Consider the following 49,481-nt stretch of genomic DNA (forward strand, 5'->3'; position numbering starts at 1 on the left):
CGGCGAGAACGTCACGGTGCCGACCTTCGCCAGGCCGCGGGCGTCGACGGTGACCAGGACGGTCGGCGTGCCGAGATCGTGGTCGGCGATCCAGTTCAGCTGCGGCTCAGCCGAGCCGCCGGGCGCGAGCGCCGCCGAGTCGGGTGGCGCCTGCAGGCTCACGACCGGCACCGAGGACGTGGCCGCCGCACCGGCCGGCGTGGACGCGAGGCCAAACCCCGCGACCAGCGTCACGGTGGCACCGGCCACGGCGACGGCCCGGCGCAGCCGTCGCCTCCCGGCCCCTGGGCGTTCCGTGGGTGGTTCCGCTCTTCGTAACATCGTTCCCCCTACTGCCGTCGCGCCCCGTCGTCGCGACCGGCCCGGGATCAGGGTGCCCGGTTTGCTCGTGTGGAGTCCTCTTTCCCGTACAACTCCGCACACCCCGCGCGCTTGCGACGCTATGACGGCGGGGTGCGGCGCGGAGCTGGCGTACGGCCGTGAGCGCCGGTCAGCTCTCGAGCTGCGACTCCAGCGGGCAGACCTCGAGTTCCTCGAAGTTCTGCGCGCTGACGCTGATCAGGTCGCCCTGCGGCGACAGGGTCCACTGGGTGCCATAGCCGTACCAGGACACCCAGTACCCGCGCGCCCAGTAGTTGTTCTCGCTGTCGACCGAACGGACGTTGTGGTACGCGGAGGTGTTGATCAACCACGCCGCGCCGCCCTCACCGTGGTTGTGGTCGGCCGGGCACCACTCGGAGCCGGTCTCCCAGACCATCCCGCCGAAGTCGGTGTCGGCGTAGAGGCACACATTGCCGGTGGTGCAGCCGTAGAACGCGGGCGACATCTTGTTGGTGCTCGCGGGCCGGGACAGGAACCTCATTCGAACGTCGTGCGGGTAGCTGATGGTGTTGCCGTGGACCACGCCGCCGGGCTGCAGGGCGAGCTGGTCCTTGATCGCCGCCGCGATGGCGGGCGTGACCACCTGGCCGGAGCCCGTGCCCGTCGCGGCCGAGGCGCCCGTCGCGGCCGTGGCGCAGGGCACGGCCAGCGCCGAGAAGGCCAGGCAGGCGAAAGCGGCGGTCAGGCCGCGCAGACGGTTGAGTGCCATGGATGTTCCCCCGTGGTGACGATGAGCGGTTGATGGCTGGAACCCTGTGCCACCAGACGCCGTGTGCGGCTCAGCTGCGACGCTGAGCGCCCTGCCCGGTGGTCACGTTGATGTCAGACGCCTGGGTGCTGCTTGAGTCGGCCTTGCGCCGAGCGAGATAGGAGGTGGCCGGCGGTGCCGGCCGCAACCGAAGACGTGGTCAACGATCGACCGTTGGTACCCCAACGGCTAGGCTTTTGCGCGAGGATGCAAAAGGTCTGGGGCCCGCTCGCCGGCACACGGGGGATGCCAGGTTGATACGGATTGGTCTGTCGACGGTTGATGTGGAGCGGTTGCGGGTAGCTGACGCGCCTGACTTCGGGTACGAGCTCGCGCTGGGCGGGGCTCAACTGACCGACCGGGCCTCCAGCCGCAGGCTGGCGACGTGGCGGCTGGAGGTCGCCCGCGGCTGGAACCCCAGCCACAGCAGGCTGTTCGATCTGTACACGAGCCTGTACATGCCGGCGTTCTTCGATCAGGTCGCCCACGCAGCACCGTCCCGGCTCGACCTTGAGTCCCCACCGGCTACCGCTCATCTGCGGGACCTGGCCCGATCCGGCGCCCTGACCCCGTTCACCCGCGCGCTCGCCGACGGTCACCCGGGTGCGGTGAGCACGCTGAACCGCATCCTCACCAGCTTCCGCACCACGGGCCTGGACCCCTACCGCCGAAGGATCACCTCTGCCATCGCCACCGCATCAGCCACGGCAGGAGTCCGGGCCGTGATCGGCGGCACCGACGACATGCTGAACTCCCTTCATCCGTCAATCCGCTGGGACGGCCGGAGACTGCTCCTGAACACCCGCGTCGACGCCGAGGAGTCCCTCGAAGGGCGTCCCTTGATCTTCCAGCCCACAGCGCTAGCCACCCAAATCATGTTCGACCCGCTGGCCGACTCGGTGACAGTCACCTACCCCGCTACCGCCGACGCCATCACCCGCGACCCCGAGCTCCACGCCCCGGCCCAGGCCCTGGTATCACTCCTGGGAGCAACAAGGGCAGCAGCACTGGTCGCCGTCGTCAGCACACCGACCCTGACCACCGGACAGCTCGCGGCGACCCTCGGAGTATCCGCCGCAGCCGCCTCGCGACACGCCTCCGTCCTACGCGAGTCCGGCCTCATCACCACCGTCCGCAACGGCCAAACGGTCCACCACGCCCCGACCCGACTCGGCACAGACCTGGCGCACGGATCAACCATCGGCACCAAACCTGATGGGCTGTCAGCTCCCAAGTCAGCGCCCGCCCTGCGGTGACTGCCGCTCAGCACCCCCGGCCCCCGGACCCAGAGAAGCTGGATGCCCGGCCAGCGGCGGGGGTGCCTCGTATGTCTGAGCTTAAGCTCAGGCAGCCGGGGTCCGAACGTCCGCCGCAAGGAGGGACCGGTTCTCCCCCGCACGCGAGAGCCAGTGCAGTTCCCGCGCGAGGGAGAACCGGGCCAGGCAGGGCCGGTGCCGGGTTGATCACTCCCGGCCGGGCTGCCATGCTTCCCGGGACCCGGACCGCCTCGCAGCCGCAGGGCGCACCGGCGTTCTCGGGGGAGGAACGCGGATGGCGGACGCCGACATCGACAGGGACTGCGCACCGCGGGACACGGTGCCACAGGACGCGGTGCCGCAGGACGTAGTGCCGGGGAAGGCCGTCTCGCGTCGTCTCGACGGGCTACGGGACTGGTGGGAGTTCGGGAGCACGGAGTGCTCCACGCCGAGATCCGTGGTCACCGGCGCGATTATCGGCTTCTGCCTCGCACTGACGATTTGCGCCCACTACACCGGCCACAGTCGCACCGTCGCACTGATGCTCGCTTGGAGCATGCTCCTCAGCATCCCCCTGCTGGCCTGTCTGTGGTGGACCCTGGAACAGCCGAAGGCCGGCCTGTCGGCGATGCTCGCCGGCGCGCTGCTGGCCGCGGGGACCGTCCTGGTCTGGGGCGAGGTCCCACCGGGCCAGCGCGACCTCGCGCCCGCCTGGTCGGCGGCCACCGAACAGCCGCTCGGCACCCAGGCGGTGGGCAGCTGGGCCACCGGGGACCTTGTGGTCCGGGTACGGCCGGACCGTGTCGTCGCCTACCGCGCCGCAACCGGTACTGTCGCCTGGACCTGGACCCCGCCGGGCCAGGACGTGGTCTGCGCCATGAGCCGCGCCACCGGCCAGAACACCGGCCTGCTCGGCCACGCCGCCCACGACAGGCCATGCGGCACCGCCGTGGCACTCAACCTCGCGACGGGCGCCCCCCGCTGGGACCGCGACCGTCGCCGCGCCGCCCCGCTCCGGCGACCCGACCGCCCCTGACCTGCTCGCCGTCGCCGGCAGCACGGCCGCGCTCCACGCCGCCGACGGCTGGCATGCCGTCAGCCTCGCCGACGGCCACGACCTGTGGCACAGCGCCACAGGCCAGGGCTGCACCCCGCTGACCGTCACAGGCGACCCCGACTCCGTGGTCACCGTCTCCCGCTGCGGCACCACCGCACCCGTGCTACGCACACTCTCAGCCCTCGACGGCCACCAGCGGCTGCGCACCACGCTGCCCGTCAGCAGCGACCTGACCCACCTCGCAGTCCTCTCCACCGCGCCCCTGACGGCGTGGGTCGACGAAGCCGCCGCACGCGGCACCCACGCCGTGATCAGCTTCGACACCACCGGACACACCCGCGCCACGATCCCGACCGTCGACCAGTACACCCTGGACATCACCCTCGGCTGAAACGGCCATCCCAGCTTCGCCGCCCGTCCCGCATACGGCACCGTCGTGGCCGACGGACTGCTATTGGTGCCTGCGGAGAAGCCGGGCGACGTCCAGGTCACCGCCAAGACCCGCTCCACCACCGGGCGCATCGTCGCCTACTCACTGACCGACGGCCGCACGCAGTGGACCGCCGACCTCAACGACCAGGTACGCGGCATATGTCGCGGTTCAGCGCTGCCATCGTCCGGCGCCGTACGGCATGGTCGCGCCCGGTGCTCCGGCCAGGGCAGGAACACCGGGCCGAGGGAACGGTCGAGAACCTGCGGGCCTCGGAGTCCGGCGGGACGGGCGGGTCCTCAGCGGGCCATGCTCACGATGCCCGCGTTCCAGGTCAAGTCCTCCGTGTCGCGCGTCAGCGTGATGCGCGCCGTGGTCCCGGTCCGCGGATCGGCGCTTGAATTGTTGGCGTGGGTCGATCCGGGGGCGTACTCGGTGGTGAACGTGGTCCCGCTCGGCAGCGATGAGGGATCGAAGGTCACGTAGTAGGACGTCGGGTCGCTGGTCGGGTCCAGGTGCGTGAACAGGTACTTGCCGTCAGCACCGGTCCTCGTGGTGGATACGACGTTACCGGACGTGTCCTTCAGGGTGATCTTCACGCCCGGGACATGTGGCGAGTTGGGCGCGAGGATCCCGTCATGGGGCACGTCGTACCAGACCGTCCCTCCGAGCTCGGTATCGGTTCCTGGAACGGGGCCGACCGCCATCGCTGCGGTGGCAGAGGAAAGGCCGAGCGCCGCCACGGTAGCGCAGGCGGTCAGGAGGAGGCGGGAACGCACTGTGGGCTCCAAACGATCGGTGCTGAACGCCATCAGGATTGCCGCGCTGGGACGGGCCCCCTGGCATTGCCGCCCCCCGGTGGGCGAGTCGCTGCGCCATACGGGTGAACCCTGTCCGCCGCCGGCTCACACCTGCCGCGCCAGACTCCAACGCCCCCGACAAAGCCAGCCGACCTGACCTGCGACATCCCAAGTTCGCTGTCACGAAATGACGTTGTCCCAACTGCGATGGCAAACGTCCCGGCTCCGCTGTCACGGGTCAGCAGGCGCTGCTGCTGCTTCACCGTGCCGCGTCTTCCAGCAGGCGGTGGAGCGGCGCACGGCCTGGTACACGCACCGAGCCGAGCTGCGCACCGACGGGCAGCTGCTGGACAGCTTGGACGCGGTGGTGATGCTCTAGGTGCGGGCCGAGCTGCGGGCGCGGGACTGGGACCACGACTGGCCGCCGCTGCTGGCGGAGGCGTTGATCCCGGGGCGGTGGCCCGGGTCGCGGGACGGCGGCTACCCGGAGAAGGTCCCGGTGCGGCTGCCCGCCGGGCTGGTGACGCGGGTGCGCTCGGCGTGCTGGTTCACCTCGGCCGAGGCGGTCGGCCAGCTGCGGGACTGGCGCGACCAGTGGCCGGACGCGCTGCCTACCAGGGCGTTCCGCTACGAGCACGAGGACGAAGCGCTGGCCGCGTACGAGAATCTCGCCGCGAAGGTGACCACCACCGGTGAGGTGTGGCGCTCCGCGATCGGCCGCCTGGTCGAGGCCGTCCCGGCGCTGCTGCAGCGGACTGCCGTCGGCGTGTAGCGGGTTCACCTGTCCCAGTGTTCGCCGCGCAGCAGGCGGCGGTACCCGCCCGGCCGGGATGGCGGGTGCGGGTTCGTCGTCGGGGTGGTACTCGAAGACGTGGCCGGCCGGGCGCGGCTGATCGCCCGCAGCCTCGGCTTCGAGGCCGAAGGCCTCGTCCTGGGACGCGGGGTGCGTCCCGCAGGTGGGACACGGAGCGGCGGCTGCTGCCTGGAACCAGGCCTCGTGCTGGCGGCGTTCGGCGCGCTGGTTCTCGCGTTCCTCGGCCTGGAGGCGTTCGTCGCGGCGGCGGTGGTCGTCGGGGTTGTCCAGGGCCTGGTCGAGGGTTTCCCAGTGCTGGTGGCCGTAGCGCCACCACACCGCGCCGGTGGGGCCGTGATGCTGGAGCCGGTCCAGGGTGGTGGCCAGCACGGGGACGGCGTCGCGGTAGTCGGTCCAGTCGTCCTCACCCGTGCACCAGGATCGAAGGCCGCTCCAGGTCGGTCGGCTGAGCTCGCGGACCCGGGTGATGCGGTTGAGCATGCTCAGCTCGCCCGCGCCGGTGAAGACCAGGGCCACCGGCGGATGGCCCTCGCAGCCCGTCGGCTGGTACAGCGTGCGCCAGTACGGGAGTTGCCGGCCGTCGGTGTCCTTGGTGGTGCGGCGGAAGAACCGCTGGTAGCGCTCCGGCTTGGCGGCGATCGTCTCCGGGGTCTCGGTACGCCGGTCGACCTCCACCAGCAGCACCGGCAAACCCGCCTCGGGAGCCTGCAGCACGCCGTCGGCGCGTACCGTGTTCCTCTCCCCCGCCGCGATCGGGTGGCCGACCTCGGTGGCCCACGACCACACCTCCCCGACCCCGGCACTGCCGTCGGTGCCGCCGGTGCCGCCGGTGCCGCCGGTGGTGAACGCGACGACCGTCTCGTTCACCACCATCGCGTGCTTGGCCCCGGCGCGCCCCGCACCCCGGGCAGTGCCGCCCAGCGGTGTGCCGGTCGACAGCTCGGTGCCCGCCGCCTCCAGGCCCGGCCCGGTCAGCGCCCACAGCCTCTGCGCCTTCGCTTGGCTGCTCGCCTGCGGCTGGGCGCCGATCCGGCCCTGGGGCCCGGCGGTGTTGCCGACCGCGAGCACCAGACCGTGATGGGCCAGGTCCCCCAGCGCGTTGCGGACCGTCTTGTTGTCTGTCAGGTGAGGCCGCGTCAGCCGCATGATCTGCTCCGCGGTCGCCACCTTCAGCACCGCCAGTACCGCGAGCGCGTCCGCGCGCATCCGCGACGTCGACCCGGCCGGATACAACCCCGTCGCCTTCACCACCGGCCCGCCCCGTTCTCTGATCCGGCGTCACCGCGCTTGCGCACCTGATCCTGCCGGGTACCGCTGACACCCAGGGCGCAGCGCGCCGCCCGCCCCGAAGCCTCTCCCTCCACACCGACACACAGGGAGAGAGGGTCGTCGTAGTTGTGGGGGCGGCCGGCCAAGGGGGGTGGCCTGGACAGATCCAGGCCTGTGTGTGGGAAGTGCCGGTAGTGGTCGCGGCCGTGGCGCCGGCAGGAGATGCGGCGTCATCCACGGCAGCCAGGTGCGGTGAGCCATCGGCTGACCGCGCGGCTCCCTGCCACGTCCCCACGCTGGCAGGACCTTCGCGTGTGCTGCGTGCTGCGTGCTGCCGGCCGGGGTCAGCGCTGCGGGATCGGTTCCGGAGACCAGTCGAAGCGGGCCGTCCCCTCCAGCCAGTGGCCCGGGTGCAGCTCCGCCGCCTTGAGGACAGGTTCGACATCGGCGGCGCGCTGGCGGGCCTTGTGGAACCGGATGGTCACCATACGGTCGCCGTACTTGTTGCGGCAGTGCTGCCAGGGCTCGACACCGCACGCGGGACAGGCCTGCTCCGCTGTCATCCGCCACGCCCGGGCCAGAGCCGACGCGCGATCCGCGTCACTGACCGTACTCTGCCGCACATCCAGCCCGGCGCACAGCCGCGCCACGTCGTCCACCACCACGACGTCCGGCGTTCCGTCGGCCCCGTTGCGCAACGCCAGCACCACATCGCCCGGCCCCAGGCGCGTCAGCGGTATCCGCTTGTGCGCGATGTCCCCACTGCCCCTGCTGATGAACCCGTTCTCCGACAAGACCAGCAGTGTCACGCTCTCATCGGCCAGCGCGGGCCAGTCCCGGCACCGACTCAACCGCGGCAACGGCCTCGTGTAGAACTCCATCAACCCACCCTGACAGCACAAGCAACCGGCCGTCAGGCACTCCTCACCACCCGGCACACCGACATGCCGGCGGCCGACGACTGGTGACTGGTGACTGGTGACTGAACCGGCTCACCGGCGCGGTCACCAGTCCCGCCCCTAAGCAGGTGTCAACAAAATCGATCTTTTTGTGTCAACTGGCGAGAAAAAGTCGACCGAGTGGACCAGGTCAGCCCGCTGAACTGGTGTCATTATCTCGAAAAGTCGCAACGGCTCGTGCCTATCGGCCAAGGCGATTACTGATGACCCATTCGTCGGGACCAATAGTCAAGGTTGCCGCGTGCGGCCAGGGTCTCGGGGTGCTCTCGGCCAGACACCCGCTCCCGAATAGGCACCAGCTCCCGGAAGAGATCACGTGCCTTCGCCGCATCCCCTGCCTCCCCAGTCCAGATTCCCAGGTCGGCGCGTGAGGCCAGAGTCTCGGGGTGCTCTGGGCCGAAGACCCGTGCACGAATTGGCAACAGCTCTAGGAAAAGATCGCGTGCCTTCGCCGCATCCCCTGCCTCTCCGGTCCACCGGGCAACGTTGGCGACTATGACCAGGGTGTCGGGGTGCTCTGTACCGGAGACCCGCTCGCGAGTGGGCAACTGCTCCCGGAAGAGATCACGTGCCTCCGCCGCATCCCCTGCCCTCCCGATCCAAAAAGCGAGGTTGGCACTTACAGTCAAGGTTTCGGGGTGCTCCGCGCCGGAAACCCTCTCGCAGATCGGCAGCAGCTCCAGGAAAAGATCACGGCTCTTTTCCGCATCTCCCGCCTGCCCAGTCCATCGGGCGAGGTTGAAGCGTACGGCTAGAGTTTCGGGGTGATCAGAGCCGGAGACACGCTCGCGAATTGGCAGCAGCTCCAGGAAAAGATCGCGTGCCTTCGCCGGATCGCCGGCCTCCCCAGTCCAATAGCCAAGGTTGGAGCGCGCGGTCAGAGTGTCGGGGTGCTCAGGGCCGGAAACTCGCTCGCGAATAGACAACAGCTCCCGGAAAAGATCACGGCTCTTCGCCACGTCCCCTGCCTCCCCGGTCCATCGGGCAAGGTTGGCGCGTACGGCAAGGGTGTCGGGGTGCTCAGGGCCGATGGATACCTCGTGGGCTTGCGCGAGCGTTTGCCACCATGTGCGGGCGGTGGCATAGTCTCCGCTCACCCCCAGAGACTCGACCAAGCGCGACATCGGCGACCCGAGGAGGTCGGCAACCAGCGCGGCATGGGGCAGCAGGAGTCGGCAAGCCGGCCATGCCGCACGCGCCGTCGGGTCGGACGGAACCGCGGCCTCTACCAGTGCCCGGACCACGGCAAGCCACGCAGCACTCTCAGGCGACCCAATCTGTTCACGGGTTACGTCCTGCACGAGACGGTGCATGCTGAAGACCTCGCCGGGAGGTCCGATCAGACTATGGCGACGCAGCCCGGCCACCGCGTCATCGAGCGCTAGAGGCTCGGCACACAGCGTACGCACCTGCACGAGCACCTCGGCATCCAGGCTCGCCTCATCAACCGTGAGATTTTCCGGGAGCAGCAGGCGGAACGGGATGTCCTCTGGAGCGAGGAACGCTGCGATGCGCAGCAGTATCAGCGATCCTCGGCTCGATGCCTCCAACTCAGCAAGAGCCAACGACCAGGTCGTAACCACCGGAGTCGCGTGCGCCGTCGGAGCCCCGCGGGCAAGAAGCGCGCTGCGGCTGGTGCGCAACAAACCCAGGTACTGCTCCAGGCTGCGCCCGGTAGTCTCGACGAACGCAGCCGCCTGCGCCATCGCCAATGGCAGCAACCCCAACTCGCGCGCTATCGCCTCCGCTGACGCCACATCCCTGGACATGGTCCGATCCAGTAGAAACCCCACCGCCGCCCGCACGTCGAGGGTGGGCACCTCGAGCGCCTGCTCGCGCGGCCAGTGCCCATCCTGCGTAGTCACCAGCACATGCCCAAAGCCCTTCGCCGGCAGCCAACCGCGAGCCGCGCTATGGTCCTTGACATTGTCGAACACCAGCAGCCACCTACCTGGGTGCACGGCAAGCGCTGCATGCACGGCAGCCACCGGGTTCCCACCCCCTGCGGCATCGAGCAGCTCCGCCAGTTCGTGGAACTGCGCGAGCAGGTCGGTGGCCTGCTCCGCGTGGAAGATCCACACGATCTGGAAGTCGAACAGATGCCTGTATGCGTATTCCAGGGCCGTCGTGGTCTTGCCCACCCCACCAAGCCCGCTCAACGCCACCACGCCAACTCCCTGACCGATCGACAGACGCGTGTGCAGATCCTCGAGCAGCCGCTCGCGTCCTGCCACCAGGCCCGGGCGCGGGTCGAGCCGTACCGGCTGCCCCCAGGCGACCCGCTGCTGGTACGTCACCTGCACCGGCCCCGCCGAGCCGATCGAGATCCCACCCCGATCCGCCGACACCCCCGCCACCCAGCCAGCCCCGCCGACCGTCGGTCCCTGTGTGCCGGGTGCGGTCATGCCTGGCCCGCGCCTGGCACCTGAAGGGTTTCCGAAGCTCACATCCCCCTGCACAAACCCAGCGGCAAACGATCCGCCACCGGCCTGCACCCGCACGTTCCCTCCGACCGACACACCGCCGTCCCCGCTGCGGACCGACTGCAACCGGCGCGCCAAATCCTCAAGCGCCGCCGCGAACTCGGGATCTCGCTCCACAGCGTCCTCGAGCGCGAGCACTACCCGTGTTCGCGTGCGCGCCGAAGGCTCTGCCGCTCCCTGATCGGCCTCCTGCGTCAGTCTCTCCAGCGACGCATCCCCGGACAGCTTGCCCGCCACCAGCGCGTGCAACCTCTCACTAGCCAGATCGACTGTCGCATCGACCGCCTGGTCCACCTGCTGGTCTGCCCGCAGTGCTGCCCGCTTGCCCTTTCCCACGAGCCACGCGAACACGTACCCGACCAACAGTTCCGCACCCACCATGACGCACTCCCACCAGAGTGAACCGGGATCACAATTCTGTGATGCTAACCCCTATGTTGGCCAGGGCTCGTGCAAGTTCCGTGGTTGCGCTGATGGTTGGGTAGCAGCCGGTTGGGGTGCATAGGCGAGGGCCGAAGTCCGTGAGCGGGTATGGAAGTTGGCCGCAGCCGACGCCCCGGATGCGGGTGGCCAGGTCATCGTGGACATCGATGGCGTGCTGGTGCTCGCGCACTCCGAGAAGCAGGACGCCGCAGCGACGTGGAAGCGGACCTTCGGGCACCACCCGCTGGTCGCGTTCGTCGACCACGGCCGGGGCGGCTCCGGGGAGCCGGTGGCCGCACTGCTACGGCCCGGCAACGCGGGCAGCAACACCGCCGCCGACCACATCACCACGACCCCTACGGCCCTGGCCCAGCTGCCGAAGCAGTACCGGCGCGGCCGCTCCGCGCGGCGGCCGGGCTGGTGATGTCAGGCCATCAGGCGGCGTTGCCAGCCTCGCGTGCGGCGTGCAGCTGAGCCAGGGCCTCCTCGCGGATCTCGGTCCAGGGACGGCACGCCTCCACCGGCGGCAAACCGTGCTCGGCAATGTCCTCCAGCGCGGCGGCGAACTGGTCGGACCGGACCCGTTCGGCGGCGGCCCGGGCGCGCAGCACGCCAGCGGCGCCGGGCGCGAGTGGAGTGCGATCGGGCAGCAGGGCGTCGGACTGCTCGGACATGGGGCTCCAGTGTCGCGGTGGTGAATCCACGCTAGCGGGAGCAAGGGGGCTACCGGGAGGCGCTCGGGAGAATCCCGCCGAACCGTGGCCGTCATCCCTTCCATGCCGGACGGCCCCCCGGTGGCCTGAGGGCCGGCTTCGGCGAGCTCTGCCGGCCACTGCCGGCCTTTGCGGTCCGGTGCGTCGTACTGCTGACCTCGGCTACCGCCGGCGTGGAGCAAGCCGCCAAGGTCCGTCCTGGCCTTGGCAGTGGGCGAGGTGGCCTGAAGGTGGACCTGGCGCCGCGGAGCGCGGCAGGGCGGCGTGGATGCCGTCGGCGTAGAGCAGGCCGCCGAGGTCGGCGCGGGCCTTGGCGATGGGTGAGGTGCACTGGAAGGCGCCGGCGCCGACCAGGAGGGCGAGGTCGGCGACCGTGCGGTGGGCGGTGTCGACCGCGTGGGGCTTGGTGGTGAGTGCCCACAGGTCGGCCCCGGGGTGGTGCTGGTGGGTGAGTCGGGCTGCGGCCGGTGGAGACCTTGGCGCGCAGGGTGCGGGGGACGGTGCTGGACGCCGGCGGCGGTGCCGAGCGCGGTCGCCGCGCCCAGGGGCCGGAAAGACGCGAAGTGCCAGCGGAAGACCTCCAGGCCGCCCCCGGCCTCGCCGAGGAGGTCGCCCTGGTCGACGCGGACGCCGTTCAGGGACAGGCTGCCCCAGGTCCAGGCGCCCAGCCCGGACGGGTCTGCGAGGGTGCGTTCCAAACCCGGGGCGTCGGCATCGACCACGGCCGCGGCGATCCGGCGGCCGGTGTCCTTGAAGAACACCACGAACGCGGACGCCTCCTGGAGACGGGTCCTGACCGCGTAGCAGCACCCGCGCCAGCCGGACGCCGGTCAGCTCGGGTCTGCGCCGGTGTCGCCGAGCTACCCCCGCGGGCGAAGTCACTCTTCGAAGATCGGGAACATTTCGGCATAGGGATCCGGCTCCCCGGTCAACGGGTCGAGTCCGGCGACGAGTCGGCGGCGCTGCTCGCGCCTGCTGACGAACGCTCCAGGACGTCCCCAAAGTGACGTGTCGCCGAGCGGGCATTCATCGAACTCCGCGAGCATCATGCGCGTGAGGAGCTTGACCATGCCGCAGTCGAAGATCGCCCACCGAGACTCTCCATAGGAGACCTGGCGACGCCATGCCACGACGGGCCATTTGTCCGGGTCTGCGTCAGTCATCAGCCAAGCCATCTCGTTGGCATTGCAGCCGGTCCCCCACAGCAGGACGGCCTCCGGGCCAGCCGATACGCCCGGCACGCCGCCCTCCTTCTCCCACACCCAGCGAAGCCCCTCGCTCATGCTTCCGATGTGGCAGTCGCTCAGGCTGGGGACATCGACGGGCAAGGGCGGGAGGATGACCAACTCATCGATGTCACCCACACCATACGTGTCCATGAACGACATGTAGTCGCTCGGCAACCTCGTGCCCAATGCAGCTTCCGCTGCCGCCCAGTCGATACGCTCCTCGCCCCGGTGCTCTGCGGGAACAATCCGCAGCAAAGCCTCTATATCGGGATGAGCAGCCATGATTCAGACTCCTTGAGTACGTCGGCCGCTCACCTTAACCCGAGGCTCCGACAGCATTGCCTTGCCGCCGACCAGAGCGCCCGAGACGACGACGATGGCGTCCCAGCCTCTTCTCGGCGCCGGGAGGCCCTCGCGTGCCCTGGTCTCGATCGTGCTTGGTGGTGTGTGCCTGGCGCGGTGCGGACGTGCTGCTGCGTGGCGGGCCCGTCGATCAGGGATGGTGACCACACGTGGTCGAACACCTGCCCGGCCCCGCCTGGTCACTCGGCTGGGGAATCGTAGCGGCGCCCCGTGCCGTAGGGCGCGCGGCAGTGTTGACGTCGTGTCCGCTCCGTCACCCATGTCCCTTCCGGAGAGCGCATGTCCCAGCGCACCATTCCTTCCTCTGACGTTCCGGCAGAAAGCGGCGCCGGTGTCGGCCGTCGCGCCTTCCTCGGCTCGGCCGCCGCCCTGGCCGCCCTCAGCAGTGGCACGGCCTTCACCACTGCCCCGCACGTCCAGCCGGGCACTAAACCCGTGCCGGCGCCAGCCGCCTCACCCGAGACCTTCCCCAGCGGCGCGAGCCCCGCCGCCAGCCGGGACCTGGCCCGCGAACTGCTCCTGGTCGGCGAGGACGGCAGCGACCTGAACCTGGAGTACCTGAACGTACTGATCGACGGCAAGCTCCCCGCCCGCCCGCACCGCAGAGCACGGCCAAGAAGGTCCTGGTCATCGGCGCCGGAGTAGCCGGGCTGACCGCCGCCACCTTGCTGAAAGCGGCCGGGCACCAGGTCGTGGTCATCGAGGCCAATGGCAACCGGGTCGGCGGCCGCATCAAGACCTTCCGCGGGATCTTCGCCGACAAGGCCCTGCACGCCGAGGCCGGCGCGATGCGGCTGCCCGACTTCCACCCAGCCCACGGGCAGCACTCCCCCGGTCACCTACCGGGCGTTCACCGGCCAGACCTGGACCAACGGCAAAGACGGCGGCACCTTCAAAGCCCCACCCGCCGGCAACCGCACCCAGATCCAGGTCAACGGCTCGGCGCGGGAGGAGGTGATGATCCGGACCTCGCCGTCGGTGCGGGCCTGGAGCACTGCGCGGATCCGTTCGGCCCGCAGCGGCCCCATGTACTGCAGCAGGTCCTCGGGTGCGACCCAGGCGGCTTCGGCGACCTCATCGCTCTGCAGAACCAGCGGGGTGCCGGCGGGCACGGTGCCCATGTCGAAGACGAACTGCACCCCGGGCATATCGCTGACGCTGGTGCCGCCGGCGGTGATCCAGGAGACCGCGAGCAGCCGGCCGGGCGGCAGCTGCAGGCCGGTCTCCTCCGCCAGCTCCCGACACACCGCAAGCTCGGGGCTCTCCCCGGCCTCCACCACCCCGCCGGGCGGACCGAAGGGGGCACGATTGTGGCACTTGACCAGCAGCACCCGGTCCTGCGGGTCGGTGACCACCGCGCAGGCAGCCGAGAAGGCCCGCGGCAGCTGCGCCAGGAAGTGGGCTCGCTGGGCTGGCATCTGCACCCGGGTCAGGGCCTGGCGCACGCCCTCGCGCAGCCGCACGTCCACCAGCGTTTCCAGGGAGCGCCAGTCGGTGCCGTGGACTTCGTCGGCCTGCAGGCGGAAGTCGGTGCGCTCGGTGGTCAGCAGGAAGCAGAAGTCCAGGTGCAGGTGGTCCGATTCGCCCCGGGTCTCCCGGCCGGGGATCGGGAATACGTCGATGTGCACGGGGTCGTCCAGCAACCACACCAGGTCCTCGGGGGCCAGGCCCAGCTCCTCGCTCAGCTCGCGCAGGACCGCCCCGGTGAGTGAGTCGTCCTGCGGCTCCAGGTGGCCGCCGACCGCGGGCAGCCACTTCCCGCTGGCGGCGTGCGCGATCTGCAGGACCTGGCCGTCCGGGTTCAGCACCACGGCGCTGGCCGTCACGTGGCCGCGCCACTCGCGGCGGTCGGTCAGGTCCACGCCCTGGTCCAGCAGCTCCAGCAGCGGCCCCACGAACTCGCGCTGCTCGGGGCGCGCGGCCAGGTAGCGGGACGCCGTACGGCGCAGGTGATCGGCAGTAATGGTCACGGGCGAACACTCCTTGCTCTCTGTGGTCAGCAGAGACTTGCAGCCACCTCTGACATGGCGTCACCCGTCCGTGGCACCGCCCAGTCCCTGACGGACCGACAGGGCTCAGGCTGTCTGTCCGGGCGCGGAGCGGCACGCGGAGTCGGCGGGAACGATGTGGGCGGATTCCTGCTCGCCGGGAGCCTGGCGGGTGCATGCTGGCGCTCATGACCGAAGCGCCCCGACCACGGCAGCGCCGCGTGGTGAAGGAGACTGCGCTGGACCTGGTTGTGCCGTTGCTGAAGGCCTCGCTGGAGCCGGCCTCCCGGGAGGCGCAGCGGCCGATCGATTCCCCGGCCGGGCAGATCATCTCCCGGGTTGTGCGCCGCGACCTGGAGGTCGGCGGCAGGCAGGGCACGATCAATTTGGCCACCAGCCTGGTGTTCACTCTGTCTTACCTGCTCCCGGTCCTGGCGGAGGTTCGTGGCCGCGATCCGGAGGAGATCGCGGCGGCCTTGGCCGCGGCGGTCCAGCGGGAAGGGAACAGCGATCTGGCGCGGGTGCTGGCGAAGGTCCTGACTCCGGCGTCGGCCGAGGTGATGGCCAGGGACGAGGCCGACTTCTACAACCTGCTGCTGTGCCTGGCCGACTTCAAGGCCACCCACGCCCAGGCCGTCGCTCACGCCCTGGGCGATCCGATCGACGAGGTCTGGCAGGAGATCGACGCAGGCCTGCGCGCAGCCGGGGAGGGCGAAAGCATTCCCGGTGGCGCGGCGGTAGTCGTAGTCTGACCCGTGGGTCCTGCCACATCCCCCCGATGGCAGGGCCCACCAGCGTGTGGGCGGCGTGCGGCAGGGCAGACTGCCGGTGGCCGTCCCCGGCGCACAACCCCAGGTCGAGGCCGGGGACGGCCACGCCGCTTCACCCCCAGTCGCCTGGTCCGCCGGCGCGCAAGGTCACGGGGGTGTCCTCGGGCAGTGCGGCCCAGTCGATCATCCAGGCCACGTCGTCCGGGCCCTGGGCGATGCCGACGTCCTCGCCGAAGATCCGCACCGGCCGTCCCGGACCGGGACGGGATTCCATCCGCACACGTCACCGTGCCGTCCCTACAATCCGCGCTGCGACCGACGCCCGCGGTCACACAGGCCGGGACTACGGCACGGAGCGCCTTCCACGCGGCACCGAGGCCGTCGCCGCCCATGTGCTGCACGTGGGCCAGGACGGCATCCGGCTGCTGAAGGCGCTCTACGACCCGCGGGCCCCGATCGGCTTGCGGGACCTGCCCGCGGTCCAGGTGCTGCGGCAGGTGTGGATCCAGCAGTACTGGTACGACGAAGACGGCCAACTGGGCTGGCGCGGGCCGAAGTCCACGCGTGACCGGGCCAGCAGACGCGGAGCAAGGCGACGCGACACCGGCAACCCCGAAGCCCGAATGCCATCGCCAGCACCACGCGGGCGACGGCAAAGGGGCCACAACGCCCTGCTGACCTGCGAAGCTCTCGTGGCTTGCTTGACCCGGATGCCGGGATGCCTGGCACGTCCGGTTCTGAGGGGGCCGGGTCACGGCAACGTGATCCGGCTACCCGACTTAGGGATCGCCCGGGGCGTATCGGCTCCGGTTCCCGCCGACATGGGTGGCGGTGAGGATGCCTGGAGTGGCGGGTTACTGTGGCAGCGGAACTCCTCTGACGGTGATCGAGCCGTTCAGTGGGGGACCTTGGGAGAAGATGGTGGTCCATCCGACGTTCAGGCGCCGAGCGGATGCCGGGACGGTCTGCTCCAGCGTGAGCGTGTCGGAGACGGTGCCGCCTGCCGGGACGGTGATCGGCGCGAGCGGTTGTGCCGTGTAGGAGTTGCCCTGGTCGTCGGTCGCGGTGAAGTAGCTGAAGACCGGCAGGGTCACCGATTCGTGGGCGCTGTCGTGCGCCCTGACCGTCAAACTGACCTTCCCGCCGGTGTTGACGACCTGGACGACGGTCACGGTCAGGGGGCCGTTCTCGGCGGACCACGCGCCGGTCGTCGTCGCGCCGACGGGAGCTGCCGGGGTCATGGTGTGGCTTCCGGACGCGGTCGGCTGCCAGCTGGCGGGCGGGGCCGTCGGGAGCCCGGTGGGCCAGCCGGCGGGCGGCGCGGGGACCGGATGGGTCGCGCCTTGGCTTCCGCTTCCTGCCTGGTCTGGCCCGTCGTTCATTTGGAACCCCATGAATACGCTGAACGCGACGAACAGGGTGAGGAACGCAAGCGCGACCGCCGTCAGGAGCAGTTGCTTGGGCTGCTCGCTGGGTGGAATGCCAGTGGCCCGGTCGGGGCGTCCAGCGGGGTATCGAATCACGACTCTGTCACCGCGCACCACGGTGTTCGGTCCGCCCGCCTCCTTGAACCGCCGCACCTGCCCGTCGGAGGCGGTGAACTCGTAAACGTGATGCCAGGCGCTGCTGCTGTTGCTGCTGACACCGTGCTGCCCGCGGGTGGTTGTGATCGTCGTCACCACATAGGCGGCGACACACGACCCCTCGGCCGTGATCCCGCTGTTCCAGGCGGCCCGCAGCCGCCGCATCCTCAGGACGACCGCCACCATCATGGCGATGCCGAAGGCACCCAGCAGCCCGGGTACCACGACAAGGAGCATGTCTGTCATGACTCTTTCCAATGCATCTTGTTGAGCAGCCGTCATCCTCTGCGGAGACACCGCTGGCAAGCTACCGGCTGGTAGGCCATCGGCCCACCCCCACAAGACGGCCTCCCAAGCCCCCATCTGGGGGCCCGAATGTATACGGCAGGCAATATCCAGTGCCTGCCGGGACGCCGCCAAGGCGGGCGCTCCTTCAGTTCAGCGGCGGTACGTTCGCCAAGCGCGCCGGCATGTCTGATCACGGCGTTTCGCATGCTGTGACGTGTGTTGATCCGTGACGTCAGCCTTGTGCGTCGGGTGACGCTGAGGGTGCCGTAGGCTCAGCCTGGGAGCCAGATCATGGCGGGCACAGCCCCACGGTCGGTGTCCTGGGCTCCAGGTCACCGGACCGTGGGGCTGTGCTCTTCGTCCAGTGGTGGGCCTTGCCAGGCGCGGCGCTAGTCAGCGACGCAGGGCCAAGGACGACGGTGCGGCGGCATGTGGAGGATCAGCCAGCGATCTGGGCGTACTGCCAGTTGGTGGAGCTGCCCGTGTTGGTGGCGTCGCCCGCGTAGCTCACGTATTCGCGGAAGGTGAGGCCCGGCCAGAGCTTGTCGTAGGTCAACTGGACGTGGCTGCCGTTCAGCAGCGTGGCGTCCGGGTCGGACAGCGTCACGTTGATCCAGGAGCCGTTGACCAGCTGCTGGATGTGCGTGGTGACGGGCTCGCCGGACTTGTCGGGCGCGACCTCGATTTGCAGCTCCGGCCAGTTGCCGACGCCGGCCAGGTAGACGGTGTAGCCGTCGGCGCCGGCCGAGCCGTTGATGAAGCGGGCCGTGATCTGCGCGGCGGTGTTGATACGCACGTGGGCTGTGGCGGCCTTGTCGCGCGAGTCCCCCGTGAACTTGGCGACGAAGGTGGCGTTGTGGGCCGCCTTGACCCAGGCGGTCAGGTTGCCGTGGGCGTCGACGCGGCCCTTCTTGACGATCGAGCGGTCGTTGTCGATCTCGACGGTTCGGTTGCTCGCGGTCGGGCCCAGGTGGGCGGACAGCGCGACCCACTGGCCGTACTCGGCATGGGTGGTGCTGGCCTTGAGGGTCAGCGAGGTCGGGCTCGCGGCGGTGGCCGCGATGGCCGGCGTGGCGGCGGCGACGGCCAGGACAGCGGCGGTGGCGGCCACAGCGGTGGCTGCAGTGGTGGCCGCAGTGGTGCGGAGCTTCACAGAAGTATTACCCCCAGAGAAAGCACGCGCGATCCGTGCGTGCCCAAGGAACCTGCGATCAAGGGCAGAAGGCTGAAGCCGGCCCGGCATAGGGCCGACTATGACCCACTGGGTGCCAGCGGGCGGTTACATCAGGCAAAGGAGATCATCCGACTTGCTCGGGGACCAGGAAGAACCACCGGACGAACTACGGGACGAAACCCGCCACTGGTGCGCCTGAGGACATGTGCTCTGCTCGCCGATGCTGGCTTCGTGGCGCACTCGGGCCTGCGACATCGGCTCGGCTCTGGCGCCAGCCCCGCGCGATTCCGCTCGATCAGCGTGGTTACCTGGTGCTCGGTCAGGAGTCGGGCCTGGTCCGGGGGCCGCTGCGGCCGGTGCCGGCCAGCTGGAGCAGCCAGAGCGTCTTGTGGCGGAGTGTCCCGGGCGGGACGTATACGGGGCTGGCTGTCGTCCGAGATGACCGGTCGAGCACAATGATCACGACGGTCGGGGGCCGTCTGTGGACGGGGAGGGGACCACCGTGACCACTGTGGCGGCCGACGAGCAGCGGACACCGCTCATCAACGACGCCGCGTTCAAAGCCGAGGCGCATGCCCGCTACGCCGGCCTGCGCGGGCGCGGCAGGGTCCAACGGGTGCGGCAGCCCCGCGGGCTCGACCTCTACTTGGTCCTGGACTACGAGCTTGCCCGCGTCGCCCTCACCCACCCTGACCTGCTCAAGGACCCGGGCACCGGTCGCGAGGCCCTCGACGCCGCAGGCGTCCTTGCCTATCAGGGGCGCGGCCAGGGATTCGGCTCCCACATGCTGATGTCCGACCCGCCCGACCACGCCCGCCTGCGCGGACCCGTCGCCCGGTCCTTCACTCCGCGACGTGTCGGCGCCCCGCTGGCCCGCCTCGAAGGCACGGTCGCTCTGCACACACTGCTCCACCGGCTCCCGGGCCTGCGCCTGGCCGGAACCGGCAAAGACCTGACCTGGACCCAAGGCGGCATCATGCACGGCCCACTGGCCCTACCGGTCCGCATCTGACGACACGCCCGGCGTCGGCCCCTCCGCTGGGATCGGGAGCGGGTGTTTCTCCGGCGAGATCGGGAGCCACGGTGCGGAGGGGGCTCCCCCTTCACCCCCGTAGAAATCAAGGCACCTTATCCGTCCCCAGACCGGAGGATCGCATTCTTGTCGGGGGCATGTCGCGGAACGGTAACAGGGGCAACCGGGCCTGTGTGGGGGACGTGTGGAGGCTTACCGGACATCTGGTGCCCGCCCGGGGCACGCCCGGTCACCTGAGGGGGTCTTTGCCATGACCGCACGTCGATCGCTCGCCGCCGCTACCGTGGCCGCCACGGTTCTCGCTCTCGCGGCCTGCGGTGGCCACACCGGCACCACCGGGGCGGCCCCGCCGTCACCGAGCACCCCCTTGGCCACGACCACCACGCTCGCCGCCACCACGCCTGACGCCGCGCCGACCTGGTCAACGCCCACGGCCACGGCCTCCCCCTCACACGCGCCGCGGCGGCCCACCGCGACCCCGTCGGCCGACAATTGCACGGCCGCCGCGCGGCAGCCCGGGCACATCGTGGTCCACGCGCGTTCCGCGACCGGGACCGGGCTGACCGCGACCGCGACCCGGCTGCAGTGCGGGGCGGACGTCATGAACGACATCGAATACGACCCGGTCGGCCCCGCACGAGACTGGGCGTTCGCGCCCGGCGGGGTCACGGCCGAGCTGATGAACGACCAGCCGGCCGCCTTCCAGGTCGACCTCGCGACGCTGGTGCGGACGGTGAACGCCTGCGCCACGATCCCCCACCAGAAGCCGCCGTTCGAGTGCTTCGGGGGTAACGACTACGACATCGCCCTGGACGCCCAGGGACGCGTCAGGACCATCCTGCAGCTCTTCCACCCCTGAACCCACGCCGGCAGCACGGCGTGCGACGACGTGACCGCTCCGGATCCCGCCGGTAGGGTCTGGTCGATTACCGGTGAGTAGCATCCCATGGGCGGGACGTGCCGGACCCTTCACCAGGGTGCTTCGGGCGGGCCCCTCTCACAATGACGGAGGCGGTACGGGAGTGGATGGGTTGACACCGTTCGGTGTCATGCTGCTGGAGTTGCGCAGGGCAGCTGGGCTGACGCAGGAGGAGCTCGCGGAGGCTGCTGGGGTGGCGGCCCGGTCGATCCGTGAACTTGAGCGGGGCAGGCGGGAGCGCCCGCACAAGCGCACGGTGCAGATGCTGGCGTCGGCACTCGGGCTGACCGAAGTTCAGGCGGCCGCGCTGCTCGCGGCCGCCCGTTCAGGTCGGTCGGCGGAGTCTGGTGCCGACGACAGTGTGAGGGGATCGGCCCTGCTTGAGCGCAGCAGCCAGCTGGGGGCGCTGGAGGGTGCGGCGCGGGAGGCCCGTGCCGGCCGGGGCCAGGTGGTGCTGGTCCGGGCCGGCGCGGGGATGGGGAAGACAGCGCTGCTGGACGCCTGGGCTGCCGTCCAGCGTCCGCGGGAGATCCGGGTGGTGTCCGCGAGCGGGGCGGACCTGGAACGGGACTTCGCCTTCGCGGTGCTGCGGCAGCTGACCGAGCCCTTGCTGGCCCGGGCCGGTGAGGCGGGGCGGTCTCAGTTGTTGTCGGGTCCAGCGCAGTTGGCGACGCACGCTTTGCGGGTGGTGGGGACCGGTGAGCTGCCACCCGAGGCGTCGCTGGGCCTTCTGCACGCCCTGTACTGGCTGATGGTGCACGTCACCGATGACGGGCCGGTCGCCCTGGTGGTCGACGACGTGCACTGGGCGGACCTCCCATCGGTGCGGTGGCTGGAGTACCTGGCGCGGCGTCTGCGGGATCTGCCCCTGCTGATGGTGCTGGCGGGACGCCCGGACAGCTCTAGCCCGGTCGAGCCGCTGCTGGAGCGGATCGCCGAGCTGCCGTACTGCCGGCCGGTCGGCCTGCCCGGGCTTGAGGGCGACAGTGTGGCCCAGCTGGTGCGGGCAAGCCTGGGGCCCGCCGAACCACGGTTCGCCGCCGCTTGCGCCCAGGCCACCGAGGGCAGCCCGTTGCTGTTGCGCGAGCTGCTGCGGACCCTGGCCGACGACGAGGTCACACCGTCCGACGATCAGGCACCTGTGGTGCACGAGTTCCGGGACCGGATCCTGACGGCAACGGTGGTCAAGCAGCTGGCGGACGCGCCGGAGCCCGCCCTGCGTCTGGTGCGGGCCCTGGTGGTCCTGGGAGACGGGGCCGCCTGGCATCTGGCGGCCGAGCTGGCGGGGCTGGGCGAGGCCGAGGCTCGGGAGCATGGGCGCCGGTTGCGGCGGATCGGCGTCCTGGCGCCCGGTGAGCCGCCCAGGTTCGGTCATCACCTGGTGCGTTCCGCGATCGCTGAAGCCGTTGTGGGCCCAGTGGAGTTGGCCGCCGGCCACGCGAGAGCCGCCGAGCTGCTCAGGCGCGACGGCGCGGCCGACGGTCTATTGGCGGCGCACCTGCTGCTGACCGAACCTGGCGGTGAGGACTGGCGGGTGGACGCTCTGCGGCAGGCGGCACGGGCGACACGTGGCCGCGGAGCCCCGGAGGCCTCAGTGACCTATCTGCGCCGGGCCCTGCGCGAGCCGGTATCCGCCCAACAGCGCGGCGCGTTGTTGCTGGAACTGGGCAAGGACGAGCTGCAGGTCGATGTCCGTGCGGCCAGGCACCATCTGGCGCAGGCCGGGGCGGTGTTGACCGACCCGTATGCCCGGGCTGACGCGGCCTGCCTGCTCGCCAACGCGCTGTTTCTCGGACATCAGCAAGACAGCGCTCTCGATGTCCTTGGCCGCGCGGTGGAGGACCTACGGCATACCGGCGACGGTACTGGCCGTTCTCGTGAGGTGTCATGGTTTCTGCAGGCGCAGATGCTGTTGATCGGTTATTACCAGCTGTCCACCGTCCCCGCGGCCCGGCGGCACGCGCGGCGGCTGTGGGACTACAAGCTGGCCGGCGACACCCCTGGTGAGTGCGCGGTTCTGGCCGCTCTGTCCGCCTCGGCCATCACCGGGGATGCCAGCGCCCAGGCCAGCAACGACCTGCTCGACCGGGCCCTGCGAGGCGGGCTGGCCGCAATGGACACATCCCAGATGATTGTGAGTCTGGCAGGCGTGGCCTTCGTGGCCACCGACCGCCTCGACGACGCGGCAGCGCGATTCGACCAGATCGCCGAAATGGGCGGGCGATGGGGCTCGTTCCGGATGGTGGAGGCCGCCATGACCTGGGAGCTGCTCGTCCAGACCCGCCGTGGCCAGCAGCTTCCGCTCACTGCGGACTTCGGACACCCCGCTGCCGCAGCCGAGGAGGGTAGGGAGCATCGGGTAAGGCTGCTGCTGATGACCCAGATGGGCGAATCGCTGATCGAGCGATGCGACCTGGCCACAGCGACCGCAGTACTCGCGGCCGATGCCGACACCGACCGGGCGGGGTGGTCCTGGCAGGGCATGGCGCACCTCGCCCGCGCCCGCCTGCTCGTAGCCCGAGGCAATCCGGCCGCAGCCCTCGCGGTCCTGCACGACTACGGCGCGCAAGAAAGGCACGCCCAGGTCACGAACTTGACCATGGCCCCCTGGCGATCACGGGCGGCCTTGCTGCACCTGGCGCTCGGACAGCGGACCGACGCACTCCAGCTGGCCACCGAGGAGCTGGAACTTGCCCACCGGTGGGGAACCGAGCGAGCGATCGGCCTGGCATCGCGCTGTCTGGGCGTCATCAAAGGCGGGCGGGAAGGAGAGGCTCTGCTGTGTGAGGCCGTGGCCTTGCTGAAACGTTCCCCCGCTCGCCTGGAGCTGGCCCGGGCCCACTACGCGCTGGGGACCGCGCAGCTGCAGACCGGGGACGCCGATCAGGCCCGCCAGGCCATTACCCAGGCACTCGACCTCGCGGACAGCTGCGGCAGCATCCTGTTGGCCGGCCAGGTACGTACAGCACTTGCCAGGGCAGGAGTGCGCCCGAGGCCGGCACCACCCATGCCGCCGAGCCTCTCCCTGACCGAGCACAGACTGGTTCATCTGGTCGGCCTCGGCCACAGTGACCGCCAGATCGCCCAGGCCCTGCTCCTGACCGAGCACGATGTCTGCGAACTGATCGAGCAGACAGGCCGAAGGCTGGGCGCGGACGCCAGAGCCAAGCTGACGTCGCTCGCCCGAGCGCGCCACACATCCGCCACCGTCGAGACAGAACGAACATGCTCAGACGCACCAGCCCCGGGTTTCATCCGGTAATCCTTCCGGTAGTCCGTCCTGGCCCCCGAAACGGGCCAGATGATCTCCTTGACCCGACGCCGGAGGGCAACCGCCCACGGTCAAGAGCAGCGGGCGGCCCTCGCCGGCACCCAAGGGGACCGGCGGGCTGTGCGCGGGCGGCGTGCTTGCCGCCTGCCCGGCCGTCGCAGGGTCTGTTCAATTCTCAGGGCGCGGGCGGCCCGGCCGCCCGCTCGACTCGAAAGGGCCGCGTGTGAAAGACATGACCGCTCGTACCCCGCAGGAGATCTTCGCCAGCCACGGCAAGGCGCTGCTGGCAGAAGACGTGGACGCCATCGCGGCGAACTTCGCCGAGGACGCGGTACTGATCACCCCTGGCGGGGTCCGTCACGGCCGGGACGGGGTCCGGCAGGCCTTCGTCCAACTGTTCACCGACCTGCCCAAGGCGAAGTGGGATCTGAGGATCACCACGTTCGCCGGTGGGGTGCTGTTCCTGGAATGGGCGGCTGACTCCGGGAACGGGCGGGCCGAACACGGGGTGGACACCTTCGTCTTCCGTGACGGCCTCATCGCCGCCCAGACCGTTCGCTACACACTCGCGCCGAACTCCTGAGCCCTGGCACGCCCCGTCTGCCCTGCCCGGGAGCGAAGGCCAAGCCGACGGTTCCGTACCGGATCCCATGAGAGGGAAGGGGCAGCTCGTGCAGTCAGCGTCCGACCGGGGGCAGCCTGCGGCCCCATGGTGGCGTAGTTGGCGCACCGCGACGACATCGGCGCCTTATTCGTGGCGCAGCCCCGTCGGATGCGACACGTCACTTGGCATCGTGGGGGCCCGAGCCGACAGCCAAGTCGGGGCCCGCCTGGACAAGCTGGTACAGGCGGCAACCGTCCACGCCCACGGCGAGGACGAGGAAATTGCGGGCCTGTTCGCGAAGGTCCAAAAGCACCTGGGCATGCCGTTCGTCACCAAAGTCCCGGGGGAAGAGGTGAAGGTCATCGGCGTCGATCTCCTGGTGGGCGGGATCGTGGCGATCTGCGCCCGCGGCAGCCAGCGGCGGACCGTTGGCCTTCTCAATCTGCCCCTGCCGACTTCCGCCCCCGGGGGCGCGGAATGGATCCACGCCTACCGCCACTGGGCGGGACTGGCACCGCAATGACGCCACACAAGCGACTGCCAGGACTCACGCACTGAAGCAGGACGGGACGGGCCACTCCCGGAGCGCACTATGTCATGAGCCTGCCATTCAAGTGGCTTCGGCCCCCAATCCGAGGAGTCAAGGAGAGGAGTCAAGGAGTTGAAGCGGGCAGGCAATGCGTCGAACCGGAAAACGGACGTCCCGCACCGGATCACGGTGACCAACACCGGGCATACGCCGGTGCTCGGCGCCGTGGTGCGTGACACCGACAACGACGCCGAGTCGGGGGCGCGGGTACTCTTCGTCTGCCCGCCACCCGCCCCGCCTCAGTGTGAACCGCAAGTCCAGTGGCCCGTCGAGGACGACCGGGCCCCATCACGTCGCTCACTGATACCCGCAGATCTGCTCGGCTTCACTGCCGTCCGCTTCATGCCCTGCCTCCATGTCCGGGAAATGACCACCTGATGATCATGGCGGGTGGGCCGACGCAACTCCGGCCGACGGCGTACCAGGGGCGCGGTCGGCGCTTAGAATTCACCCGGATCGCCGAGCTAGACGAGGGTCACGTCTTCGAGCTGTCCGGGACCGTGCAGGATCACCTGGATCCCTGGCGGAAGGGATTTCCGGGCAGCGTCGGCGACGGCCTGCGCCTCCTGCGGCCAGACCTGCGGGTCGAAGCGGAGCTCCACACGGACGACAGGGCCCGCGGCCTCGTCGACGAGCTTGAAGCGGGGGCTTCCCGCCTCGTAGTGCCGCTGGTCGGCATCGGGGTACAGATGCCGGGGACTGACCGCGACCTGCGGCAGGTCGGCGAGGGCGGACACGCAGTCGGCGGGAGTGATGAACTCCCCTTGCTCGCCGGACGCCACGCAGTGCGCCTCCCGCCCCAACGGGAGGAACCCCGGTTCCCCCCACTTCGGGCAGGCCTGCGCGGCGAGTTGGACGAGGTCGCCGGGCCGGTAGCGGATCCGGGGCTCGAACTCGACGTAGGGGTGCAGCGCTGTCACCAGCAGGCTACCGCGCCCGCCGAGCGGAACATAGCGGTCGGGATCGGCCGGATCGACGACCTCCGCCACACATGACGGAGGAAAGTGATGGTGCGCGCAGACCCGGCACTTGACCGCGTTGCACATGCGCAGCTCGGAGAAGCCGTAGACCACGTCGATCTCCGCACCCCACCAGTCCCGCAGCCGGGACTCCCAGCCGCGGGACAGGAATTCACGCCCGACCTCCAGCGATTCGATGCCGAGTCCGGAGATGGCGCCGAAGCGTTGCTGCATATGCAGCGTCAGATCCTTGATCTGCCGCACCGTGCCCGCCAGGACGCGAATGCGGCTCCCGTCGGCGGAGCCGTTCGCGATGAGGTCGGCCGCCAGGTCGAAGTAGCGCATCGACAGCAGCGGGACGAAGTCCCCTTCCCCGGCAAGGTCCAGTCCCACCACGGCCCCGTGGTTGAAACCGACCAACTGCAGTCGCCGACGCCCGTCGCCGACTCGACTGGACCTCAGGGCCGCACGCTCCGCCTCGGTCGAGTAGAACGCCTTCGGGACACCGGAGGTGCCGTTCGTGAACCCGGTGGCGATCCCGTCGAACGTCGAGGTGCGAAGCTGCTCGCGGACCGAGGCCCAGCCGGCCGGGTCGAGCCAGGGCAGTTGTCGCAGCAGACCAGGGGCGTTGTCGGGCCCGATCTCCACGTCCGGGATCAGCTCACGGTAGAACGGGCTGTCCGCTCGTACCCGGGTCAGCGTCCGGGCCAGGCCGATCAGGCGCTGCTCGGTCAGGGTGGTCTGCACGGGTCGTCTCCTTGGGACTAGGTGGAACCGAAAGCGGGCCGTGCGACTCTCAGCGGTCGCACGACCCGCATCAGGTGTCCTTGTTCGTCACATCACCCCTTACCAGGGGGTCAGAAGCACCCGGCCGGCCGGAAGAGCTCCGCGGCGTGGGCGGGCTCAGCCGCCACCAGGGTGGAGATGTGGCAGCCTCGGGCTTCAGCCGTCGTCGGGGCGGCCGGAGCAACCGCCACAGCCGTGCCGACTATCAAACCTGCGCTGACCGCTGCCAGGGCGGCGATCCGTGTGACCGAGATTTCAGGAAGACCGTTGAGCATGTGTGCACTCCTTCTACTGGACGGTGATCTTGCGAGAACATAGCAGCCCGCAAGCAGGTGAAGTGCTCACCGGGGCCGGGATATCGACACCGCCCTGACGCGGTAGGGACTTTGGGGACCGACGCCGCAGGGCGAGTCCGAAGGAAGCGCGGCACAGGCACCGTCCGTCGTCCTGGAAGTTGCGGAAGACTCATCGGGAAGCCATCGTCACATTCGTTGTCGTACCCAGGCGTTCGATGCGGAACGCCGTGCCGGCCAGTTACAGCAGCGCGTACACGGTGCTGTAGTCGGCACATTGAGTCATCATCAGTTCACTGATACCTGGTCCCACGTCGTACCACGCCCGGTATGCCAGCGCGCGTCGACGTCGAAAGTCCGATTTGGTCGGCACAGACGCAGACGCAGATGATCTGCGGGACCCCGGGAGTGGACAGTCAGCCGCTCCGACCCCGCCCTGACCGTCACCACCGCCCGCCGCTGGACCGAGACCGCGACACCGGGCACGGCCGGCAAGGTCGCCGGTGTCGTGCGCCACGGGCTGCGCACCCTGATCAAGCAGGCGGATCCGGGTGCCCTCGCACTGCTGGGCTACGGCACGGCGGACGACCTGAGCGTGGACGGCCCCCACCTGCACAGCGACACGGTCACGGTCGGCGGGACACTGACCTTCGACATGACGATCACGAACACCGGGGCCGAGCCGGTCAAGACCGCCGTTGACTACGTGGTGCACTACCGCAAGGCCAACGGCGCGCTGGCACCCAGGGTGTACAAGCTCAGCACGCACATTCTCGCCCCCGGACAGAAGCTGGCTCTGACCCGCGGCCAGAAGTTCGTGGCACTGACCACACGCCGGTTCCATCCGGGCGGCCAGGCCTGGAGTTGCAGGTCAACGGCGCCCGCTACGGGTACGTCCCCTTCCTCCTGCGCGAGACACAACCGGTACCTGCGGAACGGGTTCCCAGTCAGCGCTCGACGAACTGCTCCACGGACACCCGCCAGCCGTCGGCCTCCATCAACACCCGGATCTGCTCCGCCATCTCCCCGGACGAGGCCCTGAGCTCGTAGTACGGCTGGTCATCGCGAACACCACGAAGGGTCACGTGGTCCCTCCAGCGCAGCGGCTCCGGTTCCTGGATCACGATCAACGCCGTCGGCCGTGTGGCCCCCCAACGCGTGTCAGCGGCGGCAGCCGGTTCCGGCTTCGACAAGGCTTCGGCACCGGGGCCGGGCGGCCCTGACTCTTCGGACGGGACTTGGCCGGCCTTCGTGGCCGTCGCCGTGTCTCCCGACGGTGCGTGGACCCGGGCCGCCCGGCGGGCGTCGCTTCCCCGCGCCGCGGCAACGCCGGTACACAGCAGGATCAGCAGGATCAGCTCCACGCAGCCGAGGAGCGGCACCGAGGGATACCACAACCCCACGTTCAGGACGATGAGGCCGACCATCGATGCGACGATCAGGAAAACAGCCCATCCGCTCTTCCGTCGTCGGCTTCGGTCAGTACCGGCGGGACTGGCGCTGACGCCGACCTGGCGTGCACGCACGTCGCAAACCATGGCGCGACTCCCTTCCGAGCTTCAAGCGCGGGGACATCCACCAGGCATACGCCGCGCGGCTGCGAGCGGTTCAGGGCCTGCTGGGGCGGGTTTCGGTCCGGTCGACCAGGAGGCGTCATTCGGCCCGGCCAAGTCGCTAGCCGTTCGCGCGGAAGATTGGCCAGCCGGCCTCGGTGACCCACTGGTCATCCTCGGCCACATCGAGGGGGCTGCGCAGGCAGAACTCGCGCAGCCGGCCGTCGACGCCGATCTCGTGCCGTGCGGCGTAGGTGCCACCGAACGCGTCCTGCCGCTGGGCGGCCTGCTGCAGCGCGCCGCACAGTGAACCGCGCGGTCAGCACCCCAGCCATACACGGCTGGGGCGCCGCCGGTCTTTCCGAGTGCGGTCGCCTGGAGCGGTACGGGGGTGATGTTCGACAGGGGGAAACGGCTGCACGGTCAGGTGGTAGTCCTGCACGATCCGGCCGTCGTCGTCCAGCACGAGGAAGACCCGGGCGGCCCAGGCCACCTCGTCGACCTGCGGGCCCTTGGCGTGGGTCAGTTGGATGGTGAACATCACGACGTCGTCGTGAACGGTGACATGGCTGTCGTCCGTTACGTGGTACTCACCGAAGGCGACGAACAGCCCGTACGCCTGCGTAACCCGGTCCGCCAGCCCGGCATGGCCGCGGAACTGGGTGCCTTCGACGAACTCGATGCCGTCCGGGGCCCACAGCTCGGCGACGGCGCGCTCGCGGGCGGCGACGTCAGGCTCGCTCCACACAGCGATGTAGCGCTGCACGACCTGGTCGACATCCGTGCTGGTGATCTGCGCCATGGTGGGTCAACTCCCTTGCTCAGTGGGTGTTCGGCCGGGATCCGGCCGAGGGCACCAGGCTCCGGGCGGCCGTCGCCGGAGGGTCAAGGGGGACATCGCCGCCGGACTCTCCCCCTGGGGGAGGGCCCACAATCGAGGGGTGACGAGCTACCTGTCGATCGGCGATTTCTCACGTGCCACCCACATGACCGTCAAAACGCTGCGCCACTACCACGAGATCGGCCTGCTGGAACCAGTCGAAGTCGACCCACAGACCGGGTACCGGCGCTACTCGGCCGAGCAGATCCCCACCGCCCGGGTGGTGCGCCGGTTCCGGGACCTCGGGATGCCGCTGGAGGAGGTCAGAACCGTCCTTGCCGCCACGGACGTGGCGACCCGCAACCGGCACATCAGCGCGCACCTGACCCGACTGGAGGAGGAGCTGGGCCGCACCCAGCGCGCGGTCGCAGCGCTGCGTGACCTGCTCACCCTGCCCGTGTCCGCGCACGCGCCCGGGATCGAGCTGCGCAGCGTCGGCGCGGTCCAGACCGCAGCGGTCACAGCGACGGTCGAGGTCCAGGATGTCGGGGCCTGGTTCCAGGGCGCCCTGGGCGAGCTGTTCGCCACGATGGCCGGCCAGGGACTCCGGGAGACCGGACATGCCGGCGGCGTGTACTGCGACGAACTGTTCACCCTGCACCGGGGACAGGCCACCGTCTTCGTGCCCTGCCAGGGCCCCCTGCGGCCGGTCGGCCGGGTCGCGCCGCTGCTCCTGCCTCCGATCGAGCTCGCCGTGATCGAGCACTGCGGCCCGCCCGCCGAAGTCGACCGCGCCTACGGCGCGCTGGCCGCCTTCGTCTCACGCCACGCACTGGCCGTCGACGGCCCGATCCGCGAGTACTACCTGGTCAACCAGCGACAGACCCCGGACAGTGCCCTGTGGCGCACCGAGGTCTGCTGGCCCGTCTTCCGCACCGGCATCGCAGCCCAGTCATCCGAAACCGCACAGGGAACGCCGCGACCGGTGCCGCAGGCGTAGCGCCAAGAGCCAGTCGGGCGAGTCGGCGGGGCGGGGTTCGCGGTCAGGCGCCGGGCGCAGTTGTCAGGGCCTGCCGGGCACGTCGCGGTCAGGCCGGCTGGTGGGTGTCCCAGACCACGAGGGACAAAGGGGTGAACCGACCAGATGACCCCGCGCCGGCCGCGTTCGGAGCAGGCGCCCGGAGAGCGAGATCCTGTGCGCGCCGTTCAGGCTGCCGCCCCCCGCCGGGTTGACGGTCCAGCCGAACGGGGCCGATCCGGCGGCCGAGCCGGAGGAGGCGGTGACCGTGACGGTCGTGGTCGGTGTGCCGGAGACCAGCCCAGAGGAGCTGATCGACATCCCGGCCGGCAAGAGCTCCATGATCTTCGAAGCATGTGCCCAACTCGCATCCGAGCCCCAGTTCGATGCGCAGACAGTCACGGATCGGACGCCATGCGACTACGCCGAAGCCCAGCGTTTCTTCCTGTGTTCCTTTTTTGGGATCCTCCGTGGAAACCGGATGAAAATGATTCGGTATGCCGCGTGGCTAGTCTGACGGCCGTCAATGCGATTTCGGCCGAGATGAGGCACCGGGATGTCAGGTATCGCAGGGTGGCTCGATCACAAACGTGATCTGACGGGAGAACATCTGACAGTGGCCCGGACGGCGTCCGACCTCGTGGTCCGCGGCCGCCGGGACGCTGCGAGCTGGCTGGGGCGGCACGCCGCCCTGATCCAGCGGACCGACCAGGCCTGGCACGGGTCCGCCCGGCCGACCGTGGCCGAGGAGAACGGGCGCACGGTCGCGGCTGCGGTGTGCGATGGATACCTCAAGAACGCCGCCGAGTTGTGCGCCGCCGTCGGCGGTGGCACAGCCGGCGGGGACCGGCCGTCGCCGGCCGAACCGATCCTGCGCGGACATCTGCGGTGGGGCTCTGCGCTGGCCGAACACCTGGATGGCGCTTTCGCCTTCGCGATCTGGGACGAGCGCAGCGGTGAACTCGTGCTCGGTCGGGATCGAATGGGTATCAAGCCGCTGAGCTATTTCCAGACCGCTGACGGGGTGCTCTTCGCCTCCGATCTGGCCGTCCTGGCCGTCCACCCGCTGATGACGCCGGAACTGGACGCCGACGGCGTGTGTGCCGTCATCACCAAGATGCGCGAAACCGGCCGCAGCGGGCTGCGCGGAGTCAGCGAGGTGCCGTCGGCCTCGCTGGTGCGCGTCACTGCCGACAAGGTGGTGCCGCATTGGTACTGGGCACTGGAGGCCCGGGAGCACGACCTGGACGAGGAGGCGACAATCGCCCGGGCCGAGGAGCTCCTGCGGGACTCCGTCTCCCGGGACATCACCGGCCAGGATCCGGGGGTACTGCTCTCCGGCGGTCTGGACCCGAGTGTGCCGACCGCTCTGGTCGCCACCGGTAACAACCGCAGGCCCGTCACCTTCACCGTGGCGTTCGAGCAGACAGCGGCGAAGACCCCGGACCGGCCGTTCATCGAGGACGTCGTCGGCTTCTGGGACTGCGACCACCAGGACATCCTGGTCAGCGTGCCGGAGGTCTGCGACCCGGTGACCATCTCCGAAGTCCTCGCAGCGAAGGACCACACCTCGCCGTTCGGGGACAAGAACGTCACGCCCTACCTGCTGGCCCGGCGCGCGGCCGAGCGCGTTCCGGTCGTAGTCTGCGGGGAGGCCGCGGACACCATGTCCGGCGGTCTGTACGGCGAGCTCGATTCCCTTCAGGAGCTCAGCACCTTCCCGTGGCTGGAGCAGGCCCGCCGGTTCGGCGTCCCCTACGGCACCGGCGCCGGCCTGTTCAGCGGCGAGCTGCTGTGCGCCGTGGACGCCGACGCCCATCTGGATCGGGTGTTCCGGGCCGCGCTGGCGGAGGTGCCGACCCTGGCGACGGACACCCGGACCCGTCGCGCTGTCCGGCAGCTGGACTACCTGACCGCCGGACGCCTCCAGGAGCAGACCATGCTGCACGCCGAGCGGCTGGGCACGGCGGCGGGGGTGCAGATGCGGTTCCCCTTCGCGGACCACACGTTGTACTCCTTCATGTACAGCGTCCCCCCAGAGATGAAGTTCGTGGGCGGCCGGACGAAGAGCCAACTGCGCGAGTTCGCCAAGGACCTGGTGCCCCAGCCGGTGCTGAACCGGGTCAAGTCGACGTACCCCGCCACCTACGACGCCCGCTACAAGGACCGCGCCGGCGCCTTCGTCGCCACCCTGCTCAAGGCGATGGCCGCCGACTGCCACGAACTGCTCTGGACGATCGCGGAGGACCCTGGCGCACCGCTGATCAAGGTGCTCGTCCAATCCGGGACGGCCGGCTCGGCCACCCGCACGGCGGTCGACTCGCAGAGGGTGAACGCGGCTGCGGTGGCGGCGATGGTCGAGGTGTGGCAGGAGGTGCTGCGGATCGACGTGATCAGCCCGGAGGACTCGTTCTTCGAGCTCGGCGGACGCTCGCTGCTCGCCGAGAGCCTGGTGGGCGTCGAGCGCCGCTTCGGGCGCGAGGTCCCGCTCCGGGCCCTGTTCGACTGGCCCCGTCTGATCGACTTCACCGAGCAGGTCCTCGGGCACCGATCGTGACCACGGCCCCCGCCCAGGCCGGGATCTGGCGGCACGACACCCTGCGAGGCCTGCTCGCGGCCGAGACGGTGTCCGTCTTCGGGAGCGCGCTGAGCCTGGTGGCGGTTCCCTGGCTGGTGCTCACACTGACGCATTCGCCCAGGGACATGGGGCTGGTGATGGGCGCGGGGCTGACCGGCACCGCGCTCTTCGGGGTGCTGGGCGCCTCCTGGGCGGGCCGGCTCGGGCCGCGCCGGGTGATGGTTCTCGGTGACTGCATGCGCGGTTCGCTGATCACGCTGCTGCCGGTCCTCGCGGCCTGCGGCCGGCTGACCGTCGGTGCGATCGCCCTGGTGATGTTCGCCATGGGCGGCTTCTGGGCGCCATACGCCGCCAGCCAGCAGTCGGTGCTGCCGAGTGTTACGGGCGAGGACGAGGACCTGCTGAGCCGGGCCACCGCGGTGCTGGAGAGCGCCATGCGGTTGAGCCTGATGATCGGACCGCCGTTGGCCGGGCTGCTCGTCGGGCTGCTCGGCCCGGCCCGGGTCATCGTGCTGGACGCGGCGAGCTTCGGGGTCTCGGTTCTGCTGCTGCGGCGCTACCTGCCCGCGGCCGAACCTGTCCGGCCGCCGCCGGACCGGCGCTCGTTCACGGCCGGTGTGCGGACCCTGCGGTCGGACCCGCTGCTGGCCACCTGGTCCGTGGCCCTGACCCTGTCCGAATTCGCCTGGCAGGGACTGTTCGCCGCGATCCCGGTGATCGCCCTGACGCTCGGTCACGGGCGGCCAGTGGTGGCCGGTCTGCTGTCCGGGGCGTTCGCCAGCGGCGCGCTGCTCGGCACGCTCCTGGTGGGGCCGCTGCTGCGGCGGCTCTCCGTGTCGGTGCTGGCGGTGGCCGGCCGCGGGCTGCTCGCGCTGTCCTTCCTCGGGCTGCTCCTCCCGTTGGGCGTGACCACGCTGATCTGCTGCCTGGCGGTCGCGGGCCTGCTCAACGGAGTGTCCAGCGCGCCGGTCACGACCGTGCGCGCCCTGCGGGTACCGGCCCACCTGCGCTCCGAAACCATCACCGTCGCCACGGCCCTCGCTATGACGGGGGCCACCGCGGGTTGGCTCGTCACCGGTTCGGCCATCCACGCGGTGGGCCTGCGCGGGGTGTGTTTCTCGGGCTCGCGGCCGCGCAGGTCGCGGCCGCCCTGTTGCACGCCATCGGCCTGGCCGCCGTTCGCCACCGGCACTCCCACGTCGCCAACCGCGCCACCGAACCCGATCCGCGAGGAGGTCCCGATGACAGCGCCCGCCAGGGCCGACCGGCCTGACGGCTGGCAGAGTGTCCCGTGCCGCATGAGCATTGGCCTGCGGTACCAGCAACGCGAGGACGGAGCCATCCCGTCCGAGAACATCACCTGCTTTCTGTTCTCGTTCCGCGAGCTCGACACCGATACCGCGCGGCTGGAGCGTGCGGTGGAGTGGGCCGTCGGGTCAATCCGGCGCTCAGCAGCGAATACCGGGTGCACCCGGAGCTAGGCCCGCAGTACCGGACAGTGCCGCCGTCGGAACCCGTTCTCGACGTGGTGGAGCTCGGCGGCGACGAGGGCGACTTCTCCCCGTCCCGGCGACGCGCCTCGCTGCCCGGGTCGCCGTCACGGAGCACCGCGCGCTGGCCGGGAACGGGGAGTCCGGGCTGCGCGAGGCCTGGCGGTGGCGACTTCCGGACGGCATCGCGGACCTCGCCCTGAAACGGGAACGGCCGTGGCGCCAGTGCACGCCCGAGGGCGAGCAGGCCATGGTCCGGCTGACCGGGGAGGAGCAGCGGCGGCATGTCGCCGAAGCCAGAGAGCTGCGGGTGTCCAGCTTCATGCCGGCCACGGCAAAGGTGCTGCTCGCCATGCGGCCGAGCGTCCTGGGCGACGGGCTGAGCTTCTTCTCCCCGTTCCCCGGCCGTGGACGCACCCCCTTCCGCCGGCCTGCTGGAGACCGTCGCCGCCGTGCGGGAAGGCGTGCTGTGGACGATGCAGCATCAGGGCCTGCCGGTCGGCGCGGTGTTGGACGCGGTGGGGAACGCCGACGGTACCAGCGGCGAATTCTCCTACGAGCGCCGGTCGATCTTCATCTCCGGTAACCCATCGCTCGGGTTCGAACTCGACGGCGTCCGCGGCGAGATCCAGGTGCCCACGCTCACCGACGCCATGTTCGACGTCAGCCCGTGGATCTCCGGCTCCGGTGACGAGCTGCGCTGCAGCACCGTCCACCGCAAGGAGCTACTGAGCCGGCCGCCGGTCGATTCATAGCTCGATTCCATCCGAATTCCCTGACTCTCCCCGCCGCCTGCGAAGAAACCGGAACAGATCCGGGATCGCGGGGCGGCAAGATAAATCTCGAAGAACGGCGAACACCAGCCGGGTCCATACGAATCGGAGGTGCATAACGTGTCGATAGTCAATGAAGGCACGCTGGTGCAGGATGCCGAAGCCGGCCATCCGCGCTACCTGAAAATCCTCGACGACCCCCTGTATTCGACCCTCGTCGATCTGCAGGACCTCGTGAATTACGAGACCGCTCAATTCTGGCGCAACCGCGGCGTGCGAGCGCTGCATCTGCCGGTGACCACTTCGTCCATCTCTTCCCCGATGGGCCTCGGCAGCGACTCGCTGCCGGTGCAGGTGGATCTGTTCGGCATCCCGACCTACCTCGCCGACTCCATGCAGTTCCTGCTGGAGTACGGCATCAGGATCGCCAGCGACGGTTGCTACTACCTGATGCCGAGCTTCCGCGGTGAGGAGACCGACCCCACCCACCTCGCCCAGTTCTTCCACAGCGAGGCGGAGATCCCTGGCGGCCTGGACGAGGTCATGGACGTCTCCGACGCCTACCTGCGGCACCTGGCCGCGGCCGTGGTCCGCGACCTTGCGGAGCCGGTCGCCGGGTTCGCCGGTGGCATCGGCCACCTGACGGAGTTCCTGGACCGCCCGACAGCGCGGATGACCTTCGACGACGCGGTGGCGGCGCTGGACGGCGCCCCCGAGTACTTCCAGTTTCACGACGGGTGGCGGACGATCAACCGGGCCGGGGAGCGCCGGCTGATGGAGCTGTACGGCCCCGCGGTCTGGCTGACCCACTCGGACCACCTCTCGGTGCCCTTCTACCAGGCGCTGGACGAGACGGGTCACAAGGCCCTGAACGCCGACCTGCTGATCGGCCCCGGTGAGATCATCGGCTGCGGCGAGCGGCACGTCGACGCCGAGCGGGCCCGGACCGCCCTCGCGGCGCACGCGGTGCCCGAGGAAGACTACGACTGGTACCTGCAGATGAAGCAGGAGAGGCCGCTTCGCACCGCCGGTTTCGGCATGGGCGTCGAGCGGTTCTTCATGTTTGTGCTCCAGCACGACGACATCCGTGATCTGCAGCTTCTCGAGCGTGCCAACGGCCGCCCCGCCGTCCCCTGACCAACGCTTCGCGATTTTCCACCGGAAATTCGAAAGGAATTCTTTTCCCATGAGCCTGAACCTCGCCAACCTCACCGCCAAGGACATCCTGGCGATGAACTACAACGAGCTGATCTCCGTTGTGCGCGAGACCAACCGCCCGCCCGGTGGCGTCTCCAGCGTCTCCCACCTGGCCACCCGCGCCCACCTGACCAAGGACAGCCACGTCCTGGAGATCGGCACCAGCACCGGCATCACCGCCATCGAGCTGGCCCGCCTGGTCGGCTGCCGCATCACGGCGATCGACATCAACGAGCGCAGCATCCAGGAGGCCCGCCGCCGCGCCGAGGCTCTGGGCGTCGCCCACCTGATCACCTTCGAGGTCAACGACGCCACCTCGACCGGCTACCCGGAAGACAGCTTCGATCTGGTCTTCTGCGGCAACGTGACCTCGCTGATCCCGGACCAGAAGGCCGCCCTCGCCGAGTACAGCCGGGTGGTGCGTCCGGGCGGCTTCATCGCCGCGATCCCGATGTACTACGTGAAGACGCCGTCGAAGAAGCTGCTCGCGGACGTCACCGAGGCGATCCAGGTGACCGTGGAGCCGCTGGAGGAGCAGTACTGGCTGGACTTCTTCCTCGGTGACGGACGGATCTCGTTCCACCAGGACAAGTACACCTTCGACTGGATCTCCGACGAGGTGGTCGACGGCTTCGTCAAGGACATCCTGACCCGCCCGCACCTGGACGAGCTGTCCGCCAAGGCCCGCGCCGCCTTGGTCGAGCAGTACTCCGTCTTCATGCGCCTGTTCCGCGACAACCTCAGCCAGATGGGCTACACCGAGCTGCTCGTCCGCTGCGAGGTCGACGAGCTGGGCGAGCCGGAGCTGTTCACCGCCAGCCCGGTGGGCGTACAGCGCTGATGCCACGCGGCCGGCGCCGGGAGTCTGCTCCCGGCGCCGACCGGCCGACCAATCGACCAATCGACCAATCGACCAGAGGATGTCCGTGAAGCTCCCCCAGATCGAGTACCGGTCACCGGTTCGCCTGTGCGACGCGGTCGACCTGTTGGCCGGGTCGGACCAGGAGGCGGTGCCGCTCGCGGGCGGTCAAAGCCTGATCCCGCTGCTGGCCGCACGGGCCCGCCGGCCTCGGGTCCTGGTCGGCCTGGACCGGATCGACGGTCTGTCGTACCTGACCACCTCCGCCGACTTCCTGGAGATCGGCGCGATGACCCGCCAGCGCACGCTGGAGACCGACGCCGCCGCGGCGGCTCCGCTGCTGGCGGCAGCGGCCGCCCGCACCGGACACGTCTCGGTGCGCAACCGCGGCACCCTCGGCGGCACGGTGGCCTTCGCCGCGCCGGGGGCCGAACTCCTCACCGCCGCCGTGGCGCTCGACGCGCGGCTTCGACTCACCGGGCCCGGCGGCGACCGCGAGTGCGATCTGCGGTCCTGGATCACCGGCCCGTACACCACCGGGATCGCTCCCGGCGAGCTGGTCGTCGGCATCCGGGTGCCACTGCGGCGGGGGCGGAGCGGGCAGGCGCTGCAGGATCTGTCCCACCCCATCGGCGGCCGGCCGGTCGCCTGCGTCGCGGCCGTCATCGACGCGGAGCCGGACGGGACCGTCCGGCTCGCCGAAATCACAGTCTCGTCGCGGGCCTCGGCCCCCACCGTGGTCGATGTCACCGCCCGACTGGCGGACGCCGAGGAGGCCGCCGCCGAGACCGTATCGCTCGACGGCCCCGCCATCGCCGTCGAGACCAATGGACCGCCAGCGGCCTACTGCCGCGACGCCGCCCGGGTGCTGACCCGCCGGGCGCTGTCACAGGCGATCACCCGGGCCCGCCTGCTCCCCGAGCCCCGGAGGGAGGTGGCATGAACCCGCGCGACACGGGCTTCACTCCGGCCGACGGCAGTGCCACTCTCGCGGACGAGTTGCGCGAGCGCCACGGCCGCAAGAGCGTCCGCCTCGGGTGCGAGGAAGGCGTCTGCGGCTCCTGCACGGTGCTGATCGACGGTCAAACGGCCCGCTCCTGCACAGTGCTCGCCGCCCAGGCAACCGGCTGCGAGGTCCGGACGGCCGAGGACGCCGCCGACGACCCGCAGCTCCGCCACCTCCAGGAGGTGTTCTGGCGGGAGCACGCCTTCCAGTGCGGCTTCTGCGCCGCTGGCATTCTGCTGGAGAGCCGCGCGCTGCTCGCCGAGAATCCTCGCCCCACCGAGGAGCAGGTGCGCGCGCGACTGGCCGGCAACCTCTGTCGGTGCACCGGCTACCAAAGCATCGTGCGGGCGGTCCTGATCGCCGCCGACACCCTCGCGATCGACCCGGAACCGCAGCCCCCGACCGGACCGGAGCACGAGGGCATCGGCGCCCCGGCGCTGCGCGCCGAGGACCGCGCCTTCCTCAACGGCGACGCCCGCTATGTGGGCGATCTCGACCTGCCGGGCATGCTCCACGGCCGCTTCGTGCGCAGCCCCCACCCGCACGCGAGGATCACCGGGATCGACGTCTCGCCGGCCCTGGCCGCACCGGAGGTGGTCGCCGTCTTCACCGGCGCCGACCTCGCCGGCACGCTGAACCCGATCGTGGTGGGCTGCCCGCTGCCCGGCTACACCTCACCGCGGTTCGCCCCGCTGGAGTCCGAACAGGTCCGGTTCGAGGGCGACCCGGTCGCCCTCGTCGTCGCCACCAGCACCCGGGCGGCCGAGGACGCCGCCGAGCGGGTCGTGGTCGGCTACCAGGCGCTGGATCCGGTCCTGGACGCCAGAGCTTGTGCCGCGGGCGACACCACACCCCTTTTCGAGGAGATGGACGGGAACGTCCTGTACGCCGAGCACCGCGCCCACGGCGATATCGAGGCCGGATTCGCCGGCGCCGCGCGCGTGCTGCGGCACCGGATCCGCCAGGAGCGCGCCCAGAACTCGCCGCTGGAAGCGCGCGGCGGCCTGGCCGCGTTCGACCCCGCGACCGGCCGGCTCGGCTACGACGTCGCCTCCCAGTCGCCTAACTCGCACCGCGCCTTCCTCGCCGAAGTGCTCGGCCTGAGCCAGGAGTTGATCCGGGTGCGGGTGCCGCGGAACATGGGTGGCTCGTTCGGCATCAAGGGAGGGGTGTACCGCGAGGACGTCGCCGTGTGCTGGGCGAGCATGCGCCTGGGCCGGCCGGTCCGCTGGATCGAGGACCGGCGCGAGCACCTCACCGCGGCGGGTCAGGCCCGGGGCGAGGAGGTCGACATCGAGGTGGCGCTCGACGCGGACGGTACGATCCGCGCGCTGCGCGCCGCCCTGATCGTCGATCAGGGCGCCTACCCGGTCCCGCCGATCGCCAGCGCCGTCTTCGTGGCCATCGTCCGCTGCCTGCTGCCCAACAGCTACCGCATCCCGGCCTACGAGTTCAGCGGCCGGCTGGTGCTCACCAACCGGACGCCGTACGTGGCCTACCGGGGGCCCTGGGAGATGGCCACCTTCGCGGCCGAGCGCACCATGGACCTGATCGCCCGGGAGCTCGGCGAGGAGCCGGCGGACTACCGGTTGCGCCACCTCCTCCCGGTCTGTGGCCCGGAGCCGCGCACGGTCACCGGCGCGCTGCTGACCGATCTGCCCCAGCTGGGTTCGACCCTGTGGCTGGGCCGGAGCGAGGCCGGGGTGGAGACCTTCCGCAAGGAGCAGGCCGGGGCCCGGTCCGAGGGTCGGTTGCTGGGCCTGGGCATCACCACGCTCCTCGAACCCGCCCCCGGCCCGTGGAGCCTGAGTGAGGCGGTCGGCTCGCACATGGGCCCCGAACCGGTCCGGCTGGTGCTGGCGCCGACCGGGCGGTTGGAGATCCGGACCGCCCAGATCCCGCACGGCCAGGGCCACCTGACCACACTCTCGCAGATCGCCGCGAGCACCCTGGGCCTGCCCCTGAGGGAGATCGAGGTCATCTGCGGGGACACCGCCGAGGTCCCGTACAGCCTGGCCGGGACCGGGGCCAGCCGGGCGGCGGCGCTGGCGGGCGGGGCGGTGCTGAGAGCCTCCCGCAGGCTGCGCGAGCGGCTGCTGACCGCCGCCGGCCTGGAGACCGGCCACCCGCCACACGAGCTGGACCTGGCCGCCGGGCAGGTCGTCTCGGTGGCCAACGGCAGCGTGCTGACCGACCTGCCGGGTCTGCTCCGCCGGCACTTCGACACCCCGGAGGGCCGCGCCCGGCTGGACGTGACCGAAGTGTTCGACGGCGCGGAGACCGGCTGGGCGGAGGCCACCCACTGCTGTTGGGTCGAGGTCGACCCGGACCTGGGCACGGTGTCGATCCGCCGCTACGTGATCATCGCCGACAGCGGACGGATCATCAACCCGGCGATCGCCGATGGGCAGTTGCGCGGCGGGGCGGTGCAGGGCATCGCGACCGTGCTGCACGAGCGGTCCGGGTACGGCTCGGACGGCCGGCAGCTGTCCACCGGGCTGACCGAGTACCTGCTGCCCACCGCGCTGACCGTCCCGGACATCGAGATCGTTCACCTGGATTCCGAACGGCCCGGTGACGTGCCCTTCCGCGGCCTGGGCGAGGGAGGCGCGGTGCTGGCCCCCTCCGCCGTGGTCGCCGCCGTCGAGGACGCGCTGGCCCACCTCGGCATCCGCCTCACCGAGCGGTACCTGCCCCCGTGGCGGATCCGCGAGCTGCTGGCGGCCCATCAGACCGATACCGTCGCACCGGAGTGCCGATGAGACTGAGCAGGATCCCCCACAACGAGCTGTTGGGACAGCCGCTGCCGCACCAGGACTCCGCAGAGGCCGACCTACCCCAGCAGCTCGGACTCGCCCGGTTCACCGACGCGGGCTTCCCTTGGTTCTCGCCCGTCGGGCAGCGGCTGGTCACCAACATCCAGCAGGTGGTGCGCCGGGAGATGGAGCTCCTCGGGTACGCCGAGTTCCGCGGTCCGGCCGTGAGCCGGATCGACACGGTGGCGCCGGCCGGCTGGCTGGAGAAGTACGCCGACGAGCTGATCGGCTTCGCCGAGCCGTACGAGCAGTACACGCTGGCCGCCACCAGCGAGGAACCGCTGCTGTCCTACCTCGGCCGGTCCGGCCTGGGGTCGCACCGGCAGCTGCCGATGCGGCTGTTCGAGTTCCGGGAGATCCTCCGGTTCCGCGACCGGCCGCAGGGCATCTACAACTCCCGGCAGTTCCAGTGCTGCCTGTTCGCCAGCCTGGACGCGAACCACGCCGGCTACCTGCGCAGCGCCCGGCACGCCCAGGAGACCGTACGGGCGGTGCTGGACGCGCTCGGCCTGCGGGCCGAGCTGGTCAGCGACGAGAGCACCGGCGGCTTCGAGTTCATCTTCCCCTACGCCCGGGGAGACCGGCCGCGCAGCCGGACCATCCCCTACCACCGCGACGCCGCGCGGGAGACCAGACCCGAGGACGAGAATCCGCAGGGCGGAATCGCCATGGGCTACGGCTACCAGCACGTCGAGAAGTTCGACGTCAGGTTCCGGGACGAGGACAACCAGGTGCGGGTGCCGGTGATGGGCACCTACGGCATCGGCATCCAGCGCTGCGTGCTGGCCCTGCTGGAGCAGCACCGCACCCCCGATGGCATCGCCTTCCCCGCCGCCGTGCGGCCGTTCGACGTGCTGGTGACGGCGCAGAAGAAGTCGGCCGAGGCGGCCGAGGCGGCGGTCCGGGCCTACACCGACCTGCTGCGCCACGGGATCCGCGCGGTCGTGGACGACCGGCACGGCGCATCGTTCGGCGGGCGGATGCGCTTCGCCGACGCCGTCGGCATCCCCTGGCGGGTGGTGGTGAGCGGCACCGACGAGGAGGGGCTGGAGCTGCGGGGCCACCGGGCCAGCGCCGAGGAGCCGCGCCGGCTGTCGCCCACGGCGCTGCGCGAGCAGCTGATCCGGCGCGGGCGTGAGGAGTGGGCGGATCAGCCGATCCGTCCGATCGAGACGATTGGAGTGAGCCGATGACCACCGAGGCCATCACGACCACATGGCCCGCCCTGCTGCCCGCCAGGGCCAGGCTCGGGGTATGGGCGCCCAGTTGCCCCGGCCCGGTGCTCTTCCCGCGCCGCTTCGAACGGGGCCTGGCCGCACTGCGGACCCAGGGGTACACCGTCCGGGTCGGGCGGTCGTGCAAGGCGGCCGAGGGCGCTGGCACCTTGCGCCCGGAAGCAGCCGCGGAGGAGCTGCACACCATGCTGGAGGAGGTCGACGGTGTGATCGCCGCCGTCGGCGGCTGGACCCTGACGCCCGTGCTGCCCCACCTGGACTTCGAGCACATCGGGCGGGCGGCCAAGCCGCTGGTCGGCTACAGCGACCTGACCTCGGTGGTCAACCTGATCCCGCAGCGGTCCGGGCTGGTCGCCTTCCACGGACCGATGGTCATCTCCGAATGGGGAGAGGCCGACGGGCCGTGGGAGCTGACCGCCATGGAGTTCGACCAGGTGCTCGGCCGGGAGCACGACTGGACCGAGCGGACGGTCGGCGTCGCGGCCAAGTGGTCGGACGAGAACCTGTTCTGGGATCGCGAGGACACCCGGCGCAGGCAGGGCAACAGCGGTGAGCAGCGGACCCGCACGCTGCGTCCGGGCGAGGCGGCCGGGCCGTTGTGGGGCGGTTCGCTGCTCGTGCTCGGCCTGCTGCTGGGCACCTCGCTGTGGCCCGAGCCAGAGCAGGGCTCGCTGATCTTCCTGGAGATCGACGGCATGTCGCCGGACGAGCTCTGGGCCCGACTGGAGCAGTTCAGTCTCTCGGGCGTCTTCCGCCGGGCGAGCGGGGTGCTGGTCAGCAGGGTCAGCGGCCCGGGGAAGACGCCGTCCGGCTTCGGCGGGTACGACGAGGTGCTCCGGGAGTGCCTGCCGCAGTCGCTGCCGGTCGCCGCCGGGTTCGATCTGGGGCATGCCGACCCGATGTGCACGCTGCCGGTCGGCGGACGGGCGCACGTGACCTGCCCGGTCGACGGCACGCCGCGGCTGCGTCTGCTCCGCGATCCCGCGGCGGTCTGATCGGAGGTCAGGCACAGGTACAGGTGCGCGGGCCGGGCTCCGGCAGGTGTGCGGCCTGCGACGTGGCGGCTTCCGCGATGGCGAAGCCGCGTACCAGTTCGTGCAGGTGATAGTGGCCGGGAGTGGGCAGCGGGCGGAGCAGACAGGCGTCGACGAGCTCTTCCAGGAGATCCTCTGCCTGCAGCAGCGGGACCGCGGCGAGGCTCGCGGCGGTGTCACTGTCGAACCCGTCGGCAGGGGCTGTGCCCAGGCTCAGCAGCATCCGCTGCTGATCGGGACAGAGCTGGCGGTAGGAGAGCCGGATCTCGCCGGCGACGCTGCGATCGGCGAGGGCTGGCTCCCGCAGCCGCCGCTCCCCGCGGCGCATCCGCCAGGTCGCGTAGGTCAGATTCCAGTCGCGACGATTGCCCAGCCGGGCGCCCGCGATCCGGATCGCCAGCGGGAGGAAGCCGCACTGGGCCACCAAGGTGCGGGCCTGCTCGGCGTCGTCGATCCGGTGGGTGCCGATGATCTTGGCCAGCAGGTCCATCGCGTCCTGCTCCGGGAAGGTCCCCACCGACAGCGGGACGGCGCCGTCCAGATCGTTGATCATCACCCGGCTGGTCACCAGGACCAGGCACCCGCCGGTACTGAGCAGCAGCGGGCGGATCGCGGCGGTCTCCCACACGTTGTCCAGCACCATCAGGAAGTGGCGGCCGGCCACGCTCCTGCGCCACATCGCCTGCCGGCAGTCGAAGTCATCCGGGATGTCCTGTGGCGGCGTCCCGAGCGAGAGCAGCAGCCGGCCCAGCGCGTTGGCCGGCGACAGCGGCCCACCCTCACGGGTGAACCCCTGCATGTCGACGAAGAGTTGGCCGTCGGGGAAGGCACCCGCGAGCCTGTGCGCGGCGTGCACCGCGAGCGCGGTCTTGCCCACCCCGGGCATGCCGTTGATGGTGACCAGGGCGGGAGCCTGCTCCGAGACGCCGGTGCCCAGGCGGAGCAGAATGTCCAGTTCCTCCTGCCGGCCGGTGAAGTCCGGGAGGTCATAGGGAAGCATGCCCTGGATCGGCGCGGCCGTCCCCGGCGAGGAGAGTGCCACCGCCGGGGGTGTCGGCGCGGCCGGCTGCTCCGGCGCGACGGTGGCAGTCTCGCGGTCCGCGTCGCCGGGGCGGGTGGACTCGGGCACCAGCAGCCCCGGATCGTCGTTCAGAATCCGTTCCTGCAGCCGGCCCAGCGCGACGCCGGGGTCGATGCCGAGTTCGAGCAGGGCCGCCCGCCCCTGGGCGAACACATTGAGTGCCTCGGCCCGCCGGCCGATCCGATAGAGGGTCAGCATCAGCCGTTCGCACAGCGCCTCGTGCAGGGGGTGCTCGTCGACCAGGGACTGCAGCACCGGCACCAGGGCCCGGGCTTCACCGCGGGACAGCCGCAGGTCGATCCAGCGCTCGGTGGCAACCAGCCGGCGCTCGTCCAGATCCCGGCCGGCACAGGTCATCACCGAACCGGTCATCCCGGCCAGAGCCCTCCCGCGCCACAGCTGCAACGCCGAGCCCAGGTGGGCGATCGCGGCATCGGAACGGCTGTCGGCGACCGCGGCATCGGCCCGGGCCAGCAGCACCTCGAACCGTCGCGCGTCCAACTGGCTCTCCCGCAGCACCAGCCGGTACCCGGGCGGCTCGGTGACGATCTGCATCCCGTCCGGCAGCCTCCGGCGCAGATCCCACACCATCTTGCGCACCTGGTTGGAGGCGGTGAGCGGCATCTCCTCCTCCCAGGCGGCCCGGACCAGGCGAGAGATCGGAGCCACCCGGTTGGCGGACAAAAGCAGGGTGGCCAGGACCTGGCGCTGCTTGGTGCCGCCCGGATTCAGTCGGCCGGACGCGTCCCAGACCTCCAGCGGGCCGAGCACCTTGAACTCCAGGTCTCGCACGCTTTCGCCGGTACCGGCGTCGACCTCTTCCTGAACACGCATGGATGAACTTCCGATCCTCTGGCAGGGCGGTTCTTTGGAACGGTGGCAAGCCTGGCAGCCGCCGATCTACGCCACATGTCAGTCTCCATTGACAGGTATTCAGATACGGTGGACGGGTTGTCGGTTGCCGGACGAGTGCATCCGTGTGGGGTGGTGGCTTGGGCGAGCAGGCTCAGCGCGGTCTGCGAGGCCGAACCCGCCACGGCGGCGACCGCGACGAGTCGCTGTTCTTGCTCGTTCGGGACCGGCATGGCCTGCTGGGTGACGTCCATGGTCCGACGAGCGGATGCCGCATCCGGTAGGCCGCGATGTCCCAGGCCCGGACCCGGTGCTCCGGCCAAAGTTCGGTGAACTCCTGGCTGTGCATGACCAGTTCACCGATCAGAGCGGCCAGCAGCGGATCGTCGGGGGTACCGGCCGACGGCGGGCCGCCAGTCTCCCAACCGCGTCTCAGGCCATTTTCGGCCAGTCCTCGTACAGCTCCCGGGTGTGGGCGTCCCGAAACACCAGCCGCGCGGTGTCCGGACGCCGGGCGGGTCCTCTGGGCTCCTCGGGTCGAGGTGCCCGGCGAAGAGCGCATGCCCGGTGCGGTTCCCCATCAGTTCGTCGCTGCGTCGGCCGAGCACAATGACCGTACAGGTGCCGGCGTTCGATCGCGTCCAGGCGAAGTGCCCTGGCGAGCGCATCGAATACCTCCGTCGAGGCGTTGAGCAACTGCCCCTGCTCAAGCCGCGTGTAGTACGACTCGCTCACCCCCGCCAACCGGGCAAGCTCGCCCCGGCGCAGGCCCGGCACCCGCCGCCGCCCATCGAACTCCCGCAACCCGACGTCCGACGACTGCAGTTGCGGCCGACGCACCCGTAGGAACCGTCCCAACTGCGACTTGCTCTTCATGGCATTGAGTATGGACACGGGCGGGGGCGCGTTGCCTGCCCCTGCCAGTGCCAGGCAACGCGGCTTGAGGCGGAGCCGGGCCTGACGCCCCTAGAATGAGTCTCCCGTCGTGATGTCGGCCTGAGCGCCGCCGCGACACCCTGCAGCTTCACCGAGAGGACGGTCTCCGGTCCCATGCGCTGGTCCCAGCTGTACGTGCCCACTCTCCGGGAGGACCCGGCGGACGCGGATGCGGTGAGTCACCGCCTGCTGGTGAGAGGAGGGTTCGTCCGGCAGCTGATGGCCGGTCACTACTCCCTGCTGCCACTGGCCGTGCGCGTCCGGTCCAAGATCGTGGACATCATCCGCGAGGAGATGATCGCGATCGGCGCCCAGGAGTTTATCCTGCCGGCGCTCCACCCAGCGGAGATCTGGCAGCGAAGCGGCCGATGGGAGGTGATGGGCGAGGAGATGTTCCGACTCAAGGACCGCAAGGGTGCGGACCTGGCGCTCGGCATGACGCACGAGGAGATCTTCACCGTCCTCTCCCAGGAGCTGCGGTCCTACCGGGACCTGCCGCAGATCTGGTACCAGTTCCAGACCAAGTTCCGCGACGAGGCCCGGCCGAAGAGCGGCCTGCTGCGGGTGCGCGAGTTCACTATGAAGGACTCGTACAGCTTCGACATCGCGGCCGAGGGCCTGGACCGCTCGTTCGACCTGCATAAGGGCGCTTACGAGCGGATCTTCGAGCGGCTCGGCCTGCCGGCCATCGCCGTGCAAGCGTCCAGCGGGAGCATGGGCGGTAGCGCGTCGGTGGAGTTCATGAGCCCCTCCGAGGCCGGCGAGGACCTGGTGGTTCGCTGCCCGGGCTGTGGCTACGCCGCTAACACCGAGAAGGCGACCTCGGCCCTGGCCGCGGTGGCGGACGGCCCCGGCTTGGACGCTCCCGAGCCGTTCGACACCCAGGAGGCCCGCACCATCGAGGAGCTGACGCGTCTTCACGATGTCTCATCCGAGCGTCAGATCAAGACGCTGGTGTACGTCGTCGACGACCAGCTGACCCTGGTCCTGATGCGCGGCGACCACACCCTCGTCGAGCAGAAGCTTATCGACACCCTCGCCGCCACCGCGCTGCGGCCGGCGACCGCAGAGGAGATCCAGGCCGCGCTCGGCGCCTCCCCCGGCAGCCTCGGCGCCGTCGGCGTCACCGGACTGACGGTGCTCGCGGACGAGGCCCTGCGCGGCCGGACCGACATGACCACCGGGGCCAACACCGATGGCGTCCACCTACGCGGCGTGTCCGTCGAGCGGGACCTTGCGGTGCAGCGGTGGGCGGACCTTCGCGAGGTGACCTCCGGCGAGCCCTGCCCCCAGTGCGGCACGGCCCTTGAGGTCGTGCGCACGATCGAGGTGGGCCACATCTTCAAGCTCGGCCGCAAGTACACCGAGACCCTGGGCGTCAACGTGCTGGGACCGGACGGCGACCGGGTGGTGCCGATCATGGGCAGCTACGGCATCGGCGTGGAGCGGGCGCTGGCCTCCATCGTGGAGACGCACCACGACGAGAAGGGCATCGTCTGGCCGGTGGCGGTCGCGCCTTTCGAGGTCGCGGTGGTGGTGCTCGGCTCCAGCGACGAGCGGGTTACCGAGGCCGCCGAGACGCTCTACCGACAGCTGCGCGGCGAGCGGGTCGACGTGCTGCTGGACGACCGAGACGAGCGGCCCGGCGTGAAGTTCCGCGACGTCGAACTGGTCGGCATCCCGTACCGCATCACGGTCGGGGCTCGCGGTCTGGCGGAGGGCGTGGTGGAGGTCACCACCCGGGCGACCGGCGAGACGCAGTTGGTGCCGGTAGCCGAGGCGGTAGAGCACGTCCGCAAGCTGCTGCCCGCTGACGTGTGAGGTGCTGAGTCCTTAGCTCGGTAAGTAGCGTTCCGGGATAGCAGCGGAGGTTCTTCGCGATGCTGCGCGCCTGGGTCTCGTAGTGGCCCATGGCGCGCAGCTTCGCTTCCAGGCTGTCGTCGGGTGTCGTCAAGTTGATGGTCGGTTGAGTGGTTCGTCCTGGGGTGGCGCGTGTCGGCCCGGGGGGGGTGCTCTGGTTCAGTCCGTGGTGGCCGTGCCGGCGACGTTCCTCCACGTGGCGAAGCGCTCGTTCATCTCCTCGCGATAGTGACTGGCTGTCATCAGATGGCGGCGGGGACGGAAGTGCGGGGCGATGCAGCTGAACGCTGCGGGGAACCGCTGGGCGACCCCCAAGGACCTGACGACTGGCCCGTCCGACCCAGCAAAACCGTAGGACCCGATCAAGTTCAGTAGCTGTCACTGCTGGGGGTTTCGCGGCCGGGGGCGTTGCGAAGGCGCTTGATCTTGCGACTGGACTGGGGCAGGCGTACTGGGCGGGTGACAGCAGGTTGGCGTCCGGGTCTTTGAACCAGGCGATGCGGTGGCCGCCCGGAGCGGTCCACAGTCCGTCGGCGTCCTGGCCAATGCCCTCGAACACCACGAACTCGACGGCATGCTGCGCGAGTTGCGTCATCACACGGGCGATGTCCGGGACGACCCAGCCCAGGACAGTGAACGGCTGGGGCTCGAACGTCTCGACGTGGGTGACCCGGATCGTCGTGCCCGCGCCCGCCAGCACCAGCGCGAACCCCTCGTGTTTCGCGGTTCTCGGTGGTCATGTTCCGGCGAGTGCCCAGGCGGTGAGGACGGCCTGGATTTCTTCGGGTTGTGCCTGGTGGGTGTGTGGGTTGCGAAATTTGTGGGCGATGATGGTGCGGCGGAGTTTGGCGGTCATGTCCTCGAATGAGGGCTGGGTCTTGGTGGTGTACCAGCGGGCCCGGGTTCGGTGTTCGTCGGTGTCGGCGGGGTGGTGGCCGGTCAGCGTGTACCAGGCGATCACCACGGTGTAGGCGAGCAGGTCGAAGGGGACGGTGCGCTCCACCGCGCTTGGGGTGCGGTTTCGGGCTTCGCCGACGCCCAGGGTCTGGCGGGCGTCGTGGAACGCGGTCTCAATCGCCCAAGCACAATGCACTTAGGGTGTAGCTCGAATGCGGTGAGATCGCTGACCTTGTCCTCTTGCTGATAGGCGGTCAGCTGCTGGATCGTCGTTGTTGGGCGGGCGGCGACGGT

At 70.2% G+C, this 49,481-nt stretch carries 43 protein-coding genes and 4 pseudogenes; 25 read left to right on the forward strand and 22 right to left on the reverse strand.

Annotated elements, in window-relative coordinates; translation table 11 throughout:
• Both ABH925_RS32850 and ABH925_RS32855 read right to left on the reverse strand, forming a co-directional pair.
• Positions 1–321 (reverse strand): annotated as a pseudogene (locus tag ABH925_RS32850) (hypothetical protein); the annotation flags it as partial.
• 169 nt (positions 322–490) lie between these two features.
• Complete coding sequence (locus ABH925_RS32855) at positions 491–1,090, reverse strand: hypothetical protein (protein WP_370154014.1); 600 nt, start codon at positions 1,088–1,090, stop codon at positions 491–493.
• 332 nt (positions 1,091–1,422) lie between these two features.
• Between ABH925_RS32855 and ABH925_RS32860 the strand changes: the two genes are divergently transcribed.
• The 3 genes from ABH925_RS32860 to ABH925_RS32870 all read left to right on the forward strand — a co-directional run bounded on the left by ABH925_RS32860 (position 1,423) and on the right by ABH925_RS32870 (position 3,833).
• Positions 1,423–2,385: a MarR family transcriptional regulator gene (locus tag ABH925_RS32860; protein ID WP_370154016.1), complete on the forward strand. Its 963-nt coding sequence runs from the start codon at positions 1,423–1,425 to the stop codon at positions 2,383–2,385.
• A 295-nt stretch (positions 2,386–2,680) separates the two neighbouring features.
• Positions 2,681–3,421 (forward strand): hypothetical protein, encoded by a 741-nt coding sequence (locus ABH925_RS32865; protein ID WP_370154017.1) that lies wholly within the window; start codon positions 2,681–2,683, stop codon positions 3,419–3,421.
• 181 nt (positions 3,422–3,602) lie between these two features.
• Positions 3,603–3,833, forward strand: coding sequence for a hypothetical protein (locus ABH925_RS32870; protein ID WP_370154019.1), 231 nt, complete (start codon positions 3,603–3,605; stop codon positions 3,831–3,833).
• 338 nt (positions 3,834–4,171) lie between these two features.
• Here ABH925_RS32870 and ABH925_RS32875 read toward each other — a convergent pair whose 3' ends face one another.
• The 4 genes from ABH925_RS32875 to fxsT all read right to left on the reverse strand — a co-directional run bounded on the left by ABH925_RS32875 (position 4,172) and on the right by fxsT (position 10,578).
• Entirely contained in the window at positions 4,172–4,684 is a 513-nt protein-coding gene (locus ABH925_RS32875; RefSeq protein WP_370154021.1) for an SdrD B-like domain-containing protein, read from the reverse strand.
• Between the two features lie 247 nt (positions 4,685–4,931).
• The gene (locus tag ABH925_RS32880) at positions 4,932–6,737 is read right to left on the reverse strand and encodes a replication-relaxation family protein (protein ID WP_370154023.1); all 1,806 of its coding nucleotides are present in this window, start codon (positions 6,735–6,737) and stop codon (positions 4,932–4,934) included.
• A 362-nt stretch (positions 6,738–7,099) separates the two neighbouring features.
• Positions 7,100–7,636: a hypothetical protein gene (locus ABH925_RS32885; RefSeq protein WP_370154025.1), complete on the reverse strand. Its 537-nt coding sequence runs from the start codon at positions 7,634–7,636 to the stop codon at positions 7,100–7,102.
• Between the two features lie 275 nt (positions 7,637–7,911).
• Positions 7,912–10,578 carry an FxSxx-COOH system tetratricopeptide repeat protein gene (gene fxsT / locus ABH925_RS32890; RefSeq protein WP_370154027.1) on the reverse strand — a complete coding sequence of 889 codons (2,667 nt, stop codon included), beginning with the start codon at positions 10,576–10,578 and terminating at the stop codon, positions 7,912–7,914.
• A gap of 124 nt (positions 10,579–10,702) precedes the next feature.
• Between fxsT and ABH925_RS32895 the strand changes: the two are divergent.
• A pseudogene (locus tag ABH925_RS32895) lies at positions 10,703–11,020 on the forward strand (transposase); the annotation flags it as partial.
• Between the two features lie 34 nt (positions 11,021–11,054).
• Here ABH925_RS32895 and ABH925_RS32900 read toward each other — a convergent pair.
• Together ABH925_RS32900 and ABH925_RS32905 are read right to left on the reverse strand one after the other, a co-directional pair.
• Complete coding sequence (locus ABH925_RS32900) at positions 11,055–11,294, reverse strand: hypothetical protein (protein ID WP_370154029.1); 240 nt, start codon at positions 11,292–11,294, stop codon at positions 11,055–11,057.
• A 917-nt stretch (positions 11,295–12,211) separates the two neighbouring features.
• On the reverse strand, positions 12,212–12,844 hold the full coding sequence (locus ABH925_RS32905) for a hypothetical protein (RefSeq protein WP_370154030.1): 633 nt from the start codon (positions 12,842–12,844) through the stop codon (positions 12,212–12,214).
• A 360-nt stretch (positions 12,845–13,204) separates the two neighbouring features.
• Between ABH925_RS32905 and ABH925_RS32910 the strand changes: the two genes are divergently transcribed.
• Both ABH925_RS32910 and ABH925_RS32915 read left to right on the forward strand, forming a co-directional pair.
• Positions 13,205–13,570, forward strand: a complete 366-nt coding sequence (locus tag ABH925_RS32910) for a hypothetical protein (RefSeq protein ID WP_370154034.1) — start codon at positions 13,205–13,207, stop codon at positions 13,568–13,570.
• 5 nt (positions 13,571–13,575) lie between these two features.
• Positions 13,576–13,668: pseudogene (locus ABH925_RS32915) on the forward strand (FAD-dependent oxidoreductase); the annotation flags it as partial.
• 96 nt (positions 13,669–13,764) lie between these two features.
• Here the strand turns inward: ABH925_RS32915 and ABH925_RS32920 are convergent.
• Positions 13,765–14,895: an NUDIX domain-containing protein gene (locus tag ABH925_RS32920; RefSeq protein ID WP_370154036.1), complete on the reverse strand. Its 1,131-nt coding sequence runs from the start codon at positions 14,893–14,895 to the stop codon at positions 13,765–13,767.
• 206 nt (positions 14,896–15,101) lie between these two features.
• Between ABH925_RS32920 and ABH925_RS32925 the strand changes: the two genes are divergently transcribed.
• Positions 15,102–15,665 carry a hypothetical protein gene (locus ABH925_RS32925; RefSeq protein ID WP_370154039.1) on the forward strand — a complete coding sequence of 188 codons (564 nt, stop codon included), beginning with the start codon at positions 15,102–15,104 and terminating at the stop codon, positions 15,663–15,665.
• 130 nt (positions 15,666–15,795) lie between these two features.
• Here the strand turns inward: ABH925_RS32925 and ABH925_RS32930 are convergent, their stop codons facing one another.
• The 3 genes from ABH925_RS32930 to ABH925_RS32940 form a co-directional block, all read right to left on the reverse strand.
• Complete coding sequence (locus tag ABH925_RS32930) at positions 15,796–15,957, reverse strand: hypothetical protein (RefSeq protein ID WP_370154041.1); 162 nt, start codon at positions 15,955–15,957, stop codon at positions 15,796–15,798.
• Positions 15,958–16,537: 580 nt separating this feature from the next.
• The gene (locus tag ABH925_RS32935) at positions 16,538–17,512 is read right to left on the reverse strand and encodes a hypothetical protein (RefSeq protein ID WP_370154043.1); all 975 of its coding nucleotides are present in this window, start codon (positions 17,510–17,512) and stop codon (positions 16,538–16,540) included.
• 481 nt (positions 17,513–17,993) lie between these two features.
• Positions 17,994–18,707, reverse strand: a complete 714-nt coding sequence (locus ABH925_RS32940) for a hypothetical protein (protein ID WP_370154045.1) — start codon at positions 18,705–18,707, stop codon at positions 17,994–17,996.
• 523 nt (positions 18,708–19,230) lie between these two features.
• On the opposite strand from ABH925_RS32940, the gene ABH925_RS32945 reads away from it, so the two are divergent.
• The 6 genes from ABH925_RS32945 (at position 19,231) to ABH925_RS32970 (ending at position 25,522) form a co-directional block, all read left to right on the forward strand.
• On the forward strand, positions 19,231–19,740 hold the full coding sequence (locus ABH925_RS32945) for a hypothetical protein (protein WP_370154047.1): 510 nt from the start codon (positions 19,231–19,233) through the stop codon (positions 19,738–19,740).
• A gap of 271 nt (positions 19,741–20,011) precedes the next feature.
• A complete protein-coding gene (locus ABH925_RS32950) occupies positions 20,012–20,620 on the forward strand; it encodes a hypothetical protein (protein ID WP_370154049.1) in 609 nt (202 codons plus the stop codon).
• 190 nt (positions 20,621–20,810) lie between these two features.
• On the forward strand, positions 20,811–23,942 hold the full coding sequence (locus ABH925_RS32955) for an AAA family ATPase (RefSeq protein WP_370154052.1): 3,132 nt from the start codon (positions 20,811–20,813) through the stop codon (positions 23,940–23,942).
• Between the two features lie 241 nt (positions 23,943–24,183).
• Positions 24,184–24,534: a nuclear transport factor 2 family protein gene (locus tag ABH925_RS32960; RefSeq protein WP_370154055.1), complete on the forward strand. Its 351-nt coding sequence runs from the start codon at positions 24,184–24,186 to the stop codon at positions 24,532–24,534.
• Positions 24,535–24,745: 211 nt separating this feature from the next.
• Complete coding sequence (locus tag ABH925_RS32965; RefSeq protein ID WP_370154058.1) at positions 24,746–25,078, forward strand: hypothetical protein; 333 nt, start codon at positions 24,746–24,748, stop codon at positions 25,076–25,078.
• Positions 25,079–25,216: 138 nt separating this feature from the next.
• Positions 25,217–25,522: a hypothetical protein gene (locus tag ABH925_RS32970; RefSeq protein ID WP_370154061.1), complete on the forward strand. Its 306-nt coding sequence runs from the start codon at positions 25,217–25,219 to the stop codon at positions 25,520–25,522.
• A gap of 86 nt (positions 25,523–25,608) precedes the next feature.
• Here ABH925_RS32970 and ABH925_RS32975 read toward each other — a convergent pair whose 3' ends face one another.
• From ABH925_RS32975 to ABH925_RS32990, 4 genes are all read right to left on the reverse strand, one after another.
• On the reverse strand, positions 25,609–26,850 hold the full coding sequence (locus tag ABH925_RS32975; protein WP_370154064.1) for a hypothetical protein: 1,242 nt from the start codon (positions 26,848–26,850) through the stop codon (positions 25,609–25,611).
• 110 nt (positions 26,851–26,960) lie between these two features.
• Positions 26,961–27,164: a hypothetical protein gene (locus ABH925_RS32980; RefSeq protein WP_370154067.1), complete on the reverse strand. Its 204-nt coding sequence runs from the start codon at positions 27,162–27,164 to the stop codon at positions 26,961–26,963.
• A gap of 965 nt (positions 27,165–28,129) precedes the next feature.
• Positions 28,130–28,720 (reverse strand): hypothetical protein, encoded by a 591-nt coding sequence (locus tag ABH925_RS32985; RefSeq protein ID WP_370154070.1) that lies wholly within the window; start codon positions 28,718–28,720, stop codon positions 28,130–28,132.
• 334 nt (positions 28,721–29,054) lie between these two features.
• Complete coding sequence (locus ABH925_RS32990) at positions 29,055–29,537, reverse strand: nuclear transport factor 2 family protein (protein ID WP_370154073.1); 483 nt, start codon at positions 29,535–29,537, stop codon at positions 29,055–29,057.
• A 139-nt stretch (positions 29,538–29,676) separates the two neighbouring features.
• Between ABH925_RS32990 and ABH925_RS32995 the strand changes: the two genes are divergently transcribed.
• Positions 29,677–30,555: a MerR family transcriptional regulator gene (locus ABH925_RS32995; protein WP_370154076.1), complete on the forward strand. Its 879-nt coding sequence runs from the start codon at positions 29,677–29,679 to the stop codon at positions 30,553–30,555.
• A gap of 63 nt (positions 30,556–30,618) precedes the next feature.
• Here ABH925_RS32995 and ABH925_RS33000 read toward each other — a convergent pair whose 3' ends face one another.
• A complete protein-coding gene (locus ABH925_RS33000) occupies positions 30,619–30,915 on the reverse strand; it encodes a putative Ig domain-containing protein (protein ID WP_370154079.1) in 297 nt (98 codons plus the stop codon).
• Here ABH925_RS33000 and ABH925_RS33005 point away from each other — a divergent pair.
• The 10 genes from ABH925_RS33005 (at position 30,842) to ABH925_RS33050 (ending at position 43,522) form a co-directional block, all read left to right on the forward strand.
• Complete coding sequence (locus ABH925_RS33005; RefSeq protein ID WP_370154121.1) at positions 30,842–31,090, forward strand: hypothetical protein; 249 nt, start codon at positions 30,842–30,844, stop codon at positions 31,088–31,090. The genes ABH925_RS33000 and ABH925_RS33005 overlap by 74 nt on opposite strands.
• A 99-nt stretch (positions 31,091–31,189) precedes the next feature.
• Positions 31,190–33,130, forward strand: coding sequence for an asparagine synthase-related protein (locus ABH925_RS33010; RefSeq protein WP_370154082.1), 1,941 nt, complete (start codon positions 31,190–31,192; stop codon positions 33,128–33,130).
• A complete protein-coding gene (locus ABH925_RS33015) occupies positions 33,127–34,632 on the forward strand; it encodes an MFS transporter (protein ID WP_370154085.1) in 1,506 nt (501 codons plus the stop codon). Before ABH925_RS33010 ends, ABH925_RS33015 begins: the two co-directional genes overlap by 4 nt.
• Positions 34,633–35,048: 416 nt before the next feature.
• Complete coding sequence (locus tag ABH925_RS33020) at positions 35,049–35,396, forward strand: hypothetical protein (protein ID WP_370154087.1); 348 nt, start codon at positions 35,049–35,051, stop codon at positions 35,394–35,396.
• Between the two features lie 138 nt (positions 35,397–35,534).
• Positions 35,535–36,551, forward strand: a complete 1,017-nt coding sequence (locus tag ABH925_RS33025) for an amino acid--tRNA ligase-related protein (protein WP_370154090.1) — start codon at positions 35,535–35,537, stop codon at positions 36,549–36,551.
• Positions 36,552–36,600: 49 nt separating this feature from the next.
• Positions 36,601–37,452: a class I SAM-dependent methyltransferase gene (locus ABH925_RS33030; protein WP_370154093.1), complete on the forward strand. Its 852-nt coding sequence runs from the start codon at positions 36,601–36,603 to the stop codon at positions 37,450–37,452.
• Positions 37,453–37,537: 85 nt separating this feature from the next.
• On the forward strand, positions 37,538–38,413 hold the full coding sequence (locus tag ABH925_RS33035; RefSeq protein ID WP_370154095.1) for a xanthine dehydrogenase family protein subunit M: 876 nt from the start codon (positions 37,538–37,540) through the stop codon (positions 38,411–38,413).
• Positions 38,410–41,238 carry a molybdopterin-dependent oxidoreductase gene (locus ABH925_RS33040; protein WP_370154098.1) on the forward strand — a complete coding sequence of 943 codons (2,829 nt, stop codon included), beginning with the start codon at positions 38,410–38,412 and terminating at the stop codon, positions 41,236–41,238. Before ABH925_RS33035 ends, ABH925_RS33040 begins: the two co-directional genes overlap by 4 nt.
• Complete coding sequence (locus ABH925_RS33045) at positions 41,235–42,485, forward strand: aminoacyl--tRNA ligase-related protein (protein ID WP_370154101.1); 1,251 nt, start codon at positions 41,235–41,237, stop codon at positions 42,483–42,485. The genes ABH925_RS33040 and ABH925_RS33045 overlap by 4 nt, the downstream gene beginning before the upstream one ends.
• Positions 42,482–43,522 (forward strand): LD-carboxypeptidase, encoded by a 1,041-nt coding sequence (locus tag ABH925_RS33050; protein WP_370154104.1) that lies wholly within the window; start codon positions 42,482–42,484, stop codon positions 43,520–43,522. The genes ABH925_RS33045 and ABH925_RS33050 overlap by 4 nt, the downstream gene beginning before the upstream one ends.
• Positions 43,523–43,529: 7 nt before the next feature.
• On the opposite strand, the gene ABH925_RS33055 is transcribed toward ABH925_RS33050, so the two are convergent.
• The 3 genes from ABH925_RS33055 to ABH925_RS33065 all read right to left on the reverse strand — a co-directional run bounded on the left by ABH925_RS33055 (position 43,530) and on the right by ABH925_RS33065 (position 46,370).
• The gene (locus ABH925_RS33055; RefSeq protein ID WP_370154107.1) at positions 43,530–45,476 is read right to left on the reverse strand and encodes a BTAD domain-containing putative transcriptional regulator; all 1,947 of its coding nucleotides are present in this window, start codon (positions 45,474–45,476) and stop codon (positions 43,530–43,532) included.
• Positions 45,477–45,648: 172 nt separating this feature from the next.
• Positions 45,649–45,843, reverse strand: coding sequence for a hypothetical protein (locus ABH925_RS33060; RefSeq protein ID WP_370154109.1), 195 nt, complete (start codon positions 45,841–45,843; stop codon positions 45,649–45,651).
• Positions 45,844–45,926: 83 nt separating this feature from the next.
• Positions 45,927–46,370, reverse strand: coding sequence for a helix-turn-helix domain-containing protein (locus ABH925_RS33065; RefSeq protein ID WP_370154112.1), 444 nt, complete (start codon positions 46,368–46,370; stop codon positions 45,927–45,929).
• Between the two features lie 174 nt (positions 46,371–46,544).
• Here ABH925_RS33065 and ABH925_RS33070 point away from each other — a divergent pair, with 174 nt between their 5' ends.
• Positions 46,545–48,251, forward strand: a complete 1,707-nt coding sequence (locus tag ABH925_RS33070; RefSeq protein ID WP_370154115.1) for a proline--tRNA ligase — start codon at positions 46,545–46,547, stop codon at positions 48,249–48,251.
• A 198-nt stretch (positions 48,252–48,449) separates the two neighbouring features.
• Here the strand turns inward: ABH925_RS33070 and ABH925_RS33075 are convergent.
• Both ABH925_RS33075 and ABH925_RS33080 read right to left on the reverse strand, forming a co-directional pair.
• Positions 48,450–48,611, reverse strand: a pseudogene (locus tag ABH925_RS33075) (IS6 family transposase); the annotation flags it as partial.
• A gap of 415 nt (positions 48,612–49,026) precedes the next feature.
• Complete coding sequence (locus tag ABH925_RS33080; RefSeq protein ID WP_370154118.1) at positions 49,027–49,293, reverse strand: hypothetical protein; 267 nt, start codon at positions 49,291–49,293, stop codon at positions 49,027–49,029.
• Between the last annotated feature and the right edge of the window lie 188 nt (positions 49,294–49,481).

The sequence above is a fragment of the Streptacidiphilus sp. EB129 genome, from assembly GCF_041262645.1.
In the GTDB taxonomy this organism is placed as follows: Bacteria; Actinomycetota; Actinomycetes; order Streptomycetales; family Streptomycetaceae; genus Streptacidiphilus.

Excerpts from the sequence above, each read along its gene's own strand:
- ABH925_RS33070 (WP_370154115.1), top strand. The coding sequence starts at position 46,545 with ATGCGCTGGTCCCAGCTGTACGTGCCCACTCTCCGGGAGGACCCGGCG.
- ABH925_RS33000 (WP_370154079.1), bottom strand. The coding sequence starts at position 30,915 with ATGGAGCTCTTGCCGGCCGGGATGTCGATCAGCTCCTCTGGGCTGGTC.
- ABH925_RS32865 (WP_370154017.1), top strand. The coding sequence starts at position 2,681 with ATGGCGGACGCCGACATCGACAGGGACTGCGCACCGCGGGACACGGTG.
- ABH925_RS32875 (WP_370154021.1), bottom strand. The coding sequence starts at position 4,684 with ATGGCGTTCAGCACCGATCGTTTGGAGCCCACAGTGCGTTCCCGCCTC.
- ABH925_RS32885 (WP_370154025.1), bottom strand. The coding sequence starts at position 7,636 with ATGGAGTTCTACACGAGGCCGTTGCCGCGGTTGAGTCGGTGCCGGGAC.
- ABH925_RS32930 (WP_370154041.1), bottom strand. The coding sequence starts at position 15,957 with ATGGAATCCCGTCCCGGTCCGGGACGGCCGGTGCGGATCTTCGGCGAG.
- ABH925_RS32925 (WP_370154039.1), top strand. The coding sequence starts at position 15,102 with ATGACCGAAGCGCCCCGACCACGGCAGCGCCGCGTGGTGAAGGAGACT.
- ABH925_RS33060 (WP_370154109.1), bottom strand. The coding sequence starts at position 45,843 with ATGCACAGCCAGGAGTTCACCGAACTTTGGCCGGAGCACCGGGTCCGG.
- ABH925_RS32935 (WP_370154043.1), bottom strand. The coding sequence starts at position 17,512 with ATGACAGACATGCTCCTTGTCGTGGTACCCGGGCTGCTGGGTGCCTTC.
- ABH925_RS33050 (WP_370154104.1), top strand. The coding sequence starts at position 42,482 with ATGACCACCGAGGCCATCACGACCACATGGCCCGCCCTGCTGCCCGCC.
- ABH925_RS33055 (WP_370154107.1), bottom strand. The coding sequence starts at position 45,476 with ATGCGTGTTCAGGAAGAGGTCGACGCCGGTACCGGCGAAAGCGTGCGA.
- ABH925_RS32905 (WP_370154030.1), bottom strand. The coding sequence starts at position 12,844 with ATGGCTGCTCATCCCGATATAGAGGCTTTGCTGCGGATTGTTCCCGCA.
- ABH925_RS32910 (WP_370154034.1), top strand. The coding sequence starts at position 13,205 with ATGTCCCAGCGCACCATTCCTTCCTCTGACGTTCCGGCAGAAAGCGGC.
- ABH925_RS33065 (WP_370154112.1), bottom strand. The coding sequence starts at position 46,370 with ATGAAGAGCAAGTCGCAGTTGGGACGGTTCCTACGGGTGCGTCGGCCG.
- ABH925_RS32955 (WP_370154052.1), top strand. The coding sequence starts at position 20,811 with ATGCTGCTGGAGTTGCGCAGGGCAGCTGGGCTGACGCAGGAGGAGCTC.
- ABH925_RS32985 (WP_370154070.1), bottom strand. The coding sequence starts at position 28,720 with ATGGTTTGCGACGTGCGTGCACGCCAGGTCGGCGTCAGCGCCAGTCCC.
- ABH925_RS32980 (WP_370154067.1), bottom strand. The coding sequence starts at position 27,164 with ATGCTCAACGGTCTTCCTGAAATCTCGGTCACACGGATCGCCGCCCTG.
- ABH925_RS33040 (WP_370154098.1), top strand. The coding sequence starts at position 38,410 with ATGAACCCGCGCGACACGGGCTTCACTCCGGCCGACGGCAGTGCCACT.
- fxsT (WP_370154027.1), bottom strand. The coding sequence starts at position 10,578 with ATGGTGGGTGCGGAACTGTTGGTCGGGTACGTGTTCGCGTGGCTCGTG.
- ABH925_RS32855 (WP_370154014.1), bottom strand. The coding sequence starts at position 1,090 with ATGGCACTCAACCGTCTGCGCGGCCTGACCGCCGCTTTCGCCTGCCTG.
- ABH925_RS33030 (WP_370154093.1), top strand. The coding sequence starts at position 36,601 with ATGAGCCTGAACCTCGCCAACCTCACCGCCAAGGACATCCTGGCGATG.
- ABH925_RS32950 (WP_370154049.1), top strand. The coding sequence starts at position 20,012 with ATGACCGCACGTCGATCGCTCGCCGCCGCTACCGTGGCCGCCACGGTT.
- ABH925_RS32990 (WP_370154073.1), bottom strand. The coding sequence starts at position 29,537 with ATGGCGCAGATCACCAGCACGGATGTCGACCAGGTCGTGCAGCGCTAC.
- ABH925_RS33045 (WP_370154101.1), top strand. The coding sequence starts at position 41,235 with ATGAGACTGAGCAGGATCCCCCACAACGAGCTGTTGGGACAGCCGCTG.
- ABH925_RS32960 (WP_370154055.1), top strand. The coding sequence starts at position 24,184 with ATGACCGCTCGTACCCCGCAGGAGATCTTCGCCAGCCACGGCAAGGCG.
- ABH925_RS32900 (WP_370154029.1), bottom strand. The coding sequence starts at position 11,294 with ATGTCCGAGCAGTCCGACGCCCTGCTGCCCGATCGCACTCCACTCGCG.